At 39.4% G+C, this 57,671-nt stretch carries 53 protein-coding genes and 1 pseudogene (1 of these 54 running past the window's edge); 28 read left to right on the plus strand and 26 right to left on the minus strand.

Going from position 1 to position 57,671, the window contains the following annotated elements; genetic code table 11:
* Positions 1-302 precede the first annotated feature (302 nt).
* Together VB797_RS23225 and VB797_RS23230 are read right to left on the minus strand one after the other, a co-directional pair.
* Positions 303-527: a type II toxin-antitoxin system HicA family toxin gene (locus tag VB797_RS23225; RefSeq protein ID WP_323240113.1), complete on the minus strand. Its 225-nt coding sequence runs from the start codon at positions 525-527 to the stop codon at positions 303-305.
* Entirely contained in the window at positions 527-733 is a 207-nt protein-coding gene (locus tag VB797_RS23230; protein ID WP_323240114.1) for a type II toxin-antitoxin system HicB family antitoxin, read from the minus strand. The genes VB797_RS23225 and VB797_RS23230 overlap by 1 nt, the downstream gene beginning before the upstream one ends.
* Positions 734-828: 95 nt before the next feature.
* Between VB797_RS23230 and VB797_RS23235 the strand changes: the two genes are divergently transcribed.
* Both VB797_RS23235 and katG read left to right on the plus strand, forming a co-directional pair.
* On the plus strand, positions 829-1,059 hold the full coding sequence (locus VB797_RS23235; RefSeq protein WP_323240115.1) for an SDR family oxidoreductase: 231 nt from the start codon (positions 829-831) through the stop codon (positions 1,057-1,059).
* Between the two features lie 770 nt (positions 1,060-1,829).
* Complete coding sequence (katG, locus tag VB797_RS23240) at positions 1,830-4,115, plus strand: catalase/peroxidase HPI (protein WP_323240116.1); 2,286 nt, start codon at positions 1,830-1,832, stop codon at positions 4,113-4,115.
* A gap of 74 nt (positions 4,116-4,189) precedes the next feature.
* On the opposite strand, the gene VB797_RS23245 is transcribed toward katG, so the two are convergent.
* Positions 4,190-4,516 (minus strand): hypothetical protein, encoded by a 327-nt coding sequence (locus VB797_RS23245; protein ID WP_323240117.1) that lies wholly within the window; start codon positions 4,514-4,516, stop codon positions 4,190-4,192.
* A 334-nt stretch (positions 4,517-4,850) separates the two neighbouring features.
* A complete protein-coding gene (uvrA, locus tag VB797_RS23250) occupies positions 4,851-7,751 on the minus strand; it encodes an excinuclease ABC subunit UvrA (RefSeq protein WP_323240118.1) in 2,901 nt (966 codons plus the stop codon).
* Between the two features lie 266 nt (positions 7,752-8,017).
* Here uvrA and VB797_RS23255 point away from each other — a divergent pair, with 266 nt between their 5' ends.
* On the plus strand, positions 8,018-8,803 hold the full coding sequence (locus tag VB797_RS23255; protein WP_323240119.1) for an MBL fold metallo-hydrolase: 786 nt from the start codon (positions 8,018-8,020) through the stop codon (positions 8,801-8,803).
* A 179-nt stretch (positions 8,804-8,982) separates the two neighbouring features.
* Positions 8,983-9,792, plus strand: a complete 810-nt coding sequence (locus tag VB797_RS23260) for an exonuclease domain-containing protein (protein ID WP_323240120.1) — start codon at positions 8,983-8,985, stop codon at positions 9,790-9,792.
* 88 nt (positions 9,793-9,880) lie between these two features.
* Here VB797_RS23260 and VB797_RS23265 read toward each other — a convergent pair whose 3' ends face one another.
* Entirely contained in the window at positions 9,881-10,450 is a 570-nt protein-coding gene (locus tag VB797_RS23265) for a TetR/AcrR family transcriptional regulator (protein WP_323240121.1), read from the minus strand.
* Positions 10,451-10,550: 100 nt separating this feature from the next.
* On the opposite strand from VB797_RS23265, the gene VB797_RS23270 reads away from it, so the two are divergent.
* The 3 genes from VB797_RS23270 to VB797_RS23280 all read left to right on the plus strand — a co-directional run bounded on the left by VB797_RS23270 (position 10,551) and on the right by VB797_RS23280 (position 11,729).
* Positions 10,551-11,108: a carboxymuconolactone decarboxylase family protein gene (locus VB797_RS23270; RefSeq protein ID WP_323240122.1), complete on the plus strand. Its 558-nt coding sequence runs from the start codon at positions 10,551-10,553 to the stop codon at positions 11,106-11,108.
* Between the two features lie 61 nt (positions 11,109-11,169).
* Positions 11,170-11,394 (plus strand): DUF433 domain-containing protein, encoded by a 225-nt coding sequence (locus VB797_RS23275; protein WP_323240123.1) that lies wholly within the window; start codon positions 11,170-11,172, stop codon positions 11,392-11,394.
* Positions 11,391-11,729, plus strand: a complete 339-nt coding sequence (locus tag VB797_RS23280; RefSeq protein ID WP_323240124.1) for a DUF5615 family PIN-like protein — start codon at positions 11,391-11,393, stop codon at positions 11,727-11,729. Before VB797_RS23275 ends, VB797_RS23280 begins: the two co-directional genes overlap by 4 nt.
* Positions 11,730-11,731: 2 nt before the next feature.
* On the opposite strand, the gene VB797_RS23285 is transcribed toward VB797_RS23280, so the two are convergent.
* On the minus strand, positions 11,732-13,411 hold the full coding sequence (locus VB797_RS23285; protein WP_416350916.1) for a peptidoglycan D,D-transpeptidase FtsI family protein: 1,680 nt from the start codon (positions 13,409-13,411) through the stop codon (positions 11,732-11,734).
* A 446-nt stretch (positions 13,412-13,857) separates the two neighbouring features.
* Positions 13,858-14,505, minus strand: a complete 648-nt coding sequence (locus tag VB797_RS23290) for a hypothetical protein (protein WP_323240126.1) — start codon at positions 14,503-14,505, stop codon at positions 13,858-13,860.
* A gap of 567 nt (positions 14,506-15,072) precedes the next feature.
* Between VB797_RS23290 and VB797_RS23295 the strand changes: the two genes are divergently transcribed.
* The 3 genes from VB797_RS23295 (at position 15,073) to glgB (ending at position 18,740) form a co-directional block, all read left to right on the plus strand.
* Complete coding sequence (locus VB797_RS23295) at positions 15,073-15,243, plus strand: hypothetical protein (protein ID WP_323240127.1); 171 nt, start codon at positions 15,073-15,075, stop codon at positions 15,241-15,243.
* Between the two features lie 515 nt (positions 15,244-15,758).
* Positions 15,759-16,094, plus strand: a complete 336-nt coding sequence (locus VB797_RS23300; protein WP_323240128.1) for a hypothetical protein — start codon at positions 15,759-15,761, stop codon at positions 16,092-16,094.
* A 342-nt stretch (positions 16,095-16,436) separates the two neighbouring features.
* Positions 16,437-18,740 carry a 1,4-alpha-glucan branching enzyme gene (glgB, locus tag VB797_RS23305; protein WP_323240129.1) on the plus strand — a complete coding sequence of 768 codons (2,304 nt, stop codon included), beginning with the start codon at positions 16,437-16,439 and terminating at the stop codon, positions 18,738-18,740.
* A 64-nt stretch (positions 18,741-18,804) separates the two neighbouring features.
* Here glgB and VB797_RS23310 read toward each other — a convergent pair.
* The 3 genes and pseudogenes from VB797_RS23310 to groL all read right to left on the minus strand — a co-directional run.
* A pseudogene (locus VB797_RS23310) lies at positions 18,805-19,209 on the minus strand (RNA-guided endonuclease InsQ/TnpB family protein); the annotation flags it as partial.
* A 22-nt stretch (positions 19,210-19,231) separates the two neighbouring features.
* Positions 19,232-20,308 (minus strand): glycosyl transferase, encoded by a 1,077-nt coding sequence (locus tag VB797_RS23315; protein ID WP_323240130.1) that lies wholly within the window; start codon positions 20,306-20,308, stop codon positions 19,232-19,234.
* A 315-nt stretch (positions 20,309-20,623) separates the two neighbouring features.
* Positions 20,624-22,309, minus strand: coding sequence for a chaperonin GroEL (gene groL / locus VB797_RS23325; protein ID WP_323240131.1), 1,686 nt, complete (start codon positions 22,307-22,309; stop codon positions 20,624-20,626).
* Between the two features lie 157 nt (positions 22,310-22,466).
* On the opposite strand from groL, the gene VB797_RS23330 reads away from it, so the two are divergent.
* On the plus strand, positions 22,467-23,546 hold the full coding sequence (locus VB797_RS23330) for an MraY family glycosyltransferase (protein ID WP_323240132.1): 1,080 nt from the start codon (positions 22,467-22,469) through the stop codon (positions 23,544-23,546).
* Positions 23,547-23,640: 94 nt separating this feature from the next.
* Here the strand turns inward: VB797_RS23330 and VB797_RS23335 are convergent, their stop codons facing one another.
* The 7 genes from VB797_RS23335 to VB797_RS23365 form a co-directional block, all read right to left on the minus strand.
* A complete protein-coding gene (locus tag VB797_RS23335; protein ID WP_323240133.1) occupies positions 23,641-24,042 on the minus strand; it encodes a type II toxin-antitoxin system VapC family toxin in 402 nt (133 codons plus the stop codon).
* The gene (locus VB797_RS23340; RefSeq protein WP_323240134.1) at positions 24,027-24,254 is read right to left on the minus strand and encodes a type II toxin-antitoxin system prevent-host-death family antitoxin; all 228 of its coding nucleotides are present in this window, start codon (positions 24,252-24,254) and stop codon (positions 24,027-24,029) included. Before VB797_RS23340 ends, VB797_RS23335 begins: the two co-directional genes overlap by 16 nt.
* Positions 24,255-24,361: 107 nt before the next feature.
* Positions 24,362-25,684, minus strand: a complete 1,323-nt coding sequence (locus tag VB797_RS23345) for a DUF58 domain-containing protein (protein WP_323240135.1) — start codon at positions 25,682-25,684, stop codon at positions 24,362-24,364.
* 250 nt (positions 25,685-25,934) lie between these two features.
* Positions 25,935-26,885 (minus strand): MoxR family ATPase, encoded by a 951-nt coding sequence (locus VB797_RS23350; RefSeq protein ID WP_323240136.1) that lies wholly within the window; start codon positions 26,883-26,885, stop codon positions 25,935-25,937.
* 152 nt (positions 26,886-27,037) lie between these two features.
* Positions 27,038-28,156 carry a DUF4350 domain-containing protein gene (locus VB797_RS23355; protein WP_323240137.1) on the minus strand — a complete coding sequence of 373 codons (1,119 nt, stop codon included), beginning with the start codon at positions 28,154-28,156 and terminating at the stop codon, positions 27,038-27,040.
* A 20-nt stretch (positions 28,157-28,176) separates the two neighbouring features.
* A complete protein-coding gene (locus VB797_RS23360; protein ID WP_323240138.1) occupies positions 28,177-28,818 on the minus strand; it encodes a DUF4129 domain-containing protein in 642 nt (213 codons plus the stop codon).
* 68 nt (positions 28,819-28,886) lie between these two features.
* Positions 28,887-29,378 (minus strand): DUF2243 domain-containing protein, encoded by a 492-nt coding sequence (locus VB797_RS23365; RefSeq protein ID WP_416350911.1) that lies wholly within the window; start codon positions 29,376-29,378, stop codon positions 28,887-28,889.
* A gap of 158 nt (positions 29,379-29,536) precedes the next feature.
* On the opposite strand from VB797_RS23365, the gene VB797_RS23370 reads away from it, so the two are divergent.
* The 5 genes from VB797_RS23370 to VB797_RS23390 all read left to right on the plus strand — a co-directional run bounded on the left by VB797_RS23370 (position 29,537) and on the right by VB797_RS23390 (position 35,615).
* Entirely contained in the window at positions 29,537-30,004 is a 468-nt protein-coding gene (locus VB797_RS23370) for an NADAR family protein (RefSeq protein WP_323240139.1), read from the plus strand.
* A gap of 820 nt (positions 30,005-30,824) precedes the next feature.
* Positions 30,825-31,460: an NYN domain-containing protein gene (locus tag VB797_RS23375; RefSeq protein ID WP_323240140.1), complete on the plus strand. Its 636-nt coding sequence runs from the start codon at positions 30,825-30,827 to the stop codon at positions 31,458-31,460.
* Positions 31,461-33,097: 1,637 nt separating this feature from the next.
* Entirely contained in the window at positions 33,098-33,592 is a 495-nt protein-coding gene (locus tag VB797_RS23380; RefSeq protein ID WP_323240141.1) for a hypothetical protein, read from the plus strand.
* A gap of 70 nt (positions 33,593-33,662) precedes the next feature.
* Complete coding sequence (locus VB797_RS23385; protein ID WP_323240142.1) at positions 33,663-34,883, plus strand: sulfite exporter TauE/SafE family protein; 1,221 nt, start codon at positions 33,663-33,665, stop codon at positions 34,881-34,883.
* Positions 34,884-35,042: 159 nt separating this feature from the next.
* A complete protein-coding gene (locus VB797_RS23390; protein WP_323240143.1) occupies positions 35,043-35,615 on the plus strand; it encodes a hypothetical protein in 573 nt (190 codons plus the stop codon).
* Positions 35,616-35,717: 102 nt separating this feature from the next.
* Here the strand turns inward: VB797_RS23390 and galE are convergent, their stop codons facing one another.
* Complete coding sequence (gene galE / locus VB797_RS23395; RefSeq protein WP_323240144.1) at positions 35,718-36,719, minus strand: UDP-glucose 4-epimerase GalE; 1,002 nt, start codon at positions 36,717-36,719, stop codon at positions 35,718-35,720.
* Between the two features lie 251 nt (positions 36,720-36,970).
* Here galE and VB797_RS23400 point away from each other — a divergent pair, with 251 nt between their 5' ends.
* Positions 36,971-37,651, plus strand: a complete 681-nt coding sequence (locus VB797_RS23400; protein ID WP_323240145.1) for a hypothetical protein — start codon at positions 36,971-36,973, stop codon at positions 37,649-37,651.
* A gap of 106 nt (positions 37,652-37,757) precedes the next feature.
* A complete protein-coding gene (locus VB797_RS23405) occupies positions 37,758-38,570 on the plus strand; it encodes an SDR family oxidoreductase (RefSeq protein ID WP_323240146.1) in 813 nt (270 codons plus the stop codon).
* A gap of 75 nt (positions 38,571-38,645) precedes the next feature.
* Here the strand turns inward: VB797_RS23405 and VB797_RS23410 are convergent, their stop codons facing one another.
* From VB797_RS23410 to VB797_RS23430, 5 genes are all read right to left on the minus strand, one after another.
* Positions 38,646-39,158, minus strand: a complete 513-nt coding sequence (locus VB797_RS23410) for a peptidoglycan-binding protein (protein WP_323240147.1) — start codon at positions 39,156-39,158, stop codon at positions 38,646-38,648.
* A 468-nt stretch (positions 39,159-39,626) separates the two neighbouring features.
* Entirely contained in the window at positions 39,627-41,474 is a 1,848-nt protein-coding gene (gene ftsH3, locus VB797_RS23415; RefSeq protein ID WP_323240148.1) for an ATP-dependent zinc metalloprotease FtsH3, read from the minus strand.
* 111 nt (positions 41,475-41,585) lie between these two features.
* Positions 41,586-42,389, minus strand: a complete 804-nt coding sequence (locus tag VB797_RS23420; protein ID WP_323240149.1) for an aminotransferase class IV — start codon at positions 42,387-42,389, stop codon at positions 41,586-41,588.
* A 45-nt stretch (positions 42,390-42,434) separates the two neighbouring features.
* On the minus strand, positions 42,435-42,992 hold the full coding sequence (locus tag VB797_RS23425) for a 3'-5' exonuclease (RefSeq protein ID WP_323240150.1): 558 nt from the start codon (positions 42,990-42,992) through the stop codon (positions 42,435-42,437).
* Positions 42,993-43,094: 102 nt separating this feature from the next.
* Positions 43,095-43,562 carry a hypothetical protein gene (locus tag VB797_RS23430; protein ID WP_323240151.1) on the minus strand — a complete coding sequence of 156 codons (468 nt, stop codon included), beginning with the start codon at positions 43,560-43,562 and terminating at the stop codon, positions 43,095-43,097.
* 114 nt (positions 43,563-43,676) lie between these two features.
* Here VB797_RS23430 and petN point away from each other — a divergent pair, with 114 nt between their 5' ends.
* Positions 43,677-43,766: a cytochrome b6-f complex subunit PetN gene (gene petN / locus VB797_RS23435; RefSeq protein ID WP_010998401.1), complete on the plus strand. Its 90-nt coding sequence runs from the start codon at positions 43,677-43,679 to the stop codon at positions 43,764-43,766.
* 7 nt (positions 43,767-43,773) lie between these two features.
* Complete coding sequence (locus VB797_RS23440) at positions 43,774-43,935, plus strand: hypothetical protein (protein ID WP_323240152.1); 162 nt, start codon at positions 43,774-43,776, stop codon at positions 43,933-43,935.
* A 544-nt stretch (positions 43,936-44,479) separates the two neighbouring features.
* On the opposite strand, the gene VB797_RS23445 is transcribed toward VB797_RS23440, so the two are convergent.
* The gene (locus VB797_RS23445) at positions 44,480-46,069 is read right to left on the minus strand and encodes an alpha/beta hydrolase (RefSeq protein WP_323240153.1); all 1,590 of its coding nucleotides are present in this window, start codon (positions 46,067-46,069) and stop codon (positions 44,480-44,482) included.
* A gap of 385 nt (positions 46,070-46,454) precedes the next feature.
* Between VB797_RS23445 and VB797_RS23450 the strand changes: the two genes are divergently transcribed.
* From VB797_RS23450 to VB797_RS23485, 8 genes are all read left to right on the plus strand, one after another.
* Positions 46,455-46,784: a metalloregulator ArsR/SmtB family transcription factor gene (locus VB797_RS23450; RefSeq protein WP_323240154.1), complete on the plus strand. Its 330-nt coding sequence runs from the start codon at positions 46,455-46,457 to the stop codon at positions 46,782-46,784.
* Positions 46,772-47,254, plus strand: coding sequence for an SRPBCC domain-containing protein (locus tag VB797_RS23455; RefSeq protein ID WP_323240155.1), 483 nt, complete (start codon positions 46,772-46,774; stop codon positions 47,252-47,254). Before VB797_RS23450 ends, VB797_RS23455 begins: the two co-directional genes overlap by 13 nt.
* A 91-nt stretch (positions 47,255-47,345) precedes the next feature.
* Positions 47,346-47,684 (plus strand): cupin domain-containing protein, encoded by a 339-nt coding sequence (locus VB797_RS23460; RefSeq protein WP_323240156.1) that lies wholly within the window; start codon positions 47,346-47,348, stop codon positions 47,682-47,684.
* On the plus strand, positions 47,677-48,543 hold the full coding sequence (locus tag VB797_RS23465) for an alpha/beta hydrolase family protein (protein ID WP_323240157.1): 867 nt from the start codon (positions 47,677-47,679) through the stop codon (positions 48,541-48,543). The genes VB797_RS23460 and VB797_RS23465 overlap by 8 nt, the downstream gene beginning before the upstream one ends.
* Positions 48,544-48,595: 52 nt before the next feature.
* Complete coding sequence (locus tag VB797_RS23470; protein ID WP_323240158.1) at positions 48,596-48,994, plus strand: nuclear transport factor 2 family protein; 399 nt, start codon at positions 48,596-48,598, stop codon at positions 48,992-48,994.
* 213 nt (positions 48,995-49,207) lie between these two features.
* Entirely contained in the window at positions 49,208-50,224 is a 1,017-nt protein-coding gene (locus VB797_RS23475) for an NAD-dependent dehydratase (RefSeq protein WP_323240159.1), read from the plus strand.
* A 167-nt stretch (positions 50,225-50,391) separates the two neighbouring features.
* On the plus strand, positions 50,392-51,027 hold the full coding sequence (locus VB797_RS23480; protein WP_323240160.1) for a L,D-transpeptidase family protein: 636 nt from the start codon (positions 50,392-50,394) through the stop codon (positions 51,025-51,027).
* A gap of 227 nt (positions 51,028-51,254) precedes the next feature.
* The gene (locus tag VB797_RS23485; RefSeq protein WP_323240161.1) at positions 51,255-51,773 is read left to right on the plus strand and encodes a GNAT family N-acetyltransferase; all 519 of its coding nucleotides are present in this window, start codon (positions 51,255-51,257) and stop codon (positions 51,771-51,773) included.
* Between the two features lie 65 nt (positions 51,774-51,838).
* On the opposite strand, the gene VB797_RS23490 is transcribed toward VB797_RS23485, so the two are convergent.
* Together VB797_RS23490 and VB797_RS23495 are read right to left on the minus strand one after the other, a co-directional pair.
* Entirely contained in the window at positions 51,839-52,882 is a 1,044-nt protein-coding gene (locus VB797_RS23490) for a M20/M25/M40 family metallo-hydrolase (protein ID WP_323240162.1), read from the minus strand.
* Positions 52,883-52,909: 27 nt separating this feature from the next.
* Positions 52,910-57,671, minus strand: partial view of a translocation/assembly module TamB domain-containing protein gene (locus VB797_RS23495; RefSeq protein ID WP_323240163.1) — the 3' portion only. It continues 1,502 nt past the right edge of the window; only the last 4,762 of its 6,264 coding nucleotides appear in the window; the start codon falls outside the window, past its right edge — the gene reads right to left on this strand; the stop codon is at positions 52,910-52,912.

Here is a 57,671-nt window from a genome sequence, read left to right on the forward strand (position 1 = left end):
CCCCCTAGTATGTCGGGGTCACTGTGAACAATACCGGATTTTAATGCCATAACAAATGTAGCGAACTACCAGCTTTGGTAGTTATTCTATCCTAAAGTCATCCCTATCTGCTTGGTTAAACGGAATTTTCAGTGGAAGTATCGGGGTTATCCCTTAATCTCTTTCCAAGCAATTAACAAACAAGCGATCAAATATATTTTTCCTGGTAACGACCAAGTTCATCGGCGGCAGATATGACTGAAACGAAGCATGAAGACTTTATCCCGTCCGCTCCACTGTGTTGTTAGCCTGCGATTTACGTGCTACTTAGCAGCAACAAATTGCTCTACGGTTAATCCAGCAGTGCGAATTAAACTTCGCAAAGTTCCCTTCGCTACTTCACGGTGATCAGGAACCGAAAGCGTTACAAGTTCCTCGTCTTTCGTCATGATGATGTGGCTGCCTGTCTGCCGCACAGCTTCCCAACCCAACGCTTCAAAGACACGCATGACTTCGCGACCACTCATTACAGGCAAAGCAGAACCCATTAGGCTACGACCTCAACCTGATAAGTCTCCACTGTTAGTGGCATTCCACGCTCTGCACGAACCTGTAGACAAGCTGAGATAGCATCTTTGATATTTTCAAGTGCTTCTTGTTTCGTTTGACCTTGACTCACGCATCCTGGAATACTAGGGCACTCCACAACCCAAATTCCATCCTCATCACGATCAAGTGTTACGCTAAACCTCATAGCATGTTTCCTCAACAAAAAGTCTCGCCTTTACCATTTTAACCTGTTGTCATTAAACGCTTAGAAATGTGTGATAAATAAATGTTGGGGTCACTGTGAATGCGATCGCACCAGGACCTACGGAAACCGAACTTTTTCGTGCTAATAATCCTCCCGGAAGTGAAGGTGAGCAACGTTATTTACAAGGAGTTCCGATGGGGAGATTCGGAAAACCAGAAGAAATTGCAGCAGCAATTAGCTTTTTTGCTGGCGACGACGCAGCATTTATCACCGGACAAACATTATTTGTAGATGGTGGTAGCAGTATTGGAGCAGCTTTTTTGTAATTTTAAATACTTTGTAGCCGAAATAAAAACTGAGGTATACAACAGTTAGCTTTTAAATTTTCCTCAACTTGTTCTCAGCGATAGCCCTTCATCGAATACGGAAGCTATGCGTTGTGATGATGTTTTAGCTAAAATTCCTTTTCGGTTTCTGAGCGAGTAGGGCGATAAATATTTTTGTTCGGAAGGCTGGTTGTGGTCATCTCATACCAATCAAATTTTATTGATAGAAGAACATCATTCTCGTATACACAGATTTATTAAAATTGCAACTATACTTATGACACTTTCTTGATGTAATAATGTAGCGCGTGATAAAGTAAGGTAAAAGTAAGAAATTTAACTGTAACAGATTGTCACATATCCTTTAACCGCAGTACTTTCAGAAACCGATACCGAGCAGAGTCCGTGCGCGGTTTTACCTTAATATCGGTTGAAGTGTTTATGTATTAAGGCTTTAGGGCAGTTGTAGTATTATACATCGCTTTTGCTCGGTTTTGGTTTGAATATAAATTAGCGGGCAAATAGTTAGCCTACTAATTTTTTTGCATGTAAATACTCTGTAAATAGATTTTTAGTAAATGATTATTTCATGAGCGTATTGTCTTTGCCAAGTTTGTGGGGGGAAAGTAACGAGCGTGGCGGCTAGTGACACGCTCGTTACTTTCCCCTCATATAATGTAAGAAATGCTGTGACACAAAAGCATACGCGATCTCGTGGCGTGCAATCTCGAACTAGACCATCACAGCAACGATAAAAAGGACTGAACTAAATGGACAACAACCCTCAAAGCGCTCCTGCACAATGTCCCTTTCGTGGAACCCGCATTGGAGGAGCGCTCGGCTCTAGGCCGCAAACTGATGATTGGTGGCAGAATCGACTTCAGGTCGAGCTGCTTCACCAAAATTCACCCCAGGCTAACCCGCTAAGAGATTTTGACTATAAGGAAGCGTTTCAGAAGATCGACTTCGGGCAGTTGAAGAAGGACATCAAAACTCTACTGACAGATTCAAAAGACTGGTGGCCAGCCGACTACGGCAACTACGGACCTCAGATGATCCGCATGGCATGGCACTCTGCGGGAACTTACCGCATCGCAGACGGTCGTGGCGGAGCGAGTCAGGGCATGCAGCGCTTCGCCCCAATTAACTCGTGGTGGGATAACGGCAACACAGATAAATCACGACGGCTGCTCTGGCCAATCAAGCAGAAATACGGCGCGGCACTGAGCTGGGCCGATCTAATGATCCTGGTCGGCAACTGCTCGCTCGAAATTATGGGTCTGAAGACCTTTGGCTACGGCGGTGGTCGCATTGATGCTTGGGAGGCAGATCGCGCCACCTACTGGGGCCCTGAGTTCTGGAACGGTCAAGCTTTCGGAGAAAATGGCAAGCAGCACGAGGGACATCCTTCGGAGATGGTCACTCGAACAATTCGCTGGGTCGGCGAACCGAAAGACGAATACTATGACCTCGAAAACCCGTTGGCAGCTTCGCACCAGGCGCTAATATACGTCAATCCAGAAGGTCCTAATGGAAGCGGAGACCCGATCGCATCCGCCCGCGACATCCGCGAGACTTTTGCACGCATGGCGATGAACGATGAGGAAACTGTAGCGTTGATTGCAGGTGGTCATGCTTTTGGTAAAAGCCACGGCATGGTTGCGCCAGACAAGATCGGACCCGCACCCGAAGGTGCGCCGATTCAGGCAATGGGCATGGGGTGGCAAAATCCTGAAGGCACAGGCTTCGCAGAATATACAATGACGAACGGGATTGAAGGCTCATGGACACCAAACCCGACCCAATGGGACAACAGCTACCTAGAAAATCTCTTTAAATACGAGTGGGAACAAACCAAAAGCCCAGCTGGTGCCATTCAGTGGAAGCCAAGCGATCCAGATGCGCCGACAACGCCAGACGCGCACAAGTCTGGTGTCGAGCATTCGTTAATGATGATGACTTCAGACATTGCGTTGAAGGAAGATTCCGCCTATCGTGAAGTCTGTCAGCGCTTTCTCGATGATTTCGATTATTTTAGTGATGCATTTGCACGCGCTTGGTACAAGCTGACCCACCGAGACATGGGGCCAAAAGTACGCTATCTTGGTTCAGAAGTTGCGGAGGAAGATCTGCCTTGGCAAGATCCGATTCCAGCACTCGACCACGATGTCGTCGATGATGCCGATATTAGTTCTCTCAAGGACAAAATTTTGGCGAGTGGACTCTCGGTCTCGGCGCTGGTGTCGGCAGCTTGGGCATCTGCGTCAAACTATCGCGACTCCGACAAGCGCGGTGGTGCGAATGGCGCTCGTATTCGCCTAGATCCCCAAAAAGACTGGGAGGTGAACCGCCCGCAGGAGCTTAGCAACATCTTATCGACCCTGGAGCAAATTCAGTCAGAATTCAACGACACTCAGTTGGGTAACAAAAAAATCTCAATCGCGGATCTTATTGTCCTCGGTGGCTGCGCTGCTGTCGAGAAGGCTGCTTCCTACGCTGGGGTCGATATCAGTGTTCCATTCACTCCAGGCCGAATGGATACTACTCAAGAACTAACAGATGTTGAAAGCTTTGAATGGCTCAAGCCAGTCTCGGACGGTTTCAGAAATTATCATAACGAGGCTGTGGGCTATAAGGTGAAGGCGGAGCGCATCTTCCTCGATCGCGCACAGCTTCTTACACTGACCGCGCCCGAGTGGACGGTTCTTGTCGGTGGACTTCGTGCCCTCGATCAAAACTGGGATCGTTCAAAGCATGGTATCTTCACCGACCGACCTGGCGTTTTGACCAATGACTTTTTCCGTGTCTTGACTAGTATGGACTACGAGTGGAAGCCAATCGACAATCGCGAGATGCTCTTTAATATCTGCGATCGCAAAACAGGCGAAACGAAGTTTACCGCGACACGCTGCGATTTGGTCTTCGGCTCGAATGCAGAACTGCGTCAGGTGGCTGAAGTCTACGGTGCTGATGACGGTCACGAGCGCATGGTTAAGGATTTCGTCGTAGCTTGGAACAAGGTGATGATGCTCGATCGCTTTGACGTTAGCGCTTAACCTGCAATTATTGTACTGGATGAGTCCGTATGATCGGGCTTGTTCAGTCAACAAAGCAACACAATAAGGTAAATTTAAAATTGCGAAATCATCAGAGGCGATCGCCAAGTCGCAGCTTGAAAAAACTCCCGCGCTTTCTCGCTACTGCGAAACACTAGTTCAAATAACTGTTCTCCCCAAGTCTGTAATTTTTGTTCTATTTTTGCAGCATTATCTGGGAAGATACCATAAGGAAAGCGTAAATATTCTTCTAAATACCAGCGTAAATCTGTTAAAGCTTCTTTATTAAATGGATGCTCAAGCCTTACCACATCGGCAAGTCGAGGTGATGCTTGCCCGCGTTGCCAGGAAAGTTGGATATTTTCGCCTTGATGGGTGATTCGCAAGCAGTTTTTCGCCATATCGGATATCGCTAGTTTTTTATATTAGCTAATATTGTGGAATTCACGCAGATGACGATTTATTCCGGAAATACCTATTGCCAAAACCCGCACCATTCCCCCAACTTTTCTTTTCCAAGGGGCTTAAATATTCTTAAGCAAAGTAGATGGATGTAAATAAACATAATTATACTTATGTCATAGCGAGAAAGCACGACGAAGCAATCGCAAGGGTTTCGTTCTTTTTACATTCTGTGACATAGTGCCGGTTTATTCGTGTCTACCTACTTACCCTACTGTAATACAACCATAAACATTAATTAGTTTAAGCCGACATATAATTACAAATGTGTTCTTACCCCGCTTTACTAGTTACCGGATACTGTTTTAATACCTGCTTCAAATATTTCCCAGTATAGGACTTTTCATTATTCGCAACATCTTCCGGAGTCCCTACAGCAATAACTTCTCCTCCTTTATCCCCTCCTTCGGGACCTAAATCTATTACCCAATCCGCGCAACGAATTACGTCTAAGTTGTGTTCGATAACTAATATTGAATTACCTTTATCTACCAATCTTTGCAGTACATCTAATAATTTGTGTACGTCGTAGAAAGATAATCCTGTTGTCGGTTCATCGATTAAATAAAGTGTCTTCCCGGTAGCACGACGCGATAATTCTGTAGCTAATTTAACCCGCTGCGCTTCACCACCCGATAAGGTTGTAGCTGGTTGTCCCAATTGTACATATCCTAAACCGACATCTACTAAAGTTTGCAGCTTGTTCACAGCTTTGGGAATGTTGGTGAAAAATTCCAAAGCTTCCTCCGTTGTCATATTCAGGACATCGGAAATCGATTTATCTTTATATTTAACCTGCAAGGTTTCGCGGTTATATCTGGCACCTTTGCAGACTTCACACTGAACGTAAACGTCGGGTAAAAAGTTCATTTCGATCACGTTGACACCTTGTCCAGCGCAAGCTTCACAACGTCCACCTTTAACGTTGAACGAAAACTGTCCCGGTTTGTAACCCCGCGCTTTGGCTTCGATGGTTTCCGAAAATACCGTGCGAATCGCATCGAATACACCAGTATAAGTTGCTGGATTGGAACGAGGAGTTCTACCGATGGGCGACTGGTCAATTACAATTGCTTTATCAACTGCTTTGAGTCCCTTCATTTCGTCCATTTCTTTCGGCATCGGTACTTTTTTACTCAGGTAGTGTTGCAGTCCGGGATAAAGTAATTCATTAACCAAAGTTGATTTCCCAGAACCCGAAACCCCCGTTACCGTCACCAGTCTACCCAAAGGAATTTCTACATTTATATTACGCAAGTTATTCAAACGAGCGTTTTGTATGACTAAATTTATGCCATTTCCTTCTCTTCTTTGTGCGGGAGTCTCAATTACTCTTCTTCCCGATAGGTAAGCACCAGTCAAGGAATTCTCAGCATCTAACAATGCCTGTAAATCACCTTGGGCTACAATATGCCCTCCGTGAATACCCGCACCCGGACCGATATCAACAACGTGGTCAGCAGCACGAATTGTTTCTTCATCGTGTTCTACCACAATCAAAGTGTTTCCCAAATCCCGCAGTCTAAATAAAGTTTGCAGCAATCTGCCGTTGTCGCGCTGGTGCAAACCGATACTCGGCTCATCTAGTACATATAAAACCCCCGTTAACCCCGAACCGATTTGCGTTGCTAACCGAATTCGCTGGGCTTCTCCCCCCGAAAGCGTCATCGCAGTCCGATTTAAGGTTAAGTAATTTAAACCAACATCCAAAAGAAACTGCAACCGCGCTTTAATTTCCCGTAATACCAAGTCTGCAATCTGAAATTGACGCTTACTTAACTGCAAATTATTAATTCTTTCTTGAGCTTCACTAATTGAAACTCCCGTTAAGTCTAAAATTCCGTACTGTCCCAATTTCACGGCTAAAGCTTCCGGTTTCAACTTTTTGCCATCGCACACCGGACAAGGTTGATCGATGATATATTGCTCTAACTTATGTTTAATTAACTCCGAACCACCCTCAAACTGCCGCTGTAAAATCGGTAACACGCCTTTAAATCTCTTAGTTCGTTCCGATTCCGGCGTTTTTGTCTCTCCATGTAAAACTATTTCCTGCTGTTCCGGAGTCAAATTTTGCCACTGCGTCTGTAGCTCGAAGCCGTAATCCTGTCCCAGAGAGTAAAGTAGCTCCAAATAATAGGAATTATCTTTGTCAGACCAAGGCGCGATCGCAGCATAAATTGGTACTTGGGGATCGGGTACAACTAAGTCCGCAGAAAATCTTTTTAATGTGCCAATTCCATGACAATTGGGACAAGCACCATAAGGTGAATTAAAGGAAAATAAGCGCGGTGATAATTCTTCCATTACCGCACCATGTTCGGGACAAGCAAAGTTTTCTGAAAATACTAATTCTTGGTCAATATTTTCTTCTGAATCAGTAGAAGATTCTGTTTCTGCATTGATTGGAGTGTATATAATTACTGCAATACCGTTAGATTGCTTTAAACACGTAGACAGAGAATCAACCAAACGCTCTTCTATACCGGCTTTTTTAATTAAGCGATCAATAACGACTTCTATCGTATGAGTATATTTTTTATCTAATTCTATGGAATCCGAAAGTTCTCGCACCTCACCATCAATGCGAACTCGGACAAATCCTTGAGAAGCAAGACTAGATAATAATTTAACGTGGGTACCTTTTTTACCGCGAACCACAGGAGCGAGGATTTGGAACTTGGTGCGTTCCGGTAACTCCATGATTTTATCAACCATTTCATCTATGGTTTGGGGAGCAATAGAGCGATCGCAAACCGGACAATGGGGTTCACCAGCCCGACCAAACAGTAGACGCAGATAATCGTAAATTTCCGTTACCGTTCCCACAGTGGAACGCGGGTTATGAGAAGTTGACTTTTGATCGATAGAAATCGCCGGACTCAAACCTTCAATCGTTTCCACATCCGGCTTATCCATTTGTCCCAAAAATTGCCGCGCATAGGAACTTAAGGACTCAACATAACGGCGTTGTCCTTCAGCAAAAATGGTATCAAAAGCCAAAGAAGACTTACCAGAACCAGAAACCCCCGTAAAAACAATCAATTTGCGCGAAGGTATTTCTAGATCAACATTTTTTAAATTATGCTGCCTAGCACCGCGAATGCGGATTGTATTTTGATTCGAGTTAGGAAGTTGTCCGTTTAAGGATGCAGCTAACTTATTTTCTGGCATATCAGCAATGTGGAATGGCGGCAAGGGACAATCATTAATAATACTATCCTTACTGTTGTTATGGTAGAACAATCGTACTTAAATTATGGGGATTGGGAATTGGTAATTGGGAATTGGGCATGGGGGATTGGTAAACAATAAGGGAGCAAGATGCAAGCACTACACAAATTTTCCCCTTGTCTCCCCATGCCCCATGCCCCATGCCCCATGCCCCATGCCCCAAAGATATACTTCATAATGAGTAAAGGCTCACTCACACAAAAGCGATGTACTTAACTTATTTAGATAGCAATAGTTGGCTGGTGGAAATTGGCGATCGCAACATACTAATCGACCCCTGGCTGGTTGGTTCGTTGACTTTCGCTAATTTAGATTGGCTGTTCAAAGGTTCTCGTCCTCAAGAACGTCCTATACCGGAAAAAATTGACCTGATTTTGCTATCTCAAGGCTTGGAAGACCACGCTCATCCACCAACTTTAAAGCAACTCGATCGCAATATTCCGGTTGTCGCTTCAGCAAATGCTGCGAAAGTCGTAAATCAATTAAACTACCAGCAGGTAAATTCCCTAGCTCATGGTGAAAAATTTACTCTTAATGGTAGCGTGGAAATTACAGCTACTCCTGGTTCTCCTATCGGTCCGAATTCGGTAGAAAACGGATATCTTCTTAAAGAACTGGAAAGCGGCTTTACTCTGTACTACGAACCCCACGGTTATCATTCTGAGTCATTAAAAAAAATCGCTCCCGTAGATGTTGTCATCACCCCATTGATAGATTTAGGTTTACCTTTGATCAGACCAATTATTAAAGGTAAAGAAAAAGCCTTGGAAGTTGCTAAATGGTTGCAACCTCAGATAATGTTACCAACAGCCGCAGGTGGTGATGTCACGTTTGAAGGGTTGTTGATGAATTTGATTAAGCCAGAGGGAACCGTTGAAGATTTTCGTTCCCTGTTACAGCAACATAATATTGCGGCTCAAGTACTCGAACCAAAAAGTGGCGATCGCACTCAATTAAATTTGCAAAAACGAGCAGTTTCGGTTTCTCATTAAAAGTTAGAATTCCGATATAACGGTATGTCAGTACTAATATTTTCTTCAATTAGCGACCAAATAGTTAATTTGGTCTATTTTTATGTTGTTATAACAGTAGCTCTAGTTGTATTCTTAGAACATTTCCCCGTTTTTCATTTCCAATTATCATTTATACAAACATATCTATTTATTGTCATATGAAGTTAAATTTAATACGTCCCATCGCATTTATTGATTTAGAAACAACAGGAATAGATATTGTTAGAGATCGGATTATCCAAATTGCCGTATTAAAAGTATTTCCTGATGGTAATGAAGAAATGAAAACCTGGATAATTAATCCGACTATTCCCATTCCGGCTGTAACATCGGAAATACACGGTATGTATGACGAAGATGTAAAAGATAAACCTACTTTTGCAGATATTTCCAATAGTTTAGCAAACTATATTAACGATAGTGACCTTGCAGGATATAACTCAAATAGATTTGATATTCCGTTATTGATAGCAGAATTTTTACGTGTTGATATCGATTTTAAACTTGAAGGTAGAAATATAATTGATGTCCAAACCATTTTTCACAAAATGGAACCTCGCAGTTTAAGAGCGGCTTATAAATACTATTGTGGAGAAGAATTAATCGGCGCTCACGATGCCGAAAACGATATACGCGCTACATACGAAGTCCTGAAATCGCAACTAGAACGCTACGAAAACGCAGAATATGAGGATAAAGACGGCAATAAATCTTATCCGATAAAAAATGATATTGATGAATTGCAGAAATTCACGCCATTTGATTTCCTTGACCCAACCAAAAAACTTATTTACGACGACCAAAATCAAGTAATATTCAACTTTGGTAAATATAAAGGTGAACTCGTAGCGGAAGCATTTAAGAAAGAACCGAATTATTATAAATGGATGATGGAAAAAGAATTTTCTAGTTTTACTAAAATAGCAGTGACGAAAATTTGGCGATCAATTCATCAAACAGATAAGTAAGCTTCTCGCGCAACTAAGTAGGGTGTGTTAGACGAAAGTCGTAACGCACTATCCTAAATTGTTTTAATACTAATACAACCGAGCCAGATTATTGTACAGAACTATCAATTAAAGTAGATAAAACCTTCTGAGCATGATTCGCACCTCCAGGAACTCCTTCAATTGTAGCCATTAAACTAGCCCCTCCAATTAAAAGTAAATATTGTTGGGAAAATGATTCTGAATCCTTTACTCCAGCTTGCTCGGCTAGCTGCTTAACGTAGGTGCGAATTGACTCTCTGACTCCTACCGAAACCGCATGAGCCGGATGAGAAGCATCAGCTATTTCTAATACAGCATTAATAAAAGGACAACCCCGAAAATTAGGACTAGCATACCAATCCCGCATCACATCAAAGGTTGCAAGTAATCTTTCTTTAGGTGTATTTCCACTATCTCTTACCGCCAATTCAAACCATCGCAACCATTCTGTAGCTCGATGTTTCATTACTTCTTCAATGAGTTTTTCTTTAGAAGTAAAATACCGATACAGAGTCTTTTTTGCTACGCCACTAGTAGTAATAATTTCGTTAATACCTACGTTTTGAATGCCCTTTTGATAAAAGAGTTCGGAGGCTGTTTCTATAATTTTTTGACGAGGATTACTATTTAAATTCATTCCAAAACTAAGTAGACAAACTTGTCTCCATTGGAATATACTACCATTAAAACTGGTAGACAAGGTTGTCTCCTAACTCGTCACTAAAGGAATTCAAGTAATGGAATTTACAATTCATACATTAGATACAGCACCAAGCGAATCCAAAGAAGCATTAGCTCATGCAAAAGATACTTTTAGCTTTATTCCCAATTTAGAAGGTATTTTTGCTGAAGCTCCAGCATTGTTAAAAGGCTCGATGACATTGTGGGATTTATTTGAAACAACAAGCTTTACTCCTGTGGAACAGCAGGTTATCTATTTAACCGCAAATTATGAAAATTCGTGTAATTACTGCATGGCGGCTCATTCGGGATTAGCCAAAATGATTGGAATGTCTTCAGAAAATATTGAAGCGCTTAGAAATGGAACACCAATGTCAGATGAAAAATTACAAGCGCTACGTCAGTTTACCCAGAAAATGGTAAGGGGTCGTGGCTGGGTTGAAGATAGTGAAATTGAAGAATTTATGTCTGCTGGATACAGTAAACAACAGGTATTAGAAGTGATTTTAGGCATCGCTATCAAGGTCATGCACAATTATACCAATCATATTGCCAAAACTCCTATAGACAAGCAATTTAGACCTAATGTTTGGTTAAAACCCAATGAAAATTAATGCTTTCTAATTTAGATGAGCATTATCATACTAGAAAAAGTTAGTTGTGGAGCTATATCAAATGTCAGATTTGCTTAAAAGAATCACTATCAATCCGAAACAATGTGGAGGTCGTCCTTGTATTCGAGGTATGAGAATTCGGGTGTCAGATGTTTTAGATTTATTTGCCGCTGGATTAGATGCTAGCGATATTTTAGAAGAAATGCCCGATTTAGAATCAGAAGATATAAAAGCTGCACTTTTATATGCATCTCGTAAACTCAATCATCCAATATTAGTAGCATGACGATTTGGGTAGACGCTCAACTTTCACCTGCGATTGCTACTTGGATTACTGGTACTTTTGGAATAACAGCCGCTTCGTTACGCGATGTCGGTTTAAGAGACGCAGAAGATACTGAGATTTTTGAAGCAGCAAAGGCTCAAGAAGTTATCTTCATGACTAAAGATAGTGATTTTGTTGAACTGGTTAATCGCTTTGGTTCACCGCCGCAAATTATCTGGTTAACTTGCGGTAATACTTCAAATGCTCGGTTACGAGAAATTTTAGACGCTACTTTTCTTCAAGCATTAGAACTTTTACGAACAGGTGAAATGTTAGTCGAAATTAGCGGAAATTAAACTCACCTCGAACCTGTTGGTGGAATTTTATCAATACTAATCAGCGATTCCATCACCTCTTTGGCAATAGGTGCAGCTACAGTACTACCGTAGGTATTTTCTCCTTTCGGTTCGTCTACTAAAGTTAAAACTACATAACGCGGCGATTCTACCGGCAAAATACTGACAAAGCTAGTAATTTTTGAACCACTAATATAACCCCCAGTTGCACCAGCTTTTTCTGCTGTACCAGTTTTACCTGCGATGCGATATCCAGGAATTTGAGCGGCTGTCCCAGAACCTTTCTCAACAACACTTTCCATCATTTCCAATACTGTTTTAGTTATTTGAGGAGAGAAAATTTGCCGGGGTGCTGGAAGATTTTTTTGCTCGTGTATTTGTCCTTTATCATCTACTAATCCTTTCACCACATGGGGAGTAACCAATTTTCCACCGTTAGCTAATGCTCCATGCATTTGGACTAATTGTAATGCCGTTAGGGAAAAACCTTGACCAAAAGCAGCTGTTGCTGGTTCAATAGGCGAATTTGTAAATTCTTCCTGCGGTTTTAAACGACTGCTAGTTTCAGATGGTAAATCTGTATCAGATTTTTGTCCCAATCCGATTCTTTCCAACCAGCCGTAATAAATACTTGGCTGCATTCGCTGGATGATTTTTACCATCCCAATATTGCTGGAAGTTTGCAGAATTTGAGCAACAGTGATACTGCCGTTGGCATTTTTCTCGGCATTTTTAATCACCCGATCCGCAACGTTAATTGAACCCGTATCGCGGAACACATCACCCGGTTGGATGCTACTAGTTTCCAGAGCGATCGCCACATTTAATGGTTTGAAAGTAGAACCGGGTTCGTATAGATCGGCTACTGCCCAATTTTTAAATAAAGAAATATCATCTTGAGTAAATTTATCATTAGGGTTGTAACTCGGCTGACTTGTCAAGGCTAGGATCGAACCATCCCATGAATCCATGACAATTACCGCCCCGCGTTTGGCTTTATATTTTTCTATTTGCTGCTTGAGAGCCGCTTTAGCAGAGCGTTGCAAGCGAATATCAATGGTTAATTGCATCTGCAATTTATCAAAATTCAGAAATCCATTTGGTGCGCGGTCTGGCATTAATGCACCATTTCCATCTTTTGACAGACGCACCGTTTTCATGGAGCGTTCGAGAAATTTTTCTTGAGAATATTCTATACCCGCTTTCCCGCGACGGTCTGAGTTTACATACCCTACTACATCAGATACTAAATCTTGATAGGGATAGTATCGAGAGAATTTTTTAGTTAAATCTATACCGTTTTGTTTCAATCCAGCAATTTGATCGGCAATTTCTTCTGCTAACTTGGACGAAATAAAAATACCAGTTTTTTGCTTCTCAAATTTTGCTTCTAGTTCTTTAGGGTCTTGATTTAAAATAGTGCCAAGCTCGCGAGCAATCTCTAATTTTGATTTCTTTTTACCAAACATTTCCGGATGTACGTACAAAGTATAAACCGGAAGGTCTATTGCTAAAACTCTATTGTTCCGGTCTACTATCTGACGACGAGGAACAAAAGGACGCATACTAAACATCTGCTGATTTCGCGCCTTTTTGGTCAGTTTGGCACCGTCAACAATTTGTAAACGGTATAAGTTGATTCCCAAACCCAAGCAAGCAGCAATTAGTACACCCCAAACCATAAATAATCGGATTTTCAGGTTTGGTGAAACCTGTGGAGATTCTACTGTAAATTTCTTCTCTTTATCTTTTAAAAGACTGCGATTAAAACGCGATGTATGTTCTTTCTTGACAGTTTTATTGGTTTTACCTGGATTCCGCATAAAGCTTTTTCTTCCTAATGTTTTGGGGAAAATTTGCCCTAACACTCCGTCAAAACAATTGCTCGGTTAAATTTACCGTACTGTGTTCTACGGTGTATGACTTCGTTTAGCTCACTATATGTCTCAAGGGAGCTAGAAGCTCGCACTATCTAATACTTAGAGAAGATCGAATATTTTTTTAACTTAGAAGTCCTAAGATTGTCGATGCGCTTTTTTTTTCCCTCTGTTCCTACTCCCTACTCCCTACTCCCTACTTCCTACTTCCGTAAAAAGATAATGTAACTAAATGTAGAAAACGGACTTCTTTAATATCCGACTGCATTTGAAGGCTGTGGTTCTGTTTCTTCTGAATCTTTATCAACTGACTGAGACCTTGCAGGTGCAGTTTCTTCTAAGAAAATAGTATTTGCTGGAGTTGGTGAACTCAGTCCAGAATGGGGTTTTTCACCTTCTTGTGCCATTTGATTTTTCAGCGTCTCGTCATGCTTGGTTAACTGACGTTCATCCCGCTGTAAATCTTGCAGTTTTTCATACGATCGCCCCCAAAGATGTTGAGAATATACCGTCCAACCGTAAACTATTAATGTCGCGCTTACTAATAGAAAACTGGCAACCGAAGTATGACGATGAAAAGAATTCCAGCGCATTAACCACACGGGTACTTTACTACCATCTGGCATCAAAGGTATCGCTTTACGATTACTGATGCGGTTTTTGCGTTCTACACTTTTGACATCCAGTGGGGGATGAGAATCTATCCGTTGAGGTCTAATTGGGGATGTATTTGAAACCATACTCGAACGTCTTGGTCTATCTAAAAATCCAGGTGTGGGTTTTGATAGTGGACTGGTATGCTCGTTTGTCTTGTAACCCCTGAAATTATCTTGAGCATTAGAACTCCGCCCCAACCAGCGTTTTTCCCCTCTTAAATTTGATTTACGAGTAACAGCCATAAACTTTTAGATTAAGAAAATTGTGCTTTAACTAAATTTGAATCCGATTGATGTTTTTTACAATACATAGATGATAGATTTAATATCCAAACCCCTTTTTAATTATTTTTAGAAATGGGAGCATCTCAAATACTTAAATTTGTAGTGCGGTCTTCGCACCTCCGATAAACACGTTCACAAAGTATTTCCGTTACCCAAGCGTGTCCGTTCACCCCAGGGAGGGACAAAACATTTTGCTTTATCCTTGCGCCGCATCATAGCATCTTTACTTCAGATACAGACATTGTACTTTCACAATTTGGGGATTTTTGGTATATTAACGTGCTTTGTAGTTAACATAACAAGCTAACTTACTGCAAAAGACTAATTTATTGACAACGATTATCTCACCTTCGTCTTACTTGTCTTAGCTATAGAAACACCCTATACAAGGTTTGACTAGTATAAAAATGAACTATTTATTTATTTGATCTAATTAAACCTACAATATTTAAAAAAATCAGCAAATGAGGTATCGTATTCAACAGGCTATAAATAGTTCTTGAATTAATTGGTGAAAGAGGAGTTATGAAAACAAAAGTCTTTGGTTTTGCTTTATTGTTAGGTTTGGCTACAATTCTTGGAGCTTGCGAAGGCGCACAAGATACGCCTTCAACGACTGAGACTGCACCCGCAGTTGGAGAACCAACTGATGCTCCAGCAACAATACCTGAAGCCACCCCCACTGCCACTCCATAGTTGATAGTTAGTATTTATACTACTCTCACTATATTTTAGAGGTCGCTCCTCGCTTTCTTTTTGTTCATTGCACCATACAGGTTTACCTGTTAATTTTGACAATTTGAGAATAGAGTATCGTGCTTTAGGGCTAGCATTTTTTAGCGTCCCCTATGTAGCTTCGGTAAAAAAAAGGTAAACCTGGTAATGATTATCGAGATTGCCAGGTTTTTATGTATGTAAAGGTTTCATAAAGATTTGATAATTCCTTTTGCCTAAAATTGAGTATAAAGAAAAGGTTAAGGTTTATATGATTGGGGGTAAAAAGCCATACTCAAACTTCTACAGCCGATTTCATCTGAGTTAGGTACAGGACATATCGTTATAAGGCAAGGGAGTAGAAAGTAAGAGGAATGTACCTCATTTACGCGGCATTCTGCTGTAAGTCCTAAAATCAACATTAAAATTGATAATTAAAAAAACAATTTTTTTAGTATATTTGAACTAAATATGTTTAAAAGTAAAAATAATCAAAAATGAGGAGACAGAAAACTCACAAAGCAGTTTTGCTGATACTTTTAACTACCCTAAGTAGCATTTTGGTGCAATTATTTGCCTACCATAAAACATCTGTAATTGCATTACCCCCAAATATAGATATTCCAGAAGAAATCTTGCGAACAGAAGTAATTATAGAAGCGCGATCGCCAATCGATGGCAAATCTCTAACTCCTGCCGAATATGCTCAATTACAAGACCAGTTAAAAACACGCCCCTACCCCCCAAAACTCAGCCCTAAAGTTCGAGAAACGGTCTTTTTGCTTCGTTTACGTAAAATACTGAAAACGTTTTTCCCTTTCGTAAATTTTTGATTAAATATTTGGTATAGGGCATTGGGGATTATGAATTAGGAATTACGTTCACTATGTGTTCTCGAAAGGTAAGTAAGTCGGCAGGAATAAACATAACTATGTAACAGAATGTAAATTAGCTTTAAACCCTTACACCTACAGCAAAGCTGCCCACTGCCTTGTCTTAATTACAATTTTCAACGCCGACCTACTTATTACAAATTACGAATTTTCCCGCCATCTTCCCATTTCCGGATATTTATTTCTCAAGAAACGTACAAAATTACAAATAAATGTAAAGAATATATATAGATATACAAAAAGTAGATTCACTTATCCATAATATTCAGCGTAATTAACTCTATGTCTATGACCACTATTGCTCCAGAACAGGTTAACAGCATTATTCGGAACCAGCATCAAGACCCTTTTGAGATACTTGGTTGTCATAAAATAGAAAAAGACGGTAAAAAAGTTTGGGTTGTACGAGCTTACCTTCCTAATGCGAGTGCTGCATGGGTAGTTTTTCCGGAGGAACGGAAGGAACAGGAAATGCACAGCGTACATGACCCCCATTTTTTTGAATGTATTGTAGATGCTGAAGAATTAGCCAACTATCAACTCAAAGTTAAAGAAGGAGACAACGAACGGGTATTCTATGACGCTTATGCCTTTCATTCTCCCAAGCTCACGGAATTTGATTTACACCTGTTTAATGAAGGGAACCATCACCGAATTTACGAGAAACTAGGAGCGCATCTCGCTGAAGTTGACGGTGTTAAAGGTGTTTACTTTGCTGTTTGGGCCCCGAATGCACGCAATGTCTCGGTGCTGGGCGATTTCAACAGTTGGGATGGACGCAAGTATCAAATGCGTAAAAGTTCTGATGTTGGAGTTTGGGAATTATTCATTCCTGAATTGCAGGTAGGGGAACACTACAAATACGAAATCAAAAACGCTGCGGGACATATTTACGAAAAATCCGATCCCTACGGTTTTGCTCAAGAAGTCCGCCCCAAAACCGCGTCTATTGTCACTAACTTAGATACTTATCAATGGCGCGATCGCGATTGGATGGAAAAACGCCGTCATACCGATCAGTTGAGTACACCCATTTCAGTTTATGAAGTGCATTTGGGTTCTTGGCTGCACGCTAGCACAGACGAACCTCATAAGTTGCCAAATGGTGAAGTTGAACCTGTGGTGCCAGTTTCTGACCTTAAAGGTGGCGCACGCTTTTTAACTTATCGGGAATTAGCAGAAAAACTGATTCCTTATGTTAAAGAATTAGGATACACCCATATTGAAATACTCCCGATCGCGGAACATCCTTTTGATGGTTCTTGGGGATATCAGGTAACTGGTTATTACGCTCCTACCTCCCGTTTTGGTAGTCCTGAAGACTTCATGTACTTTGTTGATGAGTGTCACAAAAACGAAATTGGTATAATTGTAGATTGGGTTCCCGGTCACTTCCCTAAAGACGGTCACGGTTTAGCTTTCTTCGACGGTACTCATTTATACGAACACGCCGACCCCCGTATCGGCGAGCATAAAGGCTGGGGAACGCTGGTATTTAACTATGCGCGTCATGAAGTACGGAATTTCTTGACAGCAAACGCTTTATTTTGGTTTGATAAATACCATATTGACGGTATTCGCGTTGATGCAGTAGCTTCAATGCTTTATCTCGATTACTGTCGCGAACCGGGAGAATGGGTTGTAAATGAATATGGTGGTAGAGAAAACTTAGCAGCGGTAGAATTTATCCGCAGTGTAAATCACCTGATATTCAGTTATTTCCCCGGTTCGCTTTCGATTGCGGAAGAATCGACTTCATGGCCTATGGTATCGTGGCCTACCTATACTGGCGGATTGGGCTTTAATTTGAAGTGGAACATGGGCTGGATGCACGATATGCTCGATTATTTCAGCATGGACCCTTGGTTCCGCCAGTTTCATCAAAACAATCTGACCTTTAGTATGTGGTATCACCACAGCGAAAACTTCATGTTAGCGTTGTCCCATGATGAAGTAGTGCATGGTAAAAGTAATATTATCGGTAAAATGCCCGGAGATAACTGGCAAAAACTAGCCAACGTGCGCTGTTTATTTGCCTTTATGTTTGCTCATCCCGGCAAGAAAACCATGTTTATGAGCATGGAATTTGGGCAGTGGACTGAATGGAATGATTGGGCAGATTTACAATGGAGTTTGTTGCAATTTGAGCCACACCAGCAGTTAAAAACATTCTTCAAAAATTTAAATCATCTTTACCGTAGCGAACCCGCTTTGTACACTCAAGACTTTGAAGAACCTGGGTTCGAGTGGATTGACTGTAGCGATAATCGTCACAGCGTAGTTTCATTTATCCGTCGCGATAAAGATTCAGAAGATTTTGTCGTTGCTGTTTGTAATTTTACTCCACAACCCCATTCTCACTATCGTATCGGCGTACCCACACCTGGATTTTATACCGAATTATTTAACAGCGATGCGCGAGAGTACGGCGGTAGCAACATGGGTAATTTAGGCGGTAAATGGACGAATAATTGGTCAATGCACAATCAAGAGCATTCTTTAGATTTATGTCTACCACCATTAGGAGTATTAATTTTGAAATTGGATCGGAATAAAACTGCTCAGATGATGAAAGAACAACATTGACACTCCTCGACTATCCAGTTACGAGGATTCTTTAATCTAAGACATGACTTGCTCAATCAGGTTTTCACGCCTCTTGAGTAGGGGTCTCATCTCCTAAAGCGTTGCTTGCGCTTGCACTGAGCCTAGCCGAAGTGTCAAGCGCAAAAGTTCCGGTATGCCCTACCGTACTCAATCCTCGACTAAGGATGATTCTAGCTGCGTTTTCGTCTCTATCCATCACACAACCACATTTGCAAACGTGAGTGCGTGTTGATAGCGTTTTTTTAACATTTTCACCACAGCTAGAGCATTCTTGGCTACTATATTGCGGATTTACGGCTACCGTGACTCTCTTGAACACTTTTCCAAAGTATTCAAGAGAGTCACGGAACTGGTACCAAGATGCGTCATTAATAGACTTAGCTAAACAATGATTTTTCGCCATATTTTTAACCCTCAAGTCTTCATAAGCTATCAAGTCGCCTTTTTTACAGTAGCCAGATGTTCACTGCTCACTGCAAAAAATTCACCACTGTTTGAGCAATCACTTCATTTCCATCAGTTGCGATGGGTTCCTGACAGCGCGGTGGCTGTAACGGTTGTTTGAGAAATTCCCAGGAACTTTCAAATAATTCCGCAGGAGTCAGAATTTGATGATAATTGTAATTTGATATGCCTTCTATCAGAAAAGCTGCCTCGGCGAAGTTATCTCTAGTTACTGAAATAATCGGCACTCCTAATTTAGTCGCTTCCGAGAAAGTACCGTATCCAGGTTTAGAAACTACTCGCCCGCAAATTGGCATAAAATCAACAGGACGAGTTTTTACATCCTGGACTTTGATTAAGTTGGGTAAATCTGGTGCCGATTTGTCAAAGGTAATAAATTGCCAATCTGGAAAATAAGCCAGGTTTTCGTAAGGTATTTGCTGTATACCCAAACCGCCAAAGGTAAGCAGTACTGTCTTTTCGCGAGGTGTGGTTATTTTCCACCGGGATTTTATTTCCGAAGCATCAAAAAAAGGAGAACCACCAGTTAAACCGACATCAGTTATATTTTGAAACGTTTGCATCGGTTCGTGGAAAGGAAGACGAAAAAGGCGATCGCATTTTCCATAGCATTCCCCAATCCAGTCAGCAATGTTAATAAAATCACCGTTCCAATCTCGGTAAATAAAATCCCAGCCAAAATTACTCATCATCCAGCAAGGAACATTCGCCGCTTGACCAATTTCAGCAGCTAAAAAGGGAATGTCTGCCAAAATTAAATTCACACGATTTTGATGAATAAAATCAACTTCGGAAGCAATAATAGAACGATGATTTTTCTTGATTTCTAAGAGTTTTTCTAAAGTAGCCTGCTTATCCATTTTCAAGCTGTCGGCTTGGATCGCCCCCAAATCGTAAGCACGGGGACGATGAATAAAATCACCTTTGATATAGCATTCCAACAACCAACGCGGTGCGGTTGTCACCATAATTAATAATACTTCTGGACACAATTGTTGAATAGTCGCTGCAACAGCAGCAGTACGAGTCGCGTGTCCAAAACCGTGATTGGTAATTGCAATATATATAATGGGACGTTGCATATTTGGGAATAGGGGATGGGGTATGGATAGGAAGTTGTTATACCATTTTTGTATAAAGATGCGCTTAATTTAGCCTACGTAAGTAGGCTTTGTAATATTAGCCCCAGCCTTCTAACGGGTGTCTTTTTATATCTAAGCAAAAGAACCGTAAAAAACTACGTTACCCAAATTTTAGGGCGACTTGGATTAAGAGATACCCAAGCCGCCCTATGGGCTAAAGAGAATTTGGTGATTTAGTTAGTTATTAGTTACTAGTTGGTTGATAATCGTCAAAATTATTAACTCTTAACTCCTAACTCCTAACTCCTAACTTACCTACATCATCCCCATTCCACCCATGCCGCCCATACCGCCCATGCCGCCCATGCCGCCCATGCCACCCATGCCGCCCATGCCGCCCATGTCGGGCGCACCGCCACCTCTGGGGTCTGGTTTTTCTACTACCAAAGCTTCGGTAGTTAGTACCATTGCAGCAATGGAACCAGCGTTTTGCAAAGCGGAACGTACAACTTTGGCAGGGTCAATAATTCCGGCAGCAATTAAGTCTTCAAACTCGCCAGTTGCTGCGTTGTAACCAATGTTAAGTTCGCTCTCTTTAACTTTGGAGACAATAACTGAACCTTCTACACCAGCATTCTCTGCAATTTGACGTAATGGTGCTTCTAGGGCTATCGCTACTATGTCGGCACCAATTCTTTCTTCTTCGTTGAGACTCTGTTTGATTTCCGCGATTTTCTTGATTAAGTGAATCAAGGTAGTGCCACCGCCGGGAACGATACCTTCTTCTACGGCTGCTTTAGTTGCATTTAATGCATCTTCAATCCGTAATTTACGGTCTTTCAACTCAGTTTCGGTTGCCGCACCAACTTTAATTACAGCAACACCACCCGCAAGTTTGGCAATACGCTCTTGTAACTTTTCTTTATCGTATTCGGAGTCGGTTTCTGCTAACTGTTTACGAATTTGACCAATCCGCTTTTCTACATCAGCTTTTAAATCCCCACCAGCAACGATAATGGTGTTTTCTTTGTCAATCTCGATTTTACGAGCGGTTCCCAACATTTCCAAAGTTGCGGTATCTAAATTTAGACCGATTTCTTCGGAAATCATTTGTCCGCCGGTAAGAATAGCAATGTCTTGTAACATCGCTTTACGACGTTCGCCAAAACCGGGGGCTTTGATCGCGCAAACTGTCAACACACCTCTAGCTTTATTGACCACTAAAGTTGCTAAAGCTTCACCTTCAACATCTTCAGCGATAATGAGCAAAGGTTGACCGCTACGAGCAACTTTTTCCAACACCGGCACTAAATCTTGAATATTGCTGATTTTTTTATCAGTAATCAAGATGCGGGCATTTTCAAACTCTACAGTCATGCGATCGTTGTTGGTGATGAAGTAGGGAGAAGTGTATCCCCTGTCAATTTGCATCCCTTCCACAACTTCCAATTCGGTAGATAGAGATTTAGATTCCTCAACGGTAATTACACCGTCTTTGGTTACTTTCTCCATCGCTTCGGAAATCATGCTACCGACTTCTTCATCGTTACCAGCAGATACGGTCGCAACTTGCGCGATCGCACTACCTTCGACTGGTTTAGCAATCTTGGTAATTTCCTGTACCAACGCTTCGATGGTTTTGTCGATACCGCGCTTCAAACTCATAGGATTAGAGCCAGCAGCAACGTTTTTTAAACCACCCCGGATTATAGCCTGGGCCAAAACGGTAGCGGTAGTAGTACCGTCTCCCGCAATTTCTTTGGTTTTTTCAGCTACTTCCTGGATTAATTTTGCGCCAGCGTTCTCCAAAGGATCGGAAAGTTCAATTTCCTTGGCAACGGTGATACCATCATTTACAATTTGAGGCGCACCAAATTTCTTTTCTAAAAGAACGTTACGACCTTTTGGTCCTAGGGTAATCTTAACGGCATCAGCAAGGGCGTTAATTCCCCTTTCCAATGACCGACGTGACTCTTCATTAAAGGAAATAATTTTCGGCATTTTTTCACTCACAAGCAATCTTATTTTACAATTTAGCACTCAAGAAGGCAGAGTGCTAACTAAGCTAGCAATTCAGATTACAGATCTTCGGAACAAAAATGATTAATATACAGTTGATAGTCATGATAGATACTGACATTCATATAGGAATCGGGAGATGAATATATACAGTTCCCTTAAGTCTCTCGGTATTGCTGAACCAAGCGGTTCCGGCTGGTTAGCAGTTGTGTTTACGTTTTTATTAGCTCTAGTTGTAAGCTGGAGTTTAATTCCGAAAATTCGTACATTTGCTTTGCGAGTAGGTTGGGCAGACCAACCAAATGCAAGGCGTTTGAACCGAGAACCTCTACCCAATGCGGGAGGATTAGCTATTTATGCAGGAGTAATTGCCGCTGTTACCCTTGCTAGTTTATTAAGACCAATTGAATTAGAAAATGTATTAGCACAAGTTTTAACCGTATTACTGGGCGGCTCAATATTAGTTTTGGTAGGTTTTATAGATGACCAATTTGGCTTACCCGCTTCTTTCCGATTATTGGTACAAATTTTAACCGCGCTCTTACTAGTTGCTAACCATATTGGTTTTGAAGTAACTTTCAACACTCCTATAGATTCTACGCTGTCAACCTTACTGACGGTGTTGTGGGTGGTAGGAATTACAAATGCGATTAATTTAATGGATGGTATGGATGGTTTAGCGGGAGGAGTTAGCTTTATCACCGCCATGAGCTTATTAGCAGTTTCCGCTCAGTTTCCTAACCGTGCGGCAGCGACTTTAGTTTTAGCAGCTTTGGGTGGTTCAGCACTAGGCTTTTTACGCCATAACTTCCATCCCTCAAAAATTATTATGGGTGATGCCGGAGCTTATTTCTTCGGTTATGTATTAGCCGCAACCAGTATTTTAGGTGAGTTACAAATAACGACGGTGTTATCAGTATTACCTCCAGTAGTGTTTCTTCTACTGCCAGTACTAGATACTACTCAAGTTTTTGTACGACGTATAGCAGCAGGTAAAAACCCTCTTAATACTCCAGGAAAAGACCATTTGCACCATCGTTTGTTAGCTTGGGGTTTATCTCAACGCCATGCAACGCTTATACTTTGGTCGATAACTTTAGTTTTTAACTGGTTTGGAATGTCTATACGAGGTATGACTCCCATAGTAATTTTTACTACTACTTTTTCAATTGTGATACTTTTAGCCTTTACTGTTTGGCGAAAAACGCAGAAAGCTTGAATTAAATTAGATAATGGGCATTGGGCATAGGGCATTTTTTGTCCCTCTGTTAGCTTTACTTTCTGTGCCTCCTCTGCCCAATCAGTTCCTTAATCTACCAAATTACATTCGGGTAAAAATTTCTTATTTGTTTATCTGCCGTGATAATTGAAGCTTGATTAATTCTGGCTAATGCTACAACAACTCTATCTACTGGATCTCGATGCTCCCATTCTAGTTTGACGCTTTCTAAGCACAAATCTTCATTAATGGGGACAATACTAACAACGCTAGATTTTTTCAAAGAGGCTACGTGTTCATTCAAATCGACTCCTAAATCTAGTTTTTTGTTTTTTATTTTGATGGCGATTTCCCAGATAGCAGTAGAAGGAACAATACCGTTTTTATCGGTTTCCATCTGTTTGCAAGCTTCTGTTGCAGCTTGAGAAAGTTTATCTGGATCTATACTCCACCAAATCAAAGCGCAAGTATCAAGGACAATCAAAACTCCCCCCATTCCTCAGTTGTTGGAGTAGTTAAATCTTCAAAATATTTTACTTTGCCGCGCATTTGTCCAAACAAGTCTTCTGTTGAAGGTGAATCGCTATATCTGGAGATTTTCACCACTGGTTTTCCTCTATCGGTTACTACAATTTCTTCCCCTGACTCTACAAGACGCAAAAACTCTAGCAGTTTACTTTTAAGTTTACTTTTAGAAATTGTTTTCATGATGCCCCTAGTCATGGCTATGGTCACATTTAGAATATATCATGATTGCTTCATACAAATCATGTGGACAAAGAGATGGGGATGAGGACAAGCAATTACCAACTTTCTTAAATTTGATTCCTTGCTTTCAACTGCAAATAGCGATCAACTAATTGATCTGTAATTTGATTTGCTGGTGCATCGAGTACCAATACACCTTTTTGTTTGAGTTGAGCGAATGCTACTTGACGTTGAGATAATAGATCTAAAGCTACTGCACGATTGTAAGCATCTGTAACCCCTGGTTCTGTTGCAGTATGCGCCAATTTGTCTACTTTTGGATCGCGTAAAGTTACGCAAAATGGTAAGTAACGAGGTGACAATTTAGTAAGTGCGGCTAAAAGTTCGGTGGAAGCGGTGACATCGATGATGTCTGTAATTAAAACTACTAAACAGCGTCTGGTTTGTTGCTGTACAACTTTTGTCACTGCACCCAAATAATCCGATTCCATTAAAACTGGTTGGATTGGGGTCAATTGATCGATTAAATTATTTAACTGATGTTGACCGCGTTGTGGGGGAATCCACGTATGTATTTGGCGGTCAAATACACCACAGCCTACTTTATCACCTCGATGCAATCCGGCTAAGGCTAAAGATAAAGCGGCATTCAAACCCCAGTCAAATCGCTGTAAATTCTGCACTCTCGCTGTCATTAAGCGTCCTCTATCGAGCAAAATCATCAAGGTCTGCTCTTGTTCGGGTTCCAACACCCTAACTAATGGTGAATTTCCATATGTAGCCCTACGTGCGGTAGCTTTCCAGTCAATAAACCGTAAATCGTCCCCGGTACGGTAATTTCGCAATTCTGCAAATTCGGTACCGATACCCATTTGACGAAGTTTACGCAGCGAACCAGATGATTTTAATGTCAAGCGAATAGATAGCGATCGCAATCCCATTAAATCTGGATAAACCTTGATTTTGAAGCTTTGAGGAGTTTTCCAATTGTGCCACGCTAACCCCCAAGCACCAAGTTGACGCACCTGGATATCTCCCCAAGCAAATTCTCCTCGTTGGGTGGGATGGACTGTATATTTTAATTCTTGAGTATTGTTAACTGGAATAGCAGCGCGGAGTTTAACCGCAGACGCTCCAAATCCGCTGGGGTAATAGTCGGAAATTTCCACAATAGCTTTGGATTTCTGGGATTTTACCGTTAAGTCAACGGGATTATCTCTGCCAATTGAAAGTCTTGGGGGTACTTCGCGAGTAATTTCAACGCGATTATTTCGTACTTGCCAACTATCTATAAATATTAATAATAATATCACTGCATCGAAGATTAAAATAGCAGCAATACTTCTAGGAATGCCGATAAAAATAGATAGAATCGGGGCAATAATAATCCCTGATATTAATAAAAAGTAACTACGTTTGGAAGGAATCATAATTAAATAATTACTTGAACATTTCTAACAAAAACTTTTGATCATTATTTGATGTTTTTATAACCGTTACAATCGTAACTCATGAAAAAGTTATTTAAAACATAAAGTAACGTTTTTGCTCCGTGCATTTTCATTTCCAACGAGAATTTAATCCATCAATTCCGGATGGTGCGTTACGGCATTACTTGAATAGTAATCTTAAATAATATTTACTCGTGCCGTAACAGACCCTACAAAATAATTTTTTCCTTTATCTCGGTACTGGAACTTTATTAAGTATGGACGAAATTACCGCATCCATTTCCAAACCATCTAACATTGCTTCGGGTTTCAAAATAAATCGATGTCGCAACAAAGGAAGCGCGATCGCTTTCACGTCATCGGGGGTAACAAAATCTCTTCCCGCTAAATATGCTGCTGCTTGAGATGTCACAAACCACGCATTTGCAGCACGAGGAGATGCACCCAAGGCTAAATCGGGATTTTGACGCGATGTCCTCACCAATGCTAAAAGATAGTCAATAATCGCTTCGGTGACTTTAACTTGTTTTACCGCTTCCCTCAACTCAATAATTTCTTCTACTCTAGCTACAGGTTTAATACTGGCAATATCCGTCCTTCTGGCTGAAAATCCCGCTTGACGGTTGAGCAACATTTGCTTTTCGGAAGCTTGATCGGGATAATCTACTACCAACTTGAATAAAAATCTATCTAACTGCGCTTCTGGTAAAGGATAAGTCCCTTCAAATTCTAAAGGGTTTTGTGTAGCGATCGCCCAAAATAATTCTGGCAGAGGTAAGCTTTCACCATCCAATGTTACCTGTAATTCTTCCATCCCTTCCAACAGCGCTGCTTGTGTTTTTGGAGGGGTACGGTTAATTTCGTCTGCTAACAATACTTGAGTGAATATCGGTCCTTTTTTTAAACTGAAACTGCGAGTATTCAAATCGAAAATATTCGTACCCGTAATATCTGAAGGTAATACATCTGGAGTTAATTGAATGCGGCGAAAATCTGCTTGAATTAACTGTGCCATTACTTTTACCAGGAGCGTTTTACCAGTTCCCGGTACTCCTTCCAAGATAATATGTCCACCTGCTAGCAGTGCAATTAGCAGTTGATTAATAAGGGTAGATTGTCCCACAACTACTTTATTTAGGGCTTGAGCAAGGTTATTAATTACGGGATTGATTTGATTCATATGACATTAAAAGTAATTTCAGCAGAATTAATTTAGCTAGACGCAGACACATGGATGCAGGTAGATATTTTATATTTAAATTGCAGATTTAATTTATTAATTTGAAGTTTTCTAAATATCGGGCGGTTTCAACCGCCATTTTTTTCATTTTCTCATGATCGCACCACACTACTGTTTTTTGATTTTTCCACTTCTCCCTGTACAGATTGCCATTTTTTCAACCAGTTTAACAGTTGTCGTTCGCCGATCCGGCGTTTTTCATTACTTATGCTTAACACTTCGTTAAGTTGCGCGGTAGGAGTTTTAATTTGTTCTGTCCAAGCGTTAATTATTGTTTGCTTATCAAGTAATTGTTGACCTAAAGATAAAGATTTTTGTAATTTTAGCTGTTCTTCTTTGCCGAGCATTTCTACCACAAAGTCGTTACAATCAGCTTTTTCTAAAACCTGCGCTAAAGCTTGAATATATTCTTCGCTATTATCTATAACTCGTGTGTTTAAATTAATGGGCTTACCAAAACGGCGATTCTGCGCCCAAATTACTACTAATATTAAAAATCCTAACTGTATCAATGCTGGAAATAAAGCAGTTTTACTAAGATAGCTAAATAAATTTCCTTCTGCTTCGCTTTCTTTAACTTTGGGATCTTTATAACCGTGAATATATTCATCTACATATATTTTATTTTTATCTTGTTTAACTAAATCAGCTAAATACTTAAAGTTACTTAAATTATCTTGATAAGCATTAGCAGCGATGAAAGGAGTTGTGGAATAAATTACCTTTCCTTTTCCTAATTGTTCTTGCCAAACAACAGCACCAAAACTATCTTTGAGAGAGGTTAACTCATTTTTATTTAATTCGTGTCGTCGTCGCGTTTCAACTTTCACATTTCCCGCATTTGATTCCAACATTGAAGTAAATTCGGCGTTTGTTACGGGTTGAACCACACCCAAAATTATCAGAGTATTACCAGCTTTTACCCATTCTGTTAGTGAATCATCAATAAATAAGCTTTGTAAGTTTCCGTTTATTTGCAACACAGTACCCGTAACTTTTTCCTCTTCTAAATATTTAAGAGGTTTTCGCCAACGTACAATATTACTATTCTGTTCCATGAAAGCATACCAAGCACCGTAGCCTGCGGGAGCGCGATTATAGGTAGAGCCAGCATATATTTTATTACTAGTAGGAGCGCCAATCAAAGTAATTAAAATTATTACTCCTAAGATTATTAATCCTATTAAAATAGGACGCTTTGGTTTTTTCATTGTTGGGGAATAGGGAATAATTACAAATTACGAATTATTTGTTGATATGCTTGTTGACATTGTTCGTAATTATCTGAAACAATTTCCGAATCGTCAAAACATAATTGTTCGTGAGTATCTATAAGAGTTTGGTAAGGTTGTATGGAATTTGTAGATAATTCGAGCAATTGCAGATATTCACCATCGGTACGGCTGCGTTTGTGGGGAAGAATTGATTTTTCATGTAAATACTGCAAAGTTGACAGGTAAATAAGACGACAGGCTTCACGGTAATTACCTTGACGGGCTAATTCTTGCGATCTCGTTAGCCAAGTGCTGCTTGATAACTGGGTTTCTGAAGTTTTCGCATCTGTTTCAAACCGATTAATTTTACCCCACCAGGTATAAAAATAAGGTCGAAATTCTCGCCATAATTGTGATGCTATCCAAGTTAAAAATAAACCCAAAGCCAACCAAAACAAGATTTTCAAGATATCTAATAGCCGCTCGTCAAGATTCCATTTGGGAGATATATCCGGCAAAATATCTTTAAAAGGAGAGAATAGAGATTCTAGCCAATTAAACAACCGTTTTTGCTGATATTCCAGCGATTCTCCTAGACTTTGGCGAGAGAGAGAAATCTGCCAGTCCCAACTCGTTTTTTGAAACTCACCTTTAGCCATAAACAGGGGAAAGGAAATGATGAAGGATAAATTATAAACATTTATACTCCACCTTTTTTCCTTGATACTCAATTCTTTATAGTTGATTTGCCTGTTTGTTGTAACATTAACCAGCCAACTATTGCAAGAAATGCACCTAGAGCTAAAAATCCCATGTCCCAAGCAAATTCATTTGCTCCGGGTTTGACGTGATGAACTCCAAGAATTTGATGGTCGATTATTCCTTCAATAAAATCAAACAAACCCACACCCATAACAACTGAACCAAAAAAAGTTTTGGATGACCAAGGAACGTCATTACGCTTTCCTGCTTGCCATAATAAAACAATTCCTACTAAGATCATCAAGTAATCAAAGACGTGAAAGAAACCATCGGCAAGTACATTTAAATCTATATTGGAGCGATTGATTAGCGGCTTGACATTGCTTAACATATGATGCCATTGCAAAATTTGATGTAGCACAATACCATCAAAAAATCCTCCTAATCCTATACCCAAACAAATTCCGGCTAAAATCAGCGGTTTACGTTGGTTACTAGCCGATTGTGACTCCATCATATATACCTTGTAGACGTTTAATCTTCACGGTAAAGCTTTAGTTAGAGAAAAAACTTCTGTCTAGAGGTTGTAGAAAAAGAATAAATTTTAATTCAACAACCAAGCTGCTAACATCTACAGGCATTATAGAAGTTGGTGTATAAAACAATTTCTTTCATATGACTATTTATTTTTACAAAGTTTCGCAGCCCTATGGTTGTTTTTCTAACTTTTCTCTCCACCCAATTGAAATGCATAATACTTATTGGTCTACGGTGGAGCATTATTACCAAGGGCAAAAATTTGCAGGAAGTCCAGACGAGAAAATTATACCTTTAATTCATGCGGCTTCCACTCCAGAAGAAGCTGCTGCTTTGGGACGATGTTCTACCCGTCGAATTCGTTGCGATTGGGAGACTGTAAAAACCCAAGTTATGCGAAAAGCCGTACTCAAAAAGTTTCTCACTCATCGGGATATTAGAGAAATTCTGCTTTCCACTGAAGATAACTTGTTGGTAGAAGACTCACCAAATGATTACTTTTGGGGTTGTGGTGCAAATAAAACCGGACACAACCATTTGGGAAATATTTTAATGAGTGTAAGGGAAGAACTTCGCATAGTATTTATTAAGGCGATCGCAAACTAATTATTTTTAGACCAATCCTAACTGTATTTAAACCTCTTCTACTATCCCAGAAGAGGTTACAAATGTATTTTGAATCACTCATTATCTAAATACTTTATTGTCAACGGCTTGTCTTACTAGTATTGTGCAAATTAATTTAAATAAAAAGGGTATGCAGTGCAGTTTACATTCAATTTGCATTATAGCTTTGTATAATTAGGAAGTTTTTAATTTGAGCAATCATTTTAAATAAAATAGTGCCTGTGTTTATTTTTTATTAATGTATGTAAGTCATTTTTTATTCTCAGTGTTTTCCGGATTTAGCCAATTTTTTTACGAATAGAATTGCGTATGTTAAATTAATCTGAAACATAATATCTTTTTATCAATAAGTATCGATTAGTTTATTAGCTTACTAAAATAAAGCCATATGAATGAAATCTAGTGAATAAATTATCTGATCAGTTATTTTAATTAAACATATATGTTGTAATCAATTGCCCAATAGATAAAAATCATGCGATTACTATCAAGCAAGAAAGTGAATAAGTATATTTTTTGCTTAGACAATGTTGCTTACTTTACTTTATTTATCTAATAATTGGTAATTTGTGAGAATTTGACTTTTTAATTAATGTCAAAATAACTTACGTTATGTAGAACTAAATAAAAGTTTAGTTACAATAAATTTATCTGCTTTTTTTACGATCAAAAGAACCGATTAACAATTATTGACTTTAAATATGAGTTCACCTATTTTTCGGTAATTGAAACTTCAAAATATGTGCATTTTATACGTTTTGGCTCGTAGAATAAATACTCTTAAACAATCTTAAAAATCATGGATATCACAAATTTTACTGCTGAAATGCAACCTAATAAGCAACAACAAAGAATGAAAATTATTCTTGCAGATGAAGAAACACGGATGCAAAAAAAACAGGCTTCTCGATTAAAAATTGCTTCTAATCGTGGTAGAGTTGCTATTTTTATTGATGGTTCAAGCTTATTTCAGACAGCTTTACAACTCGGTATTGAGATTGACTATACCAAATTACTTTGCTATTTAACTAGAGAAGCAAGATTATTAAGAGCTTTCTTCTATACCGGGGTTGACCGTCATAACGAAAAGCAACAAGGTTTTCTGCTGTGGATGCGTCGAAACGGTTATCGTGTGGTCACAAAAGAAATAATTCAGCTTCCAGATGGTTCGAGAAAATCAAATCAACACGTAGAAATTGCCGTTGATATGATGAATTTGTCTCCTTACTACGATACAGCCGTTTTGGTAAGCGGAGATGGAGAATTAACTTATGCTGTAAATGCTGTAGCTTATCAAGGTGCTAGGGTTGAACTTGTTAGCCTCAGAGCAATGACTAATGAATCCTTGATTGATGTTGCTGACTGTTTTATTGACCTAGATGCCATAAAACATTATATCAAGAAGAATAGCGAATCATGCTGTGAAGAAATGTAATAAACGTGCATTCACGACGGAACGTTACATTTCAACTGATAAATCAGGGTGTTCGCTGCAACGTATCTTTTTAGTATTCGATGCTGTAAGTTTGATTGCATGGATTTTTTATTAAATTCATTCTATACGGTCATCAGCCAAATTTAAATTTATCGAAGCAAATATAAAAAGCATAAAGCCTTGCGTAAATATACTTTGCATTCAAGATATATTTATATTTTCTTTTATAAAATAATAAATATGTTTTTGGATTAAATTTCTTTATTTACAGTTTATGCAAGTAGTAATTAATACATTTGTAATGATATTCCCGAATGATAACATTAAAGTTATCGTTGATACAATTAGATAAGAATTGCAAGCAATTACAAAAGCTGAACATACTATCAACTATGAGCTTCAGCCATATTATCCATTGTAATATATGTTCAATTCATAACTCTAAAATTTAAATTGTTACTGATAAATAACGATTAAAAATCTATTTTAGATCTCTAAACTTGTCTTTACAAAAAAAAATAAGTATTAACACGGATTTATCGGTTTTCAAAATTCTACTAATATAGACATGGATGAAATTATAAACCTTTTAAAAATCAAAAAAAAAAGGTAGGAAAATCCAGTTGTTGTCTAGTAAACGCTTATTTAGCAGTGATGAATAGTTATAACTGCTACCTTTCGCTCGAATACCCTTCATTTTGGATAGTTAAGGAGTATGGTCAATGAATAAAATTGAATCTGCCATTTTTGTTAGTTACCTGTTAATGAGCTGCTATTTTTTGATTAACTGGTTGAAATTTGCTATACGTCATCCGAGTTCTTCTCCAGAAGACAAGTTTTTGTCTTTTGTGATGTTTATTGTCTCAACAGCATTTTGGCCGATAATAATTCCCATGTCTTGTATAGAGATACTAAAAAGCAAAAAATTGGAATTTAGCGTTGTAGTTCCGATCCTGGTTGTGGTTTCTGCATTTGGTCTTGTATTTTATATGGCATAAGTTATTTTTTTAGACCTCCTCCAATCTTACTTAATCCTTACACATAGTTTAATTTGAGCTTGAATACAAAATTATATTTAACTAAAATATGTAATTTTTTATGCTTAATCTACAATGACATTTTTATCCGTAAGTTAATGTAGTGTAAACTACTACTTTAAATTCGTGGCTTAGTCACTTTGCTTAGTTATCAGGTTGTATAATCAATATTTTTTATATTTAAACTAAATTTTTAATCAACAATATTCGTTTAAGATTTTTTTGTCATCGTAAAATAATTAGCTAACTAGTACTCCACCACATAAGTTATGAGGGGTGTCTGGTAGTGCGTGTGCGTAAGCGCAGATTCACGTTAACGAAGTTTGCCCGAAGGGTAGTGTGCGCTAATTGTAACGAGCGACCAAGATGGTCGCACTACGAATTTATTACCCCGCTTTCTTAATGTGGTGGAGTAGTAGTTATGTAAAATAAATTTTCCAGTTGATATGGTGGATTTAGAAAACATAACTTTTGCTCGTTTTTTTGTCCTTAGCGAATAATATTAGTTACCTCAACTACGACAACCTGTCTTTTGACATGATGTTCAAATTCATCTATGTTTATGCATTTGTAAAGGTAACTTTTTAACTGATTTTTGCTATGAAAGCTAAACACTGTTTTGTCGCAGCGGCTACATTTGTTTCGATAATTGCGATACCCCCAAGGGGTCAAGCTCCGCCGATCGCAAAAAGTGCGACTATAACTGTGGCTGAGATGCCAGGAAATGGCTCACACGAACATCAAAAAATGGAAGTTCCCGAAGGACAACCCGTACCAACCGTTGATGTTGTGATGCATAAAGATGCTAAGAAAGGATGGAACCTAGAAGCGAAAGTTACCAATTTTGAATTTGCACCCGATAAAGTTAACACAGTAGCAGAACCTGGAAAAGGACACGCTCATCTTTTCGTTAATGGCAAAAAAATTACTAGATTATATAGCTCTTGGTACTATCTTGAAAATCTCGACAGAGGTGAAAACCGTATCAAAGTAAGTTTGAACGCTAACAATCATGCTGATTGGACTAGCAACGGTAAACTCATTGAAGATACAGAGATTGTTCAAGTCTCAGAAGCACTAAATAAACATCATTAATCATATCTACCAACTAAGTAGGTTGGCTTTGTAGCTAATTTATATAACATTTTATAATCTAAAATTCAAAATGGTACTTGACCTTTTCCTAATAGCAGCCTTGGGATTTCTTGGTAGTTTTGGTCATTGCGTAGGAATGTGCGGGCCTTTAACTGTAGCATTTTCTTTATCTTCCCAAAGTGAAAGTACTAATTGGTGGCAACAATCCAAGTTTCACTTTCTGCTTAATTTGGGGCGGATATTGAGCTATAGCTTAGTTGGTGCTGCGATTGGGGCATTGGGTTCAATATTATTAGAAGGCGGACAATTAGCGGGTGTTGGTAGCGAATTACGCTCCTGGATAGCGATTATTACTGGAAGTATGTTGATTTTGTTTGGACTTCGACAAATTAATCCGACATTGTTACCCAGAATTCCATTTTTGCACCCGCTATTAGAAGGTGGTTTACATGACCGTTTAAGTGCAGGAATGTCCAAACTGTCATTGCAAAACGCATGGTACACACCAGCATTTTTAGGGATGACCTGGGGTTTAATGCCTTGTGGTTTTCTTTATGCTGCTCAAATTAAAGCCGCTCAAACAGGAAATATGTGGATGGGTGCAGCGACAATGTTCGCTTTTGGTTTGGGAACCTTGCCGATGATGTTGGGTGTAGGAGTATCTGCATCGTTGATTAGTAAAGATCGGCGATCGCAATTATTTCGCTTGGGTGGTTGGGTAACTCTAACAATCGGCATCATTACCCTGCTGCGGACTGGTGACACGATGGTAGACTACACCGGACACGCTGGTTTAATATTACTGATGCTGGCGCTAATGGCTCGTCCGCTCAGCGGTGTATGGGCGGCACCTATGCGTTATCGTCGAGCTTTGGGAGTAGGTGCTTTCATTGTTTCCTTAGCTCACACAGCCCACATGATGGAACATTCACTCTCATGGAAGCTTAATAGTTTTTTCTTTTTACCATCAGAATTTCAGTTTGGGATGGCTTTTGGTGCAGTAGCGTTAGTGTTGATGATTCCTGCTGCTTTGACCAGCTTTGATTCCCTACAAAAATCTTTAGGTAAACATTGGCGACAAATTCATTTATTAAGCGTTCCAGCTTTGATATTAAGTGCAATTCATGCCGTAATTATTGGTTCTCACTATCTTGGTTCGCTGCAATCAACTTGGACAAATAAAGTCGCAGCAGTCGCTTTAGGAATGATTACTCTGGGAATTTTATTAATTAGAACCCGTCTTTTTTGGTCAACATTGCGCTTGCAGAAGTTTTACATTTCCCCACGTTGAATCAATTACCAATTACCTCTCGTTACAAGGTTCTACCTTGTAATGCATTTGTGGAGGTGCCTCCAGGCTAGAAGCTAGGCAGAGGCTCCGTTCAAGGATTCCCAGCCTCTGGCTGGGAACCAGTAACCAGTAACCAGCAAATCCTATAACTTAATGAAAATGAATCTTTCATCATTCTTAATTCCTGCTGCTTCCGCTCACAAAATAGAAACTGCTCAAGATGTCGGCGCTACTTTACATATTGAACCAAACGATACACCCCGCGCTGGAGATGCTGCACAAGCTTGGTTTGCCTTAACTCGCAAGGGTGGCAAGGTTATTCCTTTGACAGAATGTAATTGTGAATTAGCTGTTTACAGCGAACCCCGCAAAACAGGAGATACAACACTGATTCAACCAACTTTACAACCCATAACAGCCGAACGTTATCAAGGCATACCGGGAGCAAAAATTACATTTCCCAAACCCGGAGCCTATCAATTAGAACTTACTGGTAAACCGACAAATGGCGCTAACTTCAAACCGTTTGAATTAAAGTTTGATGTCACCGTAGCTGCTGGAACTACCAAAAGTCCAGCAAATCAACAGGAAACACAGACATCACAACAAGTTCAAAATGTCAACGCGAATCAAACTGAACAACCATTCCCCATCCCAATTTGGGCTATAGGTTTAGGAATTGTAGTAATCATAGGTGGAATTTTCGTCGTAGCGAGAAGAGCAAATGGTTAGGTCAAAGGTCAAAGGTTAAAGGTCAAAGGTTAAAGGTTAAAGGTCAAAGGTCGAAGGTTAGAAATTCCTAACTCCTAACTCCTAACTCCTAACTCCTAACTCCTAACCCCCGTGTCGCTTCCTATGCCATGCCCAAGCGTGGGTCATGATATCTTTAAGGTTAGTGTATTGTGGCTGCCAACCTAAGATTTGGCGGGCTTTTTGAGCGCTACCAATCAAGGCTGGTGGGTCTCCAGGACGGCGATCGCATTCTACTGCTTTAATATCTTTACCTGTGATCGTTCTTGCGGCTTCTATTACTTCTTTGACAGAAAAACCGTTACCATTACCTAGGTTAAAGAAGTCGCTATCGCCACCTTTGAGTAGATATTCTAAACCTAATACGTGAGCGTCGGCTAAATCGCTAACGTGGATGTAGTCGCGAACGCAGGTACCGTCGTTTGTGGGGTAATCTGTACCGAAAATCGAAATTGACTCGCGTTTTCCTAAAGCTGTTTGCAATACTAAGGGAATCAAATGGGTTTCGGGGTTATGATCTTCACCTAAGTTACCAGATGGGTCTGCACCAGCTGCATTAAAGTATCGAAAACGTACTGACCGAAAGTCGTATGCTTCGTTAAAATCAGCAAGTATCCGCTCTACCATCAATTTAGTTGCACCGTAAGGATTGATTGGATTTTGGGGGTGGTCTTCGGGTATCGGAACCGTTTCGGGTACTCCGTATGTAGCACAAGTTGAAGAAAATACAAATTTCTTCACAGATGCTGCTAACATTGCTTCTAACAGGGTTATTGTACCGATAACGTTATTGCGGTAATATTTTGCAGGGTCAGTAACTGATTCTCCGACATAAGCATAAGCAGAAAAATGCATGACTGCTGCAATATCTCGTGTAGCAAACAACTTATCTAATAAATCGCGATTTATTGTATCTCCCTCGATCAGTTCGACCTTGAGAACCTGTTCTACCAAGTCACGGTGTCCGTAAACCAAATTATCAAGTATCAAGACTTCATAACCCGCTTGTTTCAAAGCCAACACTGTATGAGAGCCAATATATCCCGCTCCTCCGGTGACTAAGATTGTAGGTTTTTCAGGAGACATAAATTTTCCTTTGAATATGACAACTACATAATAAATTTAATTTACTTAAGCGAGATTACCTATCTCTAAGACTACAAATGTTCAACATTGTTAAATAAAATTGCACTAAAATCACTACGAAGGTAGTTTTGGTGTGTAGGGTATAAGGTATTTGAAGTCAACTAATAGTGGTACTACCATTTGACAGTAGAATAACTCAATTGCCCGGAGCCGTATAGATTGACCGTACAGAAACATTTGAGAGTAGATTTATGTTTGAATTATTAAGCCGAGTGCTTCTATGGCTACTTATAGGTACTATCGTATTTAGCCTGTTTCAAAAGTTTTACCCGACCGGGAATTTTGTCGGCAGATTTGTAGTAGTAATTTTTCTGGTTATCTTGTTATTGTCCTTCGCTAATCCTCGCGAACCAGCTATTGCTTCGATGTGGAAAGTAATATCTTTTCCTCTCAAACCTTTGGGAGCATCAATTTTGCTGATGACTTTCGCTGCTCAAAGAATAAAAGGTGGAGCAATAGACAAACCCGGAGGATATTTAATTGGTTGGGCTTTGACGATTTTATTATTAGCCAGTACACCAGCGGTTGCTTATTTCTTGGTTCAATCACCTGTTGCCCAGGTAGCTTATCCCAATGTAGCTTTAATTCAACCGAAATCTGCAACCCTTGTCGCATTTACAGGAAAAACAGATGTAGGGAATATGTCTGATATAGTCAGCGATACTATTCCTCAAGTAAATGCACAACAAACCACAATAGCATTAAATAGCAGTATAAATATTCCGCCTTATCTTTTGCAAAGACCTGATACTATTCGTCGTCGCGGTTTGCAATTAGAAGATTTTGTACCGAGTGCAGAAACTTTACAATTAACTACAACCGTTTGGGAAAGTTACTTAAATCAGGTTAACTCTTTCTTGCGTCCACGATAGGCACAATATATATTTTCATATATATTCTACTAGGGTGTGGTTGGTGCCGTACCCTAGTTTTTATTTATTAGTAAAAGAATATTTTTAGCTGTATCAACAAAAAATCATGACTTCAAATGTCTCAGAAAATTTAGTATTAGTTGCTGGTGCTACAGGTGGAGTTGGACAATTAACGGTAGCAAAGTTACTTGACAAAAATTTCAAAGTTCGGGTTTTGACGCGCAACGCTTCTAAAGCCGAAAATATGTTTGCGGGAAAGGTAGAAGTTGCTGTTGGAGATATCCGCAATCTCGAAACTTTACCAGCAGCAATGGCAAATGTTACTCATATTATTTGCTGTAGCGGTACAACTGCTTTCCCATCCGAAAGGTGGGATTTTGAAGATAATCCTAATTTTTTAGAATATTTTGGATTATTTCTGAACCCCGCAGAAGCAAAAGCCAAAGCTAAAAATAGTCCGATGAAAGTTGATGCTCAAGGTGTAAGTAATTTAGTAGAAGTTGCACCACAAGATTTAAAGCAATTCGTATTTATATCTTCCTGTGGAGTTGAACGTAAAAATGAGTTTCCCTACAGTGTTTTAAATAGCTTTGGTATCCTTGATGCGAAAAAACTGGCTGAAGACACGATTAAAAATTCAAATTTACCTTATACAATTATTCGTCCCGGACGCTTAATTGATGGTCCTTATACTTCCTATGATTTGAATACTTTACTACAGGCAAAAACCGACGGTAATTTAGCAGTAGAGTTAGGAACTGGCGATCGACTTACAGGACAAACTAGCCGAATCGACGTTGCTAATGCTTGTGTTGAATGTTTAAATAATTCAAGTTGTTATAACAAGGCTTTTGAAATAGTTAATCAAGGGAAAAGACCATCGGTTGTTGATTGGGATGCTTTATTTGAGCAGCTTTGAATATAAAACGCAAATTAGAGAGACTTCGCAATTGTGAAGTCTCTAAACTGACTACTTTAGTGAAAAATTCAGGAATTAACAACCACCATAATAATAACAATAGCAAGCATCGATGTGGCTATTTAACTGGATAAGCAAATCCCAAGTCTTCTCGCCGATTATACCGTCAGCAGCTAAAGAATAATCAGCTTGAAAAGCTTTGACAGCCATCTGTGTATGGTTCTCAAAATGTCCATCTATTGCACCATGATAAAAGCCGCTATCTAACAGAGTTTGTTGGACAAACTTAACTTTATTTCCACTACTGTTTTTTTGCAAAACACCCAAGCTTTTGACACCATTACAGATAAAATTCCAAGTCGCAGTATCCGTAATTCCTGTTATATCTAAAAAGGCTACACATTGAAGGTATTTAACCGCAGCCTCGGTTTTCAATCCAAAGTCACCATCAACGTTTATTTGGAATCTGGATTTATAAATAGATGCAAATCTTTTTTCCAAGAGTTTTTGCATCACTTTGACATCTTGACCGCGATTGCCAATTCTTAGAGTAGGTCTAAAAGTAGGACATTCAATTACAGTAGTCATTAATATATTCCATATTTATAGTTGATTACATAATTAAACTTCCACTACTACAGTTAAGATTCCCGATGAAATTTAGTACCCTTGAGGGTAATATTTATTACGTTTAAGAATAAGTTAAATATTATGGTGCGCTCCGCTCCGCGACAACACACCATGTGATTGAGTATTTAAAGATTTTTTAACTGCGTTCCTTTCCGTCAGGGACTCAAAGTCCCTGTCTAATAGCATAAGTCCATTAAAATGGACTACAAAAATAACTAGATCGAACGATGCGTCGTGATTTTATTTTGCTTATTTCCCTAATCTTAGGAATCCCATTACTAATTTTTGGATACTTTGGGTTGAATTATATAAATACCGCTTTAAAAAAACGGGGTAACTCTAGAATATTCTAGAACTACCCCGCTTTATATTAGTTAGAAGCTTTTAATTAACTCTTAACTCCTAATTCCTAACTCCTAACTTTAATTAAGCAAACGCTGCTGTTTTGACATCATTGGTTGCTAATAATTCTTGCAATTCTTCAGCGTCTACTGTTTCTTTATCAATCAACATTGCTGCTAATTTATCAAGAATGTGACGGTTTTCTTGTAAAACTTGTTTAGCGCGGTTGTAAGCAACGTCTACTAGGTCGCGGACTTCAGCATCAATGGTCGCTGCGGTTTCTTCGGAGAAATCACGTTCGGACATGATGTCACGACCGAGGAACATATTACCTTGCTGACGACCAAGCGCAACTGGCCCAAGATTATCGCTCATTCCAAAGCGAGTTACCATTTGACGAGCTACACGAGCTACTTGCTGTAAGTCGTTGGAAGCACCTGTGGTAACTTCATCTTCACCGTAGATTAATTCTTCAGAAATACGTCCACCCAAAGCTACAGCCATTTGGTTTTCCAAATAAGCGCGGCTGTATAAACCGCTGTCCATGCGGTCTTCGCTGGGAGTAAACCAGGTTAAACCACCCGCACGTCCGCGAGGAATAATGCTGATTTTTTGCACTGGGTCGTAATCTGGCATTAAAGCACCAACTAAAGCGTGACCGGCTTCGTGGTACGCTACTAATTCTTTGCGCTTTTCGCTCATTACCCGGTCTTTCTTCTCTGGACCAGCTAATACACGATCGATCGCATCGTTAATTTCATCCATCGAAATTTCTGTCAAGTTGCGTCGTGCTGCTAAAATCGCGGCTTCGTTCAACAGGTTGGATAAATCCGCACCCGTAAAACCAGGAGTACGACGAGCAATTCTATCTAAGTCTACGTCTTTCGCTAAGGTCTTACCGCGAGCGTGAACTTTAAGAATTTCTACCCTTCCAGCATAATCTGGACGGTCAACAACTACTTGACGGTCGAAACGTCCGGGACGTAATAATGCTGCGTCGAGTACGTCTGGACGGTTGGTAGCAGCAATAATGATGATTCCGGTGTTACCTTCAAAACCATCCATCTCGGTAAGTAACTGGTTCAAGGTTTGTTCCCTTTCATCGTTACCACCACCTAAACCCGCACCCCGCTGACGACCTACTGCGTCAATTTCATCGATGAATACGATACAGGGAGCATTGGCTTTTGCTTGCTCGAACAAATCGCGAACGCGGGAAGCACCCACACCCACAAACATTTCTACGAATTCAGAACCGGAGATGGAAAAGAAGGGAACCCCAGCTTCACCAGCTACCGCACGAGCTAACAAAGTTTTACCTGTTCCGGGAGGTCCTACTAAAAGTACACCTTTAGGAATTTTTGCACCAACAGCGGTAAAGCGATCGGCGTTTTTAAGAAAATCTACTACTTCGTTCAATTCGAGTTTGGCTTGGTCAATACCAGCGACATCACCAAAAGTAATTTGGGTTTGCGGCTCCATCTGCACTCTGGCTTTCGATTTACCAAAGTTCATGGCTTGACTTCCTGGCCCGCTCTGAGCGCGTCGCAGTAAAAAGAACAAACCCACTAGAAGCAATACGGGGAAGAATAGACTGCTAAGTGCCTTAAACCAGAAACCTTCATCGTTTTGAGGCAATACAGAAATATCAACGTTGTTTTGGGTAAGAGTATTAATTAAATCCGGGTCATTTACTAAAGTGACAAGTTTTTTATTCGTGTCATATTTTGGTATGACCAAAGCAGTAGAGCGGTCGGAACTCAAACTGACTTTTTCAACTTTACCTTTTTGAACTTCCTGGATAAACTCGCTGTAACGCCATGTTTCCCGACTTTGGGCTTGATTATTGTCGAAAAATGCTGTTCCTAAAGCAATTACAACAATAAAAAGCAGCGCGTACAGCCCCGCATTTCTCCATCTTTTATTATTCACCGAGGTCAATCCTCCTGTTTTTTTGGTGTTGCGTCGCGTCTCTATCTAAAAGAGATGGAATTTTTAATAATTATGTTAACTTATCTTAACGTATACCAGAATGCGTACACATCATGCTAGTAAATATTTTCGTAATTCCTTAAAACAATAGTGGCTAGGATCGTATTGTAGCTTTCCTGTAGGGTGAATGACTTGGTGGATTGGTAGTATTTCCACTACACAGTTACTGTAGGCGATCGCCACAAGTTCTTGAACTAGTTTTGGGGTAAACGGTTCTTCTTTGACTTGATATTGATGATGGATCAACCAATTTAGCAGTTGTTCTCTCATAATTCCCGGCAAGATTCCCGCACTTAATGGTGGTGTAAACCAACAGCGATCGCGCCATCCCCAAAGGTTGCCAGTAGTGGTTTCCAGCCAATTTCCCTCAGCGTCGGTTAAAATCGCTTCTTGAATATTTTGCTGAATATTCTGTTTCAAAGCCTGACTTTTTGCCAACCAAGCCGCTAAGTAATTCCCGGTTTTATGCAAAGGTAAACTGCGGTATTGTTCTGTTTTGGCGATCGCTACGTTAACACCATACTTTTGTCTTTGTGTCAAATCATTTGTAAGTAATCTTCCCGTTATCCACTCCTTACCATCGGGGAACAGGGTAATTCTGAGAATTGGGTAATGATTTATGAGAATAGATGCACCACGGCGGATATTTTGCCAATCTGGTTGTTGAAAATCCAATTTTTGTACGGAATCAAGCAAGCGTTTTTGATGTGCTTCCCAATGAGTTAAGCGGTTATTTAAGGAATTATTATAAACTCGCAAAGTTGTAAAAATCGTTGCACCAAACAATAAACCTGGCTCATTAATTGGTAGTTGAATAGTTTCGGATTCGATTAATTCACCATTGTACCAATACATATTAAAGTTAGGAGTTAGGAGTTAGGAGTTAGGAATTAAAAATATTCAACTTTGACCTTTAACCTTATTCATATATTTATAAATAGCGGCAATATTTCGAGCGTCATCAATCCCGCGATGGTGAGTTCCTTGCAATTCTATTTCTAAATGCTGTAAAGCCTCAGCCATCCCAAATCTTTTTTTATTATCACCAATATATAGGGAAAATTCTTTTTTTATATTTCGATGTTCCGCTCCAAAAGGATAATCTAAATGATGAAATTCGCAATCTTGAATAAATTGCTTTTTATCGTAATTTCCCCAAGAACAAAATATATGATTAGGATAAGAATCAACCCATTGTTTAAAGTACGGAATTACCTCCGGGAAAGTCGGTGCTGTATCAACGTCTTGCTGAGTAATAGTAGTTAATTCCGTGCAAAACTCAGTTAACTTTGGATGTCTTACGGGTTTGATAAACTTTTGATATTCTGCATCTATTTCCCAAGTGGAACGGTTCAACATCACCGCACCAATTTCAATCATTTCCATTTCCTCACTGGGAATTCCACCATCATTAGAACAGGTTGCTTCTAAGTCTAAGATTAAAAAATAACTAGTCATTTATTTAAGTAGGTCGGTGTTAAAAATCGTAATCACGACAGGGTATAGGGAATAGGTAGTAGGGACAAGGCTTTAATACCAGTTTAGCCAACCGTTACTGACTTACTTACTACTATCAAAAGGTTTAAACCAGCCAAATTTAAGAGCGCGATCAAGGACAAAAGCTGTTACTGCAAACTCTAAGACACTTTCTAAAGCCAGCAACGCAAAAGGTAAAATTGAGAGAGAAAAATTTAATCCTATATCTACCTGAGTCAAACCCCGTATTAATCCAAAAGCGAACACGCTACCAGTTTTCAGATGCGGGTTTTCATCTTCACGGATGATGTAGCGATAGGTAACACCAAATAGAAAACCACAAAAACCGGCAATTCCAGCACTTATCAATCGCTGCCAATTTAACGTAATAATACTGACGTTATTCAGTTGGGTAAAATACTCTTCAAATAATAAATCATTAAAAATCGCAGCGAGAATAAATATCGCAGAAAAACTCAAGGCACATAGAGTACCAGCTTTGAGAGATTCTAAGCGTTCCAACCTTAACTCAGCATTATAGATTTGTTTCATCACATCACAATTATCAATTATCAATAACCAAGGCCCAATACCTATTTCAACTCGTAACTGATGATTGTATGATAAATAAGGAGTTGTTAAGACAGGAAGTTTAAAAGTAATATTATGGCGATTTTGACGTTAGGCTGGGTTTCTCTATTAGTGGTTTTTACTTGGTCGATCGCAATGGTAGTTTGGGGTCGTAACGGACTGTAGAATCATCGTGGAAGCTCCATTTCTCAACATTTTAGCAGTATCAGCCTTAGTGCTACTCGTATCTGTTACGGGTGGCGTGGTTTATTTAACTCTTATGGAATGGCGCGATCGCCGTCTTCTAGAACAAGAAAAGCGTGAAATGCGTCGTAGTTCGCCTAAACAGCGATAATTTGACTGATATAGGCGCTATCTCCCAAAAATTTCCTCTAAGGTTAATGTAGAGACTTTGCAACTGCAAAGTCTTTATAGTTAGGAATGAAGGGTTAAGAGTGATCGAATTTTTGATTTACGCCTTTCTCTACGAGAAATCAAGCATTTCAGGCATTAACATTCCCTAATCCCCGCTCAGTAGGGCTTTGCGTAAGTACTAAGAATTTTAAATTTAGATAAATCCCCACATACAAAAAAACCTCGGGTACCAATCCGAGGTCAATTTAAAAAACCAAATGTCGATAATATTAATAGAGATTTTGAAAGTCTCAATTTTTTAATTCACTCCAAAGCTATACAAACTAAGGCTTTGTGAACTTATGTAAACAATCTTAATGAAATCATTACATAATGTCAATCAGGCTTGACACCGATTTTTTTGTGTAGATATGACAAAGCATAAGTAAATTACCCAGGAAAGAGGACAAGGGGACAAGGGGATGGGGGGATGGGGGGAAAGATAATTCCTAACTCCTAACTCCTAACTCCTCACTCCCACCTCCTCACTGATTTGCGAGTTGTTCAATTACAGTTGCAGCATCGTCGGGAATTTCCGTTACCAAGCGAAAGGGGAATTCTTTAGTAGAAGCAAGTTGAGCATAATCTGGAGTAAGAAACACTTTGTATTTATCTGCTTCTGGAGTTAGTTGAGCAGCAAAGGCTAAAACGATCGCTTTGACAAATTTACGAATATCGGCTGCTTGTTCCCCGATGACTTCACCACCGCTTAAAGGAGTATTGGGTTTTCCTTCCTGACTGATGGTAGCGATCGGGTCTTTGACGCTCAAATGGGTACCCCCAACTATACCAACCAACCATTTAGGACAAGGAATTTTGCGGAAGCCGATTATTTGTTCGGTTAAAGCGGGATTGGTTTTATCTGCGGAACTTGCTAATACCAGGGTGGGAATTTCTACGGATCCTAAACCTGTTTCACCAAACATTAAGGAACTCGTGGGGTTCAAAGCGACTATACTTTTTACTCTTTTGTCGCGCAATTGATAGCTCTTTTCCGGTAATTCGTGCGCTATACATTGGATACCTTGTCCAAAGCTTAAAATCGCTAAGTTGCCTTTACAGCGTTGTTTGAGGGAATAGGGCTGCAAACTCGCTCCAGCGATCGATAAAGCTGTACCTCCACCGAAGGAATACCCGACCACCATCACTTTATTAGTTGCGAGTTTACCTTGTAAGGGATGATCCGCTGTTTGATTGAGCTTTTCTAACTCATCTATAACAAAACTAATATCTTGAGGACGGTGCAAAAATTCTTGCGGTTTTAAAAGCCTAGTTTTACCTTCAATTGCAGCTTTGTTATTTGCTGCATTACTACCGGGATGCTCCAAAGCAGCAACTACGAAACCATAAGATGCAAGGTGTGAGGCTAAATAGCGTAATTCGGTGCGAACCGAACCAAAACCGTGAGTAAATACAATAACTGGCTTTTCAACAGTTGCAGTATCTGACCAATATATATCAACTGGAAGGTTTCGATTTCGCTTGTCGTCGTTCAAATCTAATGTAAACTCTTCAACCTTACCGCTTCCCGGTTGAGTCGCATCCATTGGTAGCGAAAGCTGGGGTTCTCTGCTCGCAAGTTGAGGTGCGATCGCGCTCATAAATTGCTGCGTTTGCCAAAATGCTGTATTTAAATTTTTGAATACTCTAAATGCTTGATTTAAATCAATTTCTAAACGTTTGCTCGGATAAGCAGCAATGGAAGAAAGCAAAGAAAATCCTTTGGGTTGAGTCGCTGCTAATACTAAACTCGCTCTGAGGGCTTTTGCTCCAGCGTCGTCTTCTCGATGAATTACGGTCGCTAAATCTTCCAAAATTGTTGTACCAATTTGAGTATTTAGTAAATTACTCATGGTCACAACATTAATCGGAATTTTTGTCCTCAATGCTCCCACAATCAAGTTACGCTGTTCTTCAGATAAGCGGTTGGTGTAAGATTTGAAACTATCAGGAAACTTACCCGTTTTGACCACATTTTCTAATTCAGCAATCGAGATTGACTCCGCAAACGAACCGTAACGCACTACCACGGTTTCCGCTGCCTGTGATGGTTTAGCTGTCAACTGCACACTCATTAAAGTACAAATTCAACTTACAAATGTATTTAAACTTCTCCCACTATATTTCATCTATATTTGTACCTTTATTGATATCTGTTTACGCAATAATACGGACAATATACTGAAATAATATTTAGCTAGAGCTTAGTTTTAACTTATTCATCTAATTTGTGACAACAACAGAGAGAATCCATGTTCCGTGAAATTAAAATAGATAATTTAAAAAATATTGCTTCCTCTTTACTTTCAAGCATCTTTAACAAAAATTAACATTTTTCAATATTGACATTTAAGCAAATCCTTAAGTAAAATATTTAAGTAATTGCTTAACTGTATAGGTAATTTGACGTATTTAATCGAGAGCAAATTTTGATCGACTTATTTTTAGTTCAGATTTAATATGAGCCGACAATCCGCCAGTGCAGATGTTTTTCAAGTAATTGCAGATCCGACGCGGAGGGCAATATTAGATTTATTACGTACTGGTGAACAACCTGTCAAACAGCTAGCTGAACCATTTGCAATTAGCTTACCGGCGATTTCCCAGCATTTACAGGTATTGTGCGAGGCTGATCTAGTAGAAATGCGTAAGTCAGGAAGACAGCGCTTGTATAAGCTAAAACCAGAAAGATTAAAACAAGTATCAGCTTGGGTTGCCAATTACGAACAATTTTGGCAGCAGAAACTCGATGCTCTAGGTAATTATTTGGAGGAATCATGCTCGGATTAAATAAAGAGATATTTTATCCCCATTCACCCGAAAGAGTTTGGCTCTTATTAACTAATAGTCGAATTTTAGCTAAATGGTTGATGGAAAACGACTTTGAGCCACGAGTCGGGTGTAAATTTTGTTTTTACAGTCAATCTTTACCGGGAATAGATACCAGTATTAAATGCGAAGTAATCGAAGTTGACGAACCTTTGCGGCTGGTTTACACCTGGCAAGACTGCATGATGAGTCAGCCTTCTATGGTTACTTGGACATTGAAAGCTGTTGAAGGTGGTACGCAGTTACGTTTGCAACATCGAATTCGGGAAACTGCTTTTACTGGTGCAAGAGAGTCGGTATATTCTCAAGTGCAATCTGGGTCTCTTAAAGCGTCCGATAGCTTTATTCTTGCTGCTTATTTAAACGGTGGATGGGAAGAAAAGCTTTGTCAACAGTTGCTTTCTGTTTTGGTTGAAATTAGTAGCGTTTAGTTATTTAATGTGGGATCGAATTCTCGTTACGCAGAATATAGGGAGACGTAGCGGTGCTACGTCTCTACAAGATTTATAACCTTAAATTAAGATGACGGAACAACATTTTATCGATACTAATAGCCAACAGTGGGAAGAACTTCAGGAGTTTCTGGGGACGGAAATTCTGACCTTAGCTCAACCAGTTCCTCAAGGTTCAATTCACAAACTACGTATGAGTTCTGGTACGGTAATTCCGGTTCATTATCATCCTTGTGATGAATATATTTATGTTCTCGAAGGAACTATTGAAACAGGAGGAAAAGAGTGTCAAGCCGGAACATTCTGGTTTACCCCTGCAAACGCGAAAAACGGCTCTCACAAAGCGATTACCGATGTAGAAATTCTGACTATTCGGCTTGGTGAAATGGGTGTATTTGAAAATGTTTAACAAAGAATTTTTAGAGTTAGCTGGTGTACCTGTAATAGTGCATCCACCCGTGAATCCTGATTTACCCGCTCCGCTGATTGTACTTTGGCACGGTTTCGGCATACCTAATAGCGAGGAATTGCTTGCAGAAGTTTTACCCTTAACAGAAGTACAAGCTTGGAAAGCATATGTAGGATTACCTGCGTTTGGTAAACGTTTACCCGAAGGTGGTATTGATGAGGTTGAGCGACGACAGATGGAAGATTACGTATTAAAGTTGCTGCTACCGATAAGCGAACAAGCAATGCAGGAACTACCAAATGTTGTTGAAGCTTTGCAAGCAAAATTTCCTATTAGTAATCAAGAAATTGGTTTATTTGGTTTCTCTGCTGGTGGCTTAACAGCTTTGCTTACCTTATTGGAAAGTCCTGTACCGATTAAAACTATTGTTTTAGCTGGGGTAACTAAGAATTTACTTTGTTTCGTGGATGCTTATGAACGCGGAACTAAACAATATCATCCCGAATTAAACGATGAGCAAATAAAGTATCGCTGGAGTGAAGCATCAGAATTAGCGAAAGAACGTTTGGATTTTGCTGCTCGTGCGTCGGAAATTGCTAAACGTCAGCCGATTCCGGCAATGTTGTTTGTACATGGTTCCCAGGATGAGATTTTCTCTTTAAATCAAGTTGAGGAATTATATACAGCGATCGCACCGCATTATTCCCAAGCGAATCAGTCCGAGCGTTTATGTTTACAGACTTTTACACATTTAAAACATCAAATTGATTTGCAAGCTGCCAAACATTCACTCGATGTACAGCAGGATATAGCCGAATTTCAACAAGTTGTCGCAGCTTGGTTTAGTCAAAATTTGTAATAAAGAAATTCCAAAAAAAGACAGCAAAAAAAAGGTAAACATGGTGATAATTATGAGTTCAAATCAAGAATTTCTGCAAAATTTATACGATGCCTTTAATAACCGTGAAATTGAAACAATTATCTCGTTTATGCGCCGGGATGTGAAATGGGCGAACGGAGTGGAAGGCGGTTTTGTTTACGGACGCGACGCAGTGCGCGAATACTGGACTAATCAATTTAACGATATTCAAGCGGAGCTTGAGACGCTAAAATTCGAGACGGACGAAAATAATCGAAACGTTGTTACCGTTCATCAAGTCATCAAAGATTTACAAGGCAATTTACTTGCGGATGCAACAGTTCAGCAAATCTTTACCATTGAGGATGGTTTGATTAGCCTTTACGAAATTGGCGAAACTGAAACAATCCAAGAAATGATTCAAAAGGCGAGAACCTCTGATAAACAATAGTAATGCTTCGATTATCAGTTTTAGCAATCGCGTTTTATCAAATCTAGCCTTTTTAAAATAACGACGCAGCACAAAAAATCAATGGACGTGAGGTGGAAGGAAGCAGTGACTTTGTTATCAAACGCCCATGAGTAGCAATGGAACTGAATCGTCCGTATAGACGTATACCGCGCTTGGCTCAATTCACAAACTACGCAATCCCTGAAAATCAAAATGAAAATTCTAATTATCGGTGGAACTAATTTTATCGGCCCCTTTGTAGTGCGTCATTTGGTAACTATGGGACATGGTGTGACTCTATTTCATCGGGGAAACACAAAAGCTGAGTTACCCGAAGTCAATCATGTATATGGCGATCGCGCTCAATTAAACGATTATAAAAGCCAGTTTGAGAGTCTTTCACTCGATGTTGTAATAGATATGATTTGCTACACGGAATCAGACGCACGGATGCTACTCAACGCTTTCAAAGGTATTACAAGGCGCGTTGTTGTAATTAGCAGTATGGATGTATACCGGGCTTATGGAGTTATTTTAGGTCAAGAATCAGGTGTGGTAGAGCTTCCGCTGACAGAAGATTCAGCTTTACGTTCTTCGCTTTATCCTTTCAAAGATATGCCACAAAGAGCTTTGAATGTACCTGCGGATTACGAAAAAATTCTGGTTGAAAGAGTTGTGATGTCTGAGTGCGAATTACCTGGAACAATCGTCAGATTACCGATGGTATATGGAATCAATGACCCTTTGAGCCGTCTATCCCCTTATTTACAACGTATGGATGATAAACGTGATGCGATTGTATTATTAGATAGTATTGCTAAATGGCGCGGTTCTTACGGTTATGTCGAGAATATTGGTTATGCGATCGCATTAGCTGTTACTAACGAAAAAGCGAAAAGTAGAATTTATCATGTCGGGGAACCAGAGACATCTGAGCAGGAAAGAGTTAGTAAAATTGGAGAAATTGCAGGATGGAAAGGTAAAGTTGTTAGTTTACCTCAAGAAAAGTTTCCCTCAGATTGGAATTTTCCATTTAATACAGAGCAAGATTGGTTTGTAGACTCTACCCGCATTCGTCAAGAGTTGGGATACAGCGAAATTGTACCGCTAGAGGAAGCGCTGAAGAGAACTATCCAATGGACAAGAAATCATCCATCTATCCAAATGCAGCCACTGGTAGCACCTTGGTTATTGGATTATGCAACCGAAGATGCTGTTTTAAAACAATGAATGATGTAGAGATGTAGCAGTGCTACGTCTCAGAATTTTAGCCATCCAACAAATTAATTTCGATAGTTTCCAGATGTATATTGAGTAAAAAATAATCCTTTAGGGTACTTTTAATAGGCGATTATTTTTTGTACTATGCAAGAAATATAACTAGTATCAATAATCTCATGGCAGAAACATATATATCAAAGGTCAACGTTGACCTATGGAAACAAGAAGTGACGCTGGTTTGGACGGGTTCGGATGCAGCAGCACAACAGAAAGGTCCTTTCCACTGTACCCCTGGTGCAGGTATTTCCGGTGTTAATTGTGACGATGTTGCAACCAGTAAAAGGAGTGGAACAGATTGCACTCCGAAAGGTGAATTCTCGGTGATTGGACACGATCGATTTTTTAGCAAGTATCCAGAAGCGGAATGGGTGACACGTTTTCAAGATCCTTCACGGGGAATTGCTCTGCATTACTATCCAACCGTTCCCGAATTTCCTTCATCCCACGGATGTGTCCGGATTGCAAACAAGGAAGCAGCAAAACGAATTTACGATAATACTAAAGTCGGAAAATCAATTGTTAGCGTGAATGGAGAACTAAGACCGAATTTCAACAATACCTTAAAGCGTGGAGTCAAAAGTCAGGATGTAAGAAAGGTTCAGCTTCAGCTAATCAACAAGGGATATCAACTGTCAGCTGATAGCGATTTTGGTGCAAAAACCGAAGCAGCAGTCAAGCAGTTTCAAAAGGACAAAGGACTTGTATCTGACGGAATATGTGGTCGTCAAACCTACACCGCACTTTTTGCTTAGTGGATTTACACTGCAATAACTCGATCAAGATTACTCCTTTTACTCCAGAGATTACCGATTAAAAAAAACCGCAAAGACGCTGAGGAAGCAGAGAAAAGAGGTAAAGAGAGGGAGGGGAGTAATTAGTTTGTGCGATTGAATCGCGATCAGCCGCACGGCTGCGCCGATCGCCATTTTTCCCGATAAAATTATCCTTACCGGAAGCCATTATCGGGGAAAATATTATTATGAAGAATTTACCAGAGGGTTGTATTCTTCGCAAAGCGACATCAAAGGATGCTTCATCAATTCGCTGGCTGGTATTTAAAGCAAGGCTTGACCCAACTCAATTAAAATGGCAACAATTTTGGGTAGTTGAATGTGACAATCAAATAGTAGCTTGCGGTCAGTTGCGTAATTTTGTGGAAGCTCAAGAACTAGGTAGTTTAGTTGTTACGAAAAATTGGAGAAATCGCGGTTTAGGAAGTTTTATTACTCAACATTTAATTGAACAGGCAACTCAACCACTTTATTTAGAATGTTTGGGTAAAAAATTAGTTAGTTACTATAAAAAATTTGGTTTTGTTCCAATTGATTTTCAAGATTTACCTGCATCTCTCAAAAGTAAATTTAAGTTATCTCAATTAGGTAAACAATTAATTGGAGTTCCCGTTACTTTTATGAAATATAGAAGAATCACATATCTGGCGGTTGAAACCGCGCCTACACAGGCGAAGTCCACCTGCGTGGACTATGGAAATTTATAACCCGCGCAGGCGGGTTTTGCCTGTGTAGCAGCGGTTTCAACCGCCAGATAAAAATTACTCATTCGCTAACTCGGCGTTTCTAAACTACCGCTACCCGACAATAAAGCATCAGTAACATTAACAATTAACTGTGCTGCACCTGCAAAAAAATCACGTTCAATATTAGTAGGAGTATCACTTGATTGATGATAAAAAGAACTACGTAAATTAGCTGTATCAGTTACTAATAAAGCCCCTATTCCTTGTAACCAAAATGGAGCATGGTCGCTACGTAAAACATCTGGTGTCAACACACCTTTAAGGGGAACTGGTAAAGTAAATACTGGTGGTAATTGAGATAAATTATTAATATTGCTATCTAATTTAAAAGCATTAAGTAATGGTAAATGTTCGGTGTCACCTACCACAGCTAAAAAATCACCTTTGTCACTAGTTGGAGTTATGGGAAAACCGGAGGGAGATTTCTGACAACCGGATGTATAACAAGCATAACCCACCATATCCATGACTATGACACCACGTAAATTTTGTAACCGTGCTTCATTATCAACAAAAGCACGACTACCTAATAAACCAGCTTCCTCCTTATCGAAAAAAGCTAATTGTAGAGTCCGTGGAGTCGAAGCAGAACTGAAAAGTCGAGCAATTTCGAGCAATACCGCAACACCGCTAGCGTTATCATCAGCACCGGGAGACTTGAAAACGGTGTCGTAATGTGCTGCGATTAAAATTGCTCCAGCATTGCGATCGCGACCTTGTTTTTCTGCAAAGACATTAATACCTGTGGGAAACTGTTCTAAAATCGGTTCCCAGCCCATTTTCTTGAGTTCACTGGTAATATAATCGCGGGTACGTCTGCGCTCTGAAGCTGTAAAACGCTGAAAACTCAACTTTTGTACGTCAGCGAATAATCGTTCTGAATCAACTTTATGAGGATTAATTTGGACTGCTGTTGCTTTATCTTCTTGAGGTAATGGAGTTTCTTTTTGAATATTAATATTATTAATAATAGCAGTTTCTTCTGCTTCACTAAAAAAACTATGACTAAATAATACTGCAATTGCAATACTTATTAGTATCAACATTATAAATATAATATATTTTTTCATCAACTATTCCCTACTCCTTACTCCCTATCAAAACCTTCTTTGATATTCAACAACAGCACGATTATCGTCACTAAAATTAGTCGAACCACGAAGACGAATATTGTCCTTAAAATTGTAGTTAATACCCCATTGGAATGGGTCGTCTGCGGTTAAAATCTTTAAAGCCGAAACAGAAATGCGGTTAGTTATATCCACTCCAGCTTCTGCTGCTAATTCCACACTTAAACTGCTTTTTCCTGCTTCCGGATTGTCGGAAATAATAGTTGGAAATATTCGCAGTTCGCTTAAACCAAAAGCAGTCCCAATTTGATTAAAAGTTGTTTGAAAATTTCCTAAAACAGCGGAACCGGCAATATTAAGTAATCCCAAGGTTGAATTACCTCCCCCTTCGCTATCAAATCCACCTCCTAATAAAGCGACAATTTCTGTTTCGCTACGTGCGGGACTACTTTTTAATTCTAAGTTTTCGTTGAGCTTACTAGCAAGACCATTTACAGTTGCTTCTACACGAATTGTTTCTAACGCTGCTAAACCTGTAGCATTTTTAGTAAAATCCGAGCTTTGAATTACATCTAATACTTTAGCAAATAAACTGATATCTAAAATCGGATCGCGGGGTTGATTTGCTCGAAATGTAGCGGTATTGTTTTCACCACGAGCTAAATTAAACTGAGTAGTAAATAAGTTAACTCCTCCTTTTTTTAATTTTAAAGTTCCTACAGGAATCGGATTGCTGAATATTCCGTTAACTGTTAAATTTCCAGTTGCTTGCATACTAATTATTGGAGGACGTTCAACTTTGACTGCTTCACCCAAATTTAATTGTAAATTATTAAATCTTCCAGCGTTTTGATCGTCATTATCAATTTGTTTAACTGCTTTTATATTTTTAATTCCGTTACCGTTAATCTGGGAGTTGGTATCAGTTTCCGGTAGCAATACTAACCCATTATTTAAATTAACATTACCGCTAATAATCGGATTCAAAGCAGAACCTTTAATAATTACGTTACCCCCGACACCACCTTGATAAAGTCCTTTGAGGTTTATCGCTAATTTATCTAAGGTTACGGAAAGTGGATTACTAATTTGAGTAAATTCGTCATTATATATAGGAATCTGACCTTGCGCTACTATTTTACCTTTACTAAAGTTTCCTTGGAGAGTTTCTACTAATATCGTGTCAAAATCAAATTTTACTCTTCCCGTGACATTTGTGAGCTTTTCTGGTAAAGCTTGAGCGGAAAATATGGCATTATTTATAGCAGCATTGCCATTTACTACTGGTTTTTCTAAGGTTCCTCGTACTGTTAGCTGAACTTCTCCTTCACCTTGTTCAAAAGTGGCTTGATTGGTGAATAAATTTAATATAGCTAATCCTTCATTCCTAACATTTACATCTAATGTAATTTGATTAGTTTCGGGAGCAACCGTTGCAAAAGGTAATTTATAAGGAATGCTACCACTAATATCAACTGGTTCGGAACTTTCAACCATTACATTACTAGCAAAATTTAAGCGTCCGTTAGCATAATTAAAACTAGCTGCGGCTGATTTTATTCCTTGCTGGTTCAAAGTTCCATTGTTAATTACCAATTCTCCTTTTGTTAAAGGATTAGCGATACTACCAGCTATTGCTGCTTTTGCAGTCAGATTTCCTGTAAAACCAACTGGTAAATTAATAAAGTTCCCAAGTACTTCCAGAGGAAAATTGTTGACTTGTAAATTACCAAATTGTTCGTTACCACCAATCGAACCGCTAAAGCTCACAAATCTATTTGTTGACTCAATTCGTAATGGTATTAATCTTAAAATTCCGTCTTCAAAAGCACCTTGAGCAATTATTTTTTTTGCATTGTAGCGGTCTGGTTCTTGTTCTGGGCCCCAAGTAAAATTTTCACCTTGAATATTAAACTGTGTGGCTAATTTATTTTCAATTGTATCTACATTCACTTCAGCATTGAAAGTACCTTTTAAATCTGCTAACTCCGGAAAAGGAGAAGCTTCACGTCGCTGTTGTTTCTGTAACGACAATAATCTTTTTATTTCTGAAAAACGTCGCAATTGAGTTAATAAAGGTTGATTTGGTAAACCTACTTCAGCAATTTCTAATTGACTTGCTTTACCATAGATAGGTTCTGCAAAACTACGCTGAAAATCTTGTAATTCGTATATTTGTAAAGCCGTTAGTACGTCTTGAATTTTACCTTGCTTTACTTTCAATTTACCTTTAATTTGCGGCGTTTTAGTTAGCTGAGTTATACTACCTGCTACAACATAGCTACTTTCACCTTTGATAAATTCACCTTGACTAATTATAAATTTATCGCCGCTGTAGTTAAACTTTGCAATTAAATTATCACCTTTTAAACGACCAATTTCTGGATTTCTAACCGCAATATCTCCCGAAGCAGTAGCAAAGGTTTTTTGATTAACTCGGATATTTCCGGTAAATTCTCCGGCTATTTTACCAGAACCAATATACCGATTAACAGGTAAAGGTAATTTTAATAGCTGTAACGGAAACTGATTTACGTTTAAAGCTAAAATATCACCTTGAGATTGACCGGAAGCGAATGTTTCACCACGCTTAACTAAAAAAGATTCGGGTCGATTATTTGCATTTAAATTAACTGCAATTTGGTCTTGTTTACCCGCAATATTCAATTGTAAACCTTGTCCTTGCTCCGACTGAATGCTTCCAGCTAAAACTGGTTCAAAAGCTATATCGTTAATAGCAAAATCTCGTAGCGCTAATTGTCCTACGATATTCGGTAAAGGCAGTTTACCAGTAATTTTTCCGTTAAAATCAACTTTACCAGCTAGATTTACTGCATTGGGAATCTGTATGGGTAGCTGTTCCAAATTATAATTACTAGCTTGAACCTGCAAGTCTAATTGCGTAATTTGCGGTATTCCTGCACTGACATTTGCGAAAATATCACCGCTAACATTCAAACCGGGTGCGATCGCTCTTTCAATTTTTAATTTATTTCCAGTCCAAGCGATTACTGCATTTAGTGGTTGCTCAAACCCTGGTACACCTTGCGATAACTGTACCGAACCCGCAGCACGTAGATCGGCTAAACTCGGATTTTTTAAGTTTCCCGCAAGTTGTAAATTACCGTCGAATTTACCCTTTAAGAGTTGATTTAATTTGTTTAATTCAACACCCGCAACTTTCACCCCAGTTTGATATTTACCGTTATTAACTACAATATTTGATGCTGTTATATTACCACCACCAGCATTGATCGAAGCGTTCCCCGAAGCAGTTAAATTATCAAAGGAATTTAGCGAACCAGCAACATCAAAATTTCCAGTTAACCTTCCTAAAAACGACTTAGGAATTTGCGGTGATAGCTGCTGTAGATCTATATTATTCGCTGCAACTTTTGCTTGATACTTACCGTTATTAACTAAAATATTTGATGCTGCAATCTTACCACCACCAGCATTTATGAAAGCGTTCCCCGAAGCAGTTAAATTATCAAAGGAATTTAGCGAACCAGCAACGTTGAAATTTCCAGTTAACTTTCCTCCAAACAACTTAGGAATTTGCGGGGATAGCTGCTGTAGATCTAGATTATTCGCTGCAACTTTTGCTTGATACTTACCGTTATTAACTAAAATATTTGATGCTGCAATCTTACCACCACTAGCATTTATAGAAGCGTTCCCCGACACAGTTAAATCTTCAGGGGATTTCGTGGAACCAGCAACGTTAAAATTTCCAGTTAATCCTCCAAACGACTTAGGAATTTGCGGGGATAGCTGCTGTAACTCCACATTATTCGTCGCAACCTTTGCTCGATAAATTCCTCTAGCAAACTGGATATCAGTCGCTGTAATCCGACCAGCAGCAGTATTTAGATTTGCTTGACCCGAAACAATCAAGCTTTCTGGAGCAAAGGAATCCAAAGCACCACCAACGTTAAACTTTCCGGTCAATCTTCCTTGAAATGACTGAGGGACTTGGGGTGATAGCTCCCGAACCCGGACGTTATTTGCTGCTACTTGAGCTAAATAAACTCCATCTTTAACTTGAATATTATTTGCAGTAATAATACCACCTGCGGTATTTATTTTCGCTTGACCTGTTGCGACAATACTTTCCGGTTGTAACGAATCTAAGGAACCCGCAACATCAAATTCTCCCGTCACCCCACCTCGAAACGACTGCGGTATTTGCGGTGATAGCTGCTGCAACTGTACGTTATTTGCCTTGATTCGCGCTAAGTAAATTCCATTTCTAACTTTGATATTATTTGCCGTAACCTTTCCCCCAGCAGCAGAAAAACTCGCATCACCTTGAACTATCAAACTTTTAGGATCAAAATTTTGTGTATTCCCCGATACCTGAAACTTCCCACTCAAAGGAACCTTAAAAGGTATGGGATCTTTTAATAAACGTCCTATTTGAACTTGAGAAGCTACCAACTCAGCATCAAACTTTTGCTCTGCAAACTTCACAGAATTAACGGCAACCGTACCTCCTGCGATCGCAATGTTAGCATTTTCAGTACGGATTTGAGCAATTTTAAACGGTGTTGAACTTCCCGAAAAAATCACCCGACCGTTAAAATTAGCACTATCTAAATTTAATTTTTGTACCTGTTCCTTATTGACAAACTGGTTAACTTTTACACCTTTAGTATCCGCAATCGCCTGCCATCGCTGTTGATTCCAATTACCGTAAGCTACAGCAGTACCTCCAGCTACAGCTAAAACGACATTACGGAATGAGAAACTTCTGTCGCGATTGACAATTACTTCACCCGTAGCCGGA

Origin of the sequence: Rivularia sp. UHCC 0363, assembly GCF_034931125.1 — a bacterium.
Classification (GTDB): domain Bacteria; phylum Cyanobacteriota; class Cyanobacteriia; order Cyanobacteriales; family Nostocaceae; genus Rivularia.

Bases quoted from the DNA above. Each gene is read 5' to 3' on its own strand.
- VB797_RS23225 (WP_323240113.1), bottom strand. From the start codon at position 527: ATGGGTTCTGCTTTGCCTGTAATGAGTGGTCGCGAAGTCATGCGTGTC.
- VB797_RS23230 (WP_323240114.1), bottom strand. From the start codon at position 733: ATGAGGTTTAGCGTAACACTTGATCGTGATGAGGATGGAATTTGGGTT.
- katG (WP_323240116.1), top strand. From the start codon at position 1,830: ATGGACAACAACCCTCAAAGCGCTCCTGCACAATGTCCCTTTCGTGGA.
- VB797_RS23245 (WP_323240117.1), bottom strand. From the start codon at position 4,516: ATGGCGAAAAACTGCTTGCGAATCACCCATCAAGGCGAAAATATCCAA.
- uvrA (WP_323240118.1), bottom strand. From the start codon at position 7,751: ATGCCAGAAAATAAGTTAGCTGCATCCTTAAACGGACAACTTCCTAAC.
- VB797_RS23255 (WP_323240119.1), top strand. From the start codon at position 8,018: ATGTACTTAACTTATTTAGATAGCAATAGTTGGCTGGTGGAAATTGGC.
- VB797_RS23260 (WP_323240120.1), top strand. From the start codon at position 8,983: ATGAAGTTAAATTTAATACGTCCCATCGCATTTATTGATTTAGAAACA.
- VB797_RS23265 (WP_323240121.1), bottom strand. From the start codon at position 10,450: ATGAATTTAAATAGTAATCCTCGTCAAAAAATTATAGAAACAGCCTCC.
- VB797_RS23270 (WP_323240122.1), top strand. From the start codon at position 10,551: ATGGAATTTACAATTCATACATTAGATACAGCACCAAGCGAATCCAAA.
- VB797_RS23275 (WP_323240123.1), top strand. From the start codon at position 11,170: ATGTCAGATTTGCTTAAAAGAATCACTATCAATCCGAAACAATGTGGA.
- VB797_RS23280 (WP_323240124.1), top strand. From the start codon at position 11,391: ATGACGATTTGGGTAGACGCTCAACTTTCACCTGCGATTGCTACTTGG.
- VB797_RS23285 (WP_416350916.1), bottom strand. From the start codon at position 13,411: ATGGTTTGGGGTGTACTAATTGCTGCTTGCTTGGGTTTGGGAATCAAC.
- VB797_RS23290 (WP_323240126.1), bottom strand. From the start codon at position 14,505: ATGGCTGTTACTCGTAAATCAAATTTAAGAGGGGAAAAACGCTGGTTG.
- VB797_RS23295 (WP_323240127.1), top strand. From the start codon at position 15,073: ATGAAAACAAAAGTCTTTGGTTTTGCTTTATTGTTAGGTTTGGCTACA.
- VB797_RS23300 (WP_323240128.1), top strand. From the start codon at position 15,759: ATGAGGAGACAGAAAACTCACAAAGCAGTTTTGCTGATACTTTTAACT.
- glgB (WP_323240129.1), top strand. From the start codon at position 16,437: ATGTCTATGACCACTATTGCTCCAGAACAGGTTAACAGCATTATTCGG.
- VB797_RS23315 (WP_323240130.1), bottom strand. From the start codon at position 20,308: ATGCAACGTCCCATTATATATATTGCAATTACCAATCACGGTTTTGGA.
- groL (WP_323240131.1), bottom strand. From the start codon at position 22,309: ATGCCGAAAATTATTTCCTTTAATGAAGAGTCACGTCGGTCATTGGAA.
- VB797_RS23330 (WP_323240132.1), top strand. From the start codon at position 22,467: ATGAATATATACAGTTCCCTTAAGTCTCTCGGTATTGCTGAACCAAGC.
- VB797_RS23335 (WP_323240133.1), bottom strand. From the start codon at position 24,042: ATGGGGGGAGTTTTGATTGTCCTTGATACTTGCGCTTTGATTTGGTGG.
- VB797_RS23340 (WP_323240134.1), bottom strand. From the start codon at position 24,254: ATGAAAACAATTTCTAAAAGTAAACTTAAAAGTAAACTGCTAGAGTTT.
- VB797_RS23345 (WP_323240135.1), bottom strand. From the start codon at position 25,684: ATGATTCCTTCCAAACGTAGTTACTTTTTATTAATATCAGGGATTATT.
- VB797_RS23350 (WP_323240136.1), bottom strand. From the start codon at position 26,885: ATGAATCAAATCAATCCCGTAATTAATAACCTTGCTCAAGCCCTAAAT.
- VB797_RS23355 (WP_323240137.1), bottom strand. From the start codon at position 28,156: ATGAAAAAACCAAAGCGTCCTATTTTAATAGGATTAATAATCTTAGGA.
- VB797_RS23360 (WP_323240138.1), bottom strand. From the start codon at position 28,818: ATGGCTAAAGGTGAGTTTCAAAAAACGAGTTGGGACTGGCAGATTTCT.
- VB797_RS23365 (WP_416350911.1), bottom strand. From the start codon at position 29,378: ATGATGGAGTCACAATCGGCTAGTAACCAACGTAAACCGCTGATTTTA.
- VB797_RS23370 (WP_323240139.1), top strand. From the start codon at position 29,537: ATGACTATTTATTTTTACAAAGTTTCGCAGCCCTATGGTTGTTTTTCT.
- VB797_RS23375 (WP_323240140.1), top strand. From the start codon at position 30,825: ATGGATATCACAAATTTTACTGCTGAAATGCAACCTAATAAGCAACAA.
- VB797_RS23380 (WP_323240141.1), top strand. From the start codon at position 33,098: ATGAAAGCTAAACACTGTTTTGTCGCAGCGGCTACATTTGTTTCGATA.
- VB797_RS23385 (WP_323240142.1), top strand. From the start codon at position 33,663: ATGGTACTTGACCTTTTCCTAATAGCAGCCTTGGGATTTCTTGGTAGT.
- VB797_RS23390 (WP_323240143.1), top strand. From the start codon at position 35,043: ATGAATCTTTCATCATTCTTAATTCCTGCTGCTTCCGCTCACAAAATA.
- galE (WP_323240144.1), bottom strand. From the start codon at position 36,719: ATGTCTCCTGAAAAACCTACAATCTTAGTCACCGGAGGAGCGGGATAT.
- VB797_RS23400 (WP_323240145.1), top strand. From the start codon at position 36,971: ATGTTTGAATTATTAAGCCGAGTGCTTCTATGGCTACTTATAGGTACT.
- VB797_RS23405 (WP_323240146.1), top strand. From the start codon at position 37,758: ATGACTTCAAATGTCTCAGAAAATTTAGTATTAGTTGCTGGTGCTACA.
- VB797_RS23410 (WP_323240147.1), bottom strand. From the start codon at position 39,158: ATGACTACTGTAATTGAATGTCCTACTTTTAGACCTACTCTAAGAATT.
- VB797_RS23420 (WP_323240149.1), bottom strand. From the start codon at position 42,389: ATGTATTGGTACAATGGTGAATTAATCGAATCCGAAACTATTCAACTA.
- VB797_RS23425 (WP_323240150.1), bottom strand. From the start codon at position 42,992: ATGACTAGTTATTTTTTAATCTTAGACTTAGAAGCAACCTGTTCTAAT.
- VB797_RS23430 (WP_323240151.1), bottom strand. From the start codon at position 43,562: ATGAAACAAATCTATAATGCTGAGTTAAGGTTGGAACGCTTAGAATCT.
- petN (WP_010998401.1), top strand. From the start codon at position 43,677: ATGGCGATTTTGACGTTAGGCTGGGTTTCTCTATTAGTGGTTTTTACT.
- VB797_RS23445 (WP_323240153.1), bottom strand. From the start codon at position 46,069: ATGAGTGTGCAGTTGACAGCTAAACCATCACAGGCAGCGGAAACCGTG.
- VB797_RS23450 (WP_323240154.1), top strand. From the start codon at position 46,455: ATGAGCCGACAATCCGCCAGTGCAGATGTTTTTCAAGTAATTGCAGAT.
- VB797_RS23455 (WP_323240155.1), top strand. From the start codon at position 46,772: ATGCTCGGATTAAATAAAGAGATATTTTATCCCCATTCACCCGAAAGA.
- VB797_RS23460 (WP_323240156.1), top strand. From the start codon at position 47,346: ATGACGGAACAACATTTTATCGATACTAATAGCCAACAGTGGGAAGAA.
- VB797_RS23465 (WP_323240157.1), top strand. From the start codon at position 47,677: ATGTTTAACAAAGAATTTTTAGAGTTAGCTGGTGTACCTGTAATAGTG.
- VB797_RS23470 (WP_323240158.1), top strand. From the start codon at position 48,596: ATGAGTTCAAATCAAGAATTTCTGCAAAATTTATACGATGCCTTTAAT.
- VB797_RS23475 (WP_323240159.1), top strand. From the start codon at position 49,208: ATGAAAATTCTAATTATCGGTGGAACTAATTTTATCGGCCCCTTTGTA.
- VB797_RS23480 (WP_323240160.1), top strand. From the start codon at position 50,392: ATGGCAGAAACATATATATCAAAGGTCAACGTTGACCTATGGAAACAA.
- VB797_RS23485 (WP_323240161.1), top strand. From the start codon at position 51,255: ATGAAGAATTTACCAGAGGGTTGTATTCTTCGCAAAGCGACATCAAAG.
- VB797_RS23490 (WP_323240162.1), bottom strand. From the start codon at position 52,882: ATGAAAAAATATATTATATTTATAATGTTGATACTAATAAGTATTGCA.